Genomic DNA, 56,977 nt, shown 5'->3' on the forward strand with positions numbered 1-56,977 from the left:
CTGGTCCATGAGCGGTAGGCTTACAAGAGATATTGACGGCTGGCAAATGCGAAGATAACAATTGTAAAAAGCCAAAGAGACCGGTCTCTTTTTAGATTGAGACCGGTCTCAATAATGGAAACTGAAATTCCGGCATGCGAGATGCACGGGCTGGAGGCGTGGTGATACCGCCGTCCAGATGGGACCCGTGTGCCTTGGAAAACATCGCAGACACCACCAGAGGAGACGAAACGAAATGCGATTTACCGAAGCTCTCACTTCCCCCTTTGCCCGGCTGCGTGCCAGCGCCATCGCGGTTGCCTTTGGCGTTTTGGCCAGCGCCGCGACACCGGCGATCGCCCAAGACAATCCGCTAGGCCTCATCGATCCCGCCGTGATCAGCGTCGGCACGATGGGCGATGCCAAGCCCTATGCCTTCACCACCGCCGATGGGAACTTCACCGGCTTTGACATCGAACTCTTTCTCAACGTCGCCGAGCGCCTCGGCTTCAAGAAGGAGCAGGTGATCTTCACAGGCCAGGAATTCTCCGCCCTGATGCCGTCAGTCGCCAACAGTCGCTTCGACGTGGCGGCTGCCGCCATCGGCACGACGGACAAGCGCAAAGAGACGGTCGATTTCTCGAATGGATATCTCGCGGGTTTCCTCACCGTGCTGACGTCGAATGCCGGCATCACCGACGCAGCTGGCCTTAAGGGCAAGCGACTTGGCGTGGTTCAGGGGACACTGCAGGAAATCTACGCCGAGAAGAATTTCACGGGTGCGGATCTGGTGAAGTTCCCGGACAACAATTCCGCCGTTTCCGCGCTCAACAACGGCACGGTCGATGCGCACTTCCTCGACTACGAGGCGGCAAAGGATTATTCGGCGCGCTATCCCGAGCTGAAGGTCGCCGTTAACATCCCGAGCTTCGACGCGCCGGCCGGTTTCGTCATCCGCAAGGGCAACGGCGCCCTGCGCGAGGCGTTGAACAAGGGGCTCCAGGCCGCGATGCAGGACGGCACCTGGAAGACCCTGCATGAAAAGTGGTTCCCCGGCACGCCTATGCCGGACACCTATCTTCCCAAGCAGTGATGCCGCCTTGCCGATCCGACCCCGTCGGTCGGATCGGTCTTTCTTTCAAGGGACCTCCTGATGAACTGGCTTGAAAACCTGCGCCGCAGCTTCCTTGACTGGAACGCCATGGCAGAAGTACTGCCGACCATGATCACGGTCGGCCTGAAGAACACGCTGATCCTTGCTGCGGCCTCGACGGTGTTGGGCGTTGTCATCGGCATGGTGCTCGCCATCATGGGCATTTCCAGATCACCTTGGCTGCGTATCCCCGCCCGTCTCTATACGGATATCTTTCGCGGCCTGCCTGCCATCGTCACCATCCTGCTGATCGGTCAGGGCTTTGCAAGGCTCGGCCGTGAACTCTTCGGCCCGTCACCCTATCCGCTTGGCATTCTGGCGCTCAGCCTGATCGCCGGCGCCTATATCGGCGAAATCTTCCGCTCGGGCATCCAGAGCGTCGACCGCGGCCAGATGGAGGCTTGCCGGGCACTGTCGATGAGCTACGGACAGGGCATGCGGCTCATCGTCGTGCCGCAGGGTGTGCGCCGCGTGCTGCCGGCCCTCGTCAACCAGTTCATCGGCAACGTCAAGGATTCAAGCCTGGTCTATTTTCTCGGCCTATTGGCTTCCGAACGCGAGATCTTTCGCGTCGGGCAGGACCAGGCGGTCGTGACGGGCAATCTTTCGCCGTTGCTCTTGGCCGGTGTCTTCTATCTCATCGTCACCGTGCCGCTCACTCATGTCGTCAACACCATCGACAATCGCCTGAGGATCGGCAAACAACGCCCGGCAATCATCACCAGTGGGCTGGAAGAAGTCAGCGAGCTCGACGGCGCTGGCCGCACTTCCGGCGCTGCGTTCAAGGGCGGCAGCCTCGACGTGCGCAATCTCGGCATGGCTTACGGCGAGCTCGATGTGCTCAAGGGCGTCGATCTTGCGGTGAAACCGGGCAGCGTCACCTGCATCATCGGCCCGTCCGGCTCGGGCAAGTCGACGCTACTGCGTGGGCTTAACCGTCTCGTCGAGCCGAAAAGCGGCGACATCCTCATTGATGGCGAGAGTATCCTTGCCAAGAAGCCGGAAACGCTGCGCCGGCGGGTCGGCATGGTATTCCAGCACTTCAACCTCTTCCCCGACCACACAGCGTTGGAAAACGTCATGCTCTCGCTGACGAAGATCAAGGGTCTGCCGGCGGCGGAGGCCGAGCGCATCGCCAAGGCACGGCTCGCCGACGTCGGCCTTGCAAGCCGTCAGCATCATCGGCCGGGCGGCCTTTCCGGCGGCCAGCAGCAGCGGGTCGCCATCGCGCGTGCGCTCGCCATGGAGCCGGAAGTCATCCTCTTCGACGAGGTCACGAGTGCGCTCGACCCGGAACTGGTCAAGGGCGTGCTCAACCTGATGGCCGATCTCGGCAATCGCGGCATGACGATGGTCGTCGTCACACACGAGATGGGCTTTGCCCGCCGCGTTGCCGATCAAGTCGTCTTCATGGACGAGGGGCGTGTGGTGGAGGCGGGCACGCCCGAAGCGATCTTCGACAACCCACAGAGTCCGCGGCTTCAGCGCTTCCTTGCGGAAGTGCTCTGAATACAGGAGGAAGCGATGACACGAACGATACGATGGGGCGTGCTCGGCTGCGCGGGCATCGCCGCGAAAGCGGTCATCCCCGCCATTCAGTCCAGCCGCCTCGGACGCGTGGCGGCCATTGCCTCGCGCGATCCGGACAGGGCGACGGAGATGGCAGCGCGCTTCGGCATCGCCAAGGCCTATGGCAGCTATGAGGCGTTGCTGGCCGATCCCGAGATCGACGCGATCTACAACCCGCTGCCCAATCACCTGCATGTGCCCTTGACGATCAGCGCGCTGGAACATGGCAAGCCGGTGCTCTGCGAAAAGCCGATCGCCCTGGACGCCGCGCAAGCGATGGACCTAGCGGTTGCGCAAAAGGCCGCCGGCCTGCCGGTCGCCGAAGCCTTCATGGTGCGCCATCACCCGCAGTGGAAGAAGGCGCGCCGCCTAGTCGACGAAGGGCGCCTCGGGGAGGTGAAGGCGATCCAGACGATCTTCTCCTACTATCTCGACGACCCCGCGAATGTGCGTAACCAGGCGGATATCGGTGGCGGTGGCCTGTTCGACGTCGGCTGCTACGCCGTCAATACGGCCCGCTTCCTGTTCGGCGACGAACCGTTGCGGGCAATCGCGCTGTTGGAGCGGGATCCGGCCTTCGGCACAGACCGCCTGACGAGCGGCCTGTTGGCGTTCCCCGGAGGCAGGCAACTGGCCTTCATCTGCTCCACGCAGCTTGTTCTCACACAGAAGATCACGGTGCTCGGAACGCATGCGCGCCTTGAAATACCGATTCCCTTCAACGCACCTGCCGACACGCCGACGGTCCTTGTCCTCAATGACGGTCGCGATCTGGCGGACGGCGGGCGCGAGGAGATCGCCATCGAGCCGGTCGACCAGTACCGCGAGCAGGCCGATGCCTTCGCAGAAGCTATCCTGACCGGCACGCCGCTCGAAACCGGGCTGGATGATGCGGTCGCCAATATGAAGGCGATCGACGCGCTCTTCCGCTCCGCCGTCAGCGGACGCTGGGAAGAGCCCTGACCGGCCCATCCATCCGCATGACCAACCGATTGAAAGACACAATCATGACCGACAACACCATCTCTTCGGCCGTCGTCATCGGCGCCGGCATCTTCGGCGTTTCCACTGGTGTTCAGCTTGCCCGGCGCGGCATCCGCGTGACCATCCTCAACGACGGCCCGCCGGCAAACGGCGCTTCCGGCCGCTCACTCTCCTGGCTGAACTCGGCACGCATGCGCTCGAGACCCTATCACCGCCTTCGAATGGCTGGCATCGACCGCTACCGCACGCTCGCGGCGCGAAATGCCAACGCCGACTGGCTTCGTTTCGATGGTGGCCTGACGTGGGATGCTGAAGACGAGCGCAACGAGATCGACGCCGCCTATCGCCATGAGGCCTCGCTCGCCTATGATGCGCAACGGCTGTCGGCCGCCGACGTTGCCGGCGTCACGCCCGGCATCGACGCCACTGCAATCACGCCGCAGGGCGCGATCTTCAATCCCGGCGAGGGCTGGGTCGACCTGCCGGCGCTGATCGGCCTGCTCCTCGAGGAATTTTCAGCGCTCGGCGGCGTGCTGGTGACGGACCAGGGGACGGCACGCGCCGTGATCGAAGGCGGCCGAGCGGTCGGTGCCGAGACAGCGACGGGCGGGCGTATTCGGGCGGATGCCGTCGTACTGGCGACGGGGCCTGCCGTGCCGCGAATGGCCGCGGAGAGTGGGCAGACCATCGGAGACGGGACACCGGTCGCCCTTCTGGTACAGACCAGGCCGCTCGCCCATCCCCTGCGCGCCGTCCTGAACACGCCGCGTGTTGCCGTTCGTCCGGCGCCCGGCAGCACGTTCTCGCTGGACGCCGACTGGGCGGCCGACGAAGGGGTGAAGCTGCGCGCGGATGGCGGATACGACATCGACAACAGCGTCGTTGCGGCTCTTCTGGCTGAGGCTGCAAAGGTGATGGAGGGCAACCCGAAGCTTGAGGTCGCCACGATCGGCGTCGGCGGCAAGCCGATCCCTGGTGACGGAGAGCCGGTCGTCGGCGGATTCAAGGAAATTCCCGGCTACTACGTCGCCTTCAGTCACAGCGGCGCGACGCTCGGCCTCATCGTCGGGGAGTTGCTCGCGTACGAGGTCGCAACAGGTTTCGAACATCCAATGCTTGCTACCTTCCGGCCAGAGCGTTTTTCCTTGAATTAGCCTCGTCCGACGACATCAGAAAGGTGAGCCTGTCGCGCCAGCGCGGCTCATCTTTCTTTTCGACGACGTCGTTTTGAATCCAATCAAGACCGTAGGAGCGCATTCTTCTCAATCGGGATTGATGAAGGACGCCTTCCCCCCGACGAAACGTGGGTACGCCCTCGATGAGGGAGCGTTTTCACCACTATACGGTCCGGCCTATTGGATTACGTTTGCTCAAGGGGCGGCCCATGCTCAACCCCATAGAAGTTACAAGTCTCGCACGCTTCGCTTTCCCCATACCCTGCCGCCCCGCGCCGGAAAGCTCAAAGCCTGGCAAGCGCCTTCGCCTCGCCGGCCATGAAGTCGCAGAACAGTTTGACGCGCGGGGGGACGGTGCGTCCGAAGGCATGCAGGACGCTGAGGGGAAGCGTCGGCAGCGTGATATCCGGTGCCACTGAGACGAGCGTGCCCGCCCGCAATTCATCCGCAACCAGGCATCGCATAACGTAGGCGGCGCCCAGCCCGCCATGCGCGGCATGAATCAAGGCAGCACCCGTGTCGCAATCGATTCTCCCCCTTGGAGTGAAGGCCGTTCCGTCTGCCAGGTGGACAGGTCGCACCGTGCCACTCATCGCGTAGCGGGCGAAAGGCAGGTCGGCAAGAGCCTCAGCCGTTCTTGGATTGCCCCATGTCTCCAGAAAGGCGGGGGAGGAAACCACCACCATCGGCAAGTCCGCCAGACGACGGACGATAAGATCGTCCTGCGTGGGAGTGCCGGCGCGCAAGGCGAGATCATAGTCTTCGCGGACAATGTTGACGAAGCGGTCGGTCAGCCCGACGTCCAGATGCAGATCCGGGTAGTCCACCGCAAAGGCGCTGAACAGGCGCGGAAGCAAGAGCGGCGCAAGTTCGGCAGGCATGCTGATGCGCAATCTTCCCGATGGTGTCATTTCCGACCTGATGGCTTCGTCGCTCGCATCCAGCTCCCGCAAAAGCGGCGCGACGCGCTCGAAGAACACCTGCCCGTCCTGCGTCAGGGTGAGCGCGCGAGTGGTACGCAGGAAAAGCCGCGTGTCGATCTTCTTCTCCAGGCGTGCCACGCTCTTCGAGATCGCCGACGGCGTGGTGCCCAGATCGCGTGCGGCCGCCGTGAACGATCCCGCCTCGACCGTCCGCACGAAAGCCATCAGTCCCGATGTCTCATCCAGCAGATTTGGCATTGGCATCTCCGGGGCACAGATCATGTGCCTGATCATGGTCTAAAGGCTTGAGGTCGCGAAGCTTATCTCACGCTCTGTTGAAAAGGAGATAAGCAAAATGCAGCAGCTCAAGAACAAGGTCGCCGTTATCACCGGCGGCAATAGCGGCATCGGCAAGGCAACCGCGCAGCTCTTTGCCGAAGAGGGCGCGCAGATAATCATCACCGGGCGGCGTGCCGATGTCGTCGACCAGGCGATCGCCGACATCGGCCACGGCGCGATCGGCCTCGTTGGCGACGTGGCCGACCTGGCGCATCATCAGAAGCTTGCCGACCTGGTGACGAGCAGATTCGGCAGGCTGGATGTCTACATGGCCAATGCCGGCATCATCAACCTCACCACGTCGGACAAGGTGACGCCGGAAGAATACGATCGGCACTTCGCCACGAATACCCGTGGGGTGTTTTTTGGCGTACAGACGGTCGCTCCACTGATTCGCGACGGCGGCAACATCATCGTCACCAGTTCGCTTGCCGCAACGAAGATCCTGCCGGACCACACCGTCTATGCCGGCTCGAAAGCCGCGGTCGCCGCATTCGCCAAGAACTGGGCGATCGAGTTCAAACCGCGGAAGATTCGGGTCAACATCCTCAGCCCAGGGCCGGTCGAAACAGCGATTCTCGACAAGCTCGGCGTCTCGGAGGCCGATCGGCCGGCCTTCGAAAAGCACATGGCATCCCTCATTCCCGCAGGACGAATGGGCCTGCCTGAAGAACTTGCGCGCGCGGCGCTGTTTCTTGCCTCTGACGCCGGAAGTTTCGTCAACGGCATCGAACTGCATGTCGATGGTGGCATGACCCTGGTTTGAAGCAGGCGCGCGCGCGCCTGCGCTCTCCTGAATGCGTTGCAGCCGGTTCGTCGCGAACCGGCTGGAATCGTCTCTGACAACCGGCCGAAAGAGCCCGGCGTCGCCGAAAGCGGGCGCGAAGGGGCGGAAGGTGGGCTTCAGCGAGAGAGGGAAGGCCCCCGATCTCGGCAAGGCGTTTCCTGGCTGCCTTGCGCTCATCTGGCGCAATCCGCGTGTCTATCGTGGCGTGACCTCGTGGCCGAGCAGGCGGCGGATTTCCGCGAGGAAGAGCTGCAGCGCAGGTAACGGGTCGCGGTTGTGGTAAACGATATAGACCTCCGAAATCGGGGGATTTGGGCGGATCGGCAAGAAGACCAGGGGGCCAGAGGTCAGTCTGGCGATGCCCGCCGGCACGATACTGACGCCGAACCCTGCCACGATAAGGCTCGGAATAGACTGGGCGTCGATCACCTGCTGCGAGATGCGTGGTCGGTAACCGGCCGCGATCACGCAAGCCATGACATAGGTGGCAAAGTCGGAGCTCTCGGGGCGTAGGACCACGAAGCGTTCCTCCCGCAGGTCGGTGATTAAGACGCTGGCATGCCCGGCAAGCCGATGGTCGCTACGCACCAGCGCCACCATTTCCTCCTGCCAGCCATATTCATATGCCAGTTCCTCATCGCGCGGCATCGAACGGTTGAAGCTGACGTCGGTGCGCCGGCTGAGCACCTCGTTGATCTGTGCGGTTGGAGATTGTTCGTTCACACGCAAAGTAATGCGCGGATGCGCCGCCGCAAACTCAGCCAGGAGTTCCGATAGGCCGCCACGCAGGATGGAGCCGGTGGTACCGATCTCGATCACACCATCCTGCCCACGCTGGATTTCGCGGATTTCCTGCAGGCTGCGTTCGTATTGATCGAGCATGTTGCGAGCCCGCAGCAAGAACAGTTCCCCCGCGCGCGTTAGTTTCACCCTGCGGCTGGTGCGGCTTATCAACTCAGTATGCAGTTCCCGCTCAAGTGTTTGAATCTGTGTGCTGAGCGGCGGCTGCGACATGTTCAGCCGCTGAGCCGCACGTGTAAAGTTCAGCTCTTCGGCGAGAACCACGAAACACTGAAGTTGGCGTATTCTCATAGCGTGACCCTATAGATTGCTGACAAATCAATATTAGACAATGATATGACAATCACCAAATATGGATCCGTGGGGCGCCGTAGTGCGTGGGGGCGGTGGAGGCCGTGCATCCATAGGCATGCCGAGCGCGGGAGGCCCCTTTGCCATAGGGAGGAAAGAGCATGCCGAATTGGTCCAGGTCCTTGTTTGGACAGGTCTGCCTTGCGCTGGTGCTGGGTATTGCCGCCGGTTTCTTTGTGCCGGATCTTGCCGCGAAAATGAAGCCACTCGGAGATGGCTTCATAAAGCTCATCAAGATGCTGGTCCCGGTCATCGTCTTTTGTGTCGTCGTTCATGGCATTGCGAGCGCCGGGGACCTCAAAAAGGTTGGCCGCGTCGGTATCCGCGCCCTCATCTATTTCGAGATTGTCACTACGATCGCCCTCGCGCTTGGTATCGCCATCGCCTACCTTTTCGGGCCAGGCCATGGCATGAACATTGACGTTGGTACACTCGATGCTTCGGCTCTCTCCTCTTATGTGGAAAAGGCACATGAGGTTTCGAGCGGCGGTACCGTCGAATTCCTGATGAAGCTGATTCCGGCCACCATGATCAGCGGCTTCGCCCAGGGCGACGTGTTGCAGGTGCTCCTGGTCGCCATCCTCTTCGGCTGTGCGCTGGCGCAGGTCGGCGAGCGTGGCAAGCCGCTTCTCAGCATGATCGAACTCGCCGGCGAGGTGACGTTCAAAATCATGTCTTTCGTTGTGCGCCTCGCGCCCATTGGCGTCTTCGGCGCCATCGCCTTCACGGTCGGTAAATACGGGGTCGGTTCTTTGGCGCAGCTCGGCTATCTGGTCGGGCTGTTCTACGTCACGATCGCGCTGTTCGTCTTCGTCGTGCTCGGCTTCATTTTGCACGCCGCAGGCTTCAGCATCCTCAAGCTACTGCGTTACCTCCGCACAGAGGTCAGCATCGTTGCAGGGACCGCCTCCAGCGACGCCGTTCTGCCGCAAACCATGCGCAAGCTGGAGCATCTCGGTATCAAAGACTCGACCGTCGGCCTTGTCATCCCGACCGGCTATTCTTTCAACCTTGATGCCTTTTCGATCTACTTGACGCTGGCAGCTGTTTTCATCGCCCAGGCGACCAATACGCCGCTCAGTTTCACAGATCTGCTCGCCATCCTCGGCGTGGCGCTGGTCACCTCCAAAGGCGCGCATGGCGTACCCGGCTCGGCGATCGTTATCCTCGCCGCGACGTTGGCGGCGATTCCAAGCATTCCTGCCATCGGCCTGGTTCTGGTGCTTTCGGTGGACTGGTTCATGGGTATTGCCCGCGCGCTGGGCAACTATCTCGGCAACTGCGTGGCGACTGTCGTCGTTGCTTCTTGGGTGGGCGATATCGATCGGGACCGCGCGCGGCGGGTGCTGGACGGCGAGATAATGGACGCGCCGCAGCCATCCGACGTCGCCGCGCAGCCGGCCAAGGGCTGAAGAGAGCAGTCCTGGGTGGAGGTGTCGCTCGGGGCGATCGAGAGCAAGGCGGAGGCGCTGTTCGCGCGGCAACGCATCGAGCGCCTCACCTTGCTCGCAAGCCAGTTGATGGCGATGAGCTGGTTGCCGCGCGTGCTGGCGGCGTCCGAGGCGGTGAACCCGACGATCCGCATCGGCCTTAGGATGGAGGGCTCACAGCCCAAGGCGGCCTCGAACAGTCTTGAGAGAAGGCTGTTGTGGCCCGCGCCCGAACCTCGAAGGTACCGAAGGTCTTTCCTAAGTATGCCTCTCAAGCCACGGAAGCCTCTAGATCCGCAAACGTGTGCGGGTCTCGTTACCATCGGGCGCCCTGTCATCGAAGAAGGGCGCCTCGGCTTCGCAGACCGGACTGAACAGACAGCTTTATTGGTTGCGGATCAATGGCGGAACTCCATCTCCCGAAGACAAAAGACGGAGTTGCATCGTGATTGGCGTCGTGTTCGCGCACGCGTCACTGGTGACTATCCTCGACGGTTTCGGTCGGCTTGAGGAGCAGGGCCTTCTGTCTGCGTGAGAGGAGGAACGGCAGGACCGCGACAGCCAGCGCCATGACCCAGAGCGTGATCGAGATCGCGCTCTCGAACAGGATCGAAGGGTCGCCGCCGCTGATCGCCAATGCGTTTCTCAGGTTCACTTCCATTACTTTCCCAAGCACGAAGCCGAGGATGATCGGCGCCATGTCGAAGCCGGCCTTGCGCAGCATCCAGCCGGCAAAGCCGATGCCGAGCATCAGGAAGATCGAGAAGACCGAGGCGTGGGTGGAATAGACGCCGATGACCGATAACACCAGAATGCCCGGCACCAGCAGCCAGTTCGGCACGGTGAGCACGCGCGCAAAAATGTTGACGAGCGGCAGGTTGAGCGCAAGCAGGATGAAATTGCCGACGAACAGCGAGGCGATCAGGCCACCGACGACTTCCGGCCGCTCCACAAGCAGCATCGGGCCGGGTTGGATGTTGTACAGCATCAGCGCGCCGAGCATCACCGCAGTCGTCCCCGAACCGGGTACGCCGAGCGTCAGCATGGGGACGAAGGCGCCGGCGGCGGTCGCGTTGTTGGCCGCTTCCGGCGAGGCGAGACCGCGCACGTCGCCCTTGCCGAAGGTGCCCTCGCGGTCGGAGATGCGCTTTTCCGTGGTGTAGGAAACAGCGCTGGAGACGGAGGCGCCGGTGCCCGGCAGAACGCCGACGACGAAGCCGATGAGCGAGCCGCGCAGGGTCGCCCCCATGCTCTTCACGACATCGCTCATGCGTGCCGTCATACGACCGAGATCACGTACGACTGTCATGCCGCGGCCCTGGTGCTCGAGGATGATCATGGCTTCGGAGACGGAAAACAGGCCAATGACCAGAACCACGAATTCGATGCCGTCGCCGAGTTCCGGCTCGTTGAAGGTGAAGCGGTAGGCGCCGGACGTCGCATCGAGGCCGACGGTCGCCAGCATCAGCCCCAGCGTGCAGCCGATCAATGTCTTGACCGGCTGGCTGCCGACCATCGAGCCGAGGGTGGCGAAGGCGAAGATCATCAGCACGAAATATTCCGCTGGGCCGAAGCCGATGGCAAGGCCCGAGAGCAGCGGCGCGAAGAAGGCAAGGCCAATGACGCCGATAATGCCGCCGACGAAGGAGGCGATGCCGGACAGAGCAAGGGCTTCGCCCGCCCGGCCCTGTTTGGCCATCGGGTAACCGTCCATCGCCGTCATCACCGCGCCGGCGTCGCCTGGCACGTTCAACAGAATGGAGGAGATGCGCCCGCCATATTCCGCGCCGCAATAGACGGCGGCAAGCAGGATCATCGTGCTTTCCGCGGGCAGCCCCATCGTATAGGCGATGGGCATCAGGAGCGCGATGCCATTGATCGGGCCGATGGCGGGAAGGGCGCCCACCAGGGTGCCGATAAAGCAGCCGATGAAGCCGATCAGCAAGTTCTGCGCGGTCAGCGCGACGCCAAAACCCTGCCAAAGATAATCGAGGTTCATGGAAAGACCTTTCAAGTCGCGGCTGGTCGATCAGCCGAAGAGGGATCCGGTCGGCAGGTAGACCTGCAGCACATAGGCGAAGACCGTCCACCAGAGCAGTGTCTGCCCGGCAGCGCCAAGGAGCGCGTACTTCACCGGCGCGCCGAAGATCATCGCCACACCGAACGTCAGGACGAAGATCGAGCCGGCAAAGCCGAGCGGTTCGAAGAGCATGACGGAGAGGACGAGGATCGTCGGGATGGCGAGGATACGGACAAGGGCCGGTCCCGTTGGGATCGCCTCCACGCTGCCGGGCCAGGCCAGGTAGAGGAAACTGAGACCGGCAAGCACGGCCGCCAGCATGACAGGCATAGCACGCGGCCCGAGCGGATCTGAGGAAAACGCATATTCGATCGTCGCTCCCCCGATCCCATAGGCCACGGCCACGCCAAGAAGGACGAGGGCCGCGATGCGTCCGAGCCGCCTGTTTTCGACCATATGGGACATGACGTTCTCCGAGGTTTTGAGTGATGGCGTGACGGATCGGCAGGACCGCCCTCACCCCGAGGCCGGGGTGAGGGCGATCAAGGCGAAATCACATGCCGGCTTCCTTGGCGAGCACCTTGAAGCGCTCGACATCCTGCTTCACGCGGGCATCGAAGGCGCTGCCGATCAGGGTGAACTCGAAGAGGCCGCGGGCATCGCGCTCCCTGGCGAATTCCGGCGTCTTCGCCATCGCCTCGAAGGCCTGCACCCACCAATCGTAATCGGCATCGGAGACGTCCTTGCCGACATAGTAGCCGCGCCAGACAGGCCAATCGATGTCGAACCCCTGTTCGCGGGCGGTGGGTACGTCTGCCAGATCGCCCGGCAGGCGTTCCGGCGCCATGACGGCGAGGATGCGCACCTTGCCAGCGACATGGTGCTTGACCATTTCGGCCGCATCACCCGAGCCGACCTTCACATGACCGCCTTCCAGTGCCGTCAGCACCGCCCCGCCGCCTTCCAGTGCCACATAGCGCATTGTCTTCGGGTCCTGACTGGCGGCCTTGGCAAGCAACGAGCCCTTCATCCAGTCCTGAGAGCCGACAGCGCCGCCACCGGCGACGGCAAAGCCGGCGTGATCTGCCTTGTAGGCCTCGACGAGTTCTTTCAACGTCTTGTAGGGGGAATCGGCGGCGACGACGATCACACCGTAGTCCGCGCCAAGCGCGCCGAGCCAACGCACGGCATTCTCGTCCGGCTGGCCGAACTTGCCCTGGGCGATCAGCAACGCGGAGCCGGACGAGGCGGCGGAGACCAGATTGCCATCCTTGCCGCGTTTGCCGACCACGTGGTTATAGGCAACGGCGCCGACGCCGCCTTCCATGTAGGTCACGGTCATCGGCGTTGCGATCTGCTTGGATTCCAGCAATGCGTTCGCGGCAAGCCGGCAGGTGAGGTCGAAGCCGCCGCCGGGCTTGGCGCCGGCAAGGCATTCCGGCTTTGCCGGTTCGGCCAGCGCAGGCGCCATTGCGGCGAGGCTGACGAACGCGGCGCCGGCGAAAAGTTTCGCGATATTTCGGATCATGGTCTGTATCTCCCTTTGACCGTTGTCCGGGGAGGCGGTGGGCAAGCGAACGGGTTCGCGCCCGCAGTTGTTGCGGCGCGTCGACGATCTCTGCCAAAAAGCTCCTCCGGGCAGCCGACACACTCTCTCCCGTCGGCTGACGATCCTTCCTACGACGCCATCCTGTCACAACGCTGTCACGCAACCCCGCTTGATCGATGGCTTGGCGGCGTGTCACGCTCACGCGTATGCGTATCCTCCTCGTGGAAGACACCGACGACGTCGGCGAAGCGATCAGCCGTCGCTTTGAAACAATCGGGCACAGCGTCGACTGGCAGGTCGACGGTCTGGCGGCGTCCGAGATTCTCGATTTCACGTCCTACGATCTGGTGATCCTGGACGTGATGCTGCCTGGCCTCGACGGATTCGAGATCCTGCGCCGGCTGCGGCTTCGGAAAAATCCGGTGCCCGTTCTCGTGCTCACGGCGCGCTCGGAGATTGATGATCGGGTAAGCGCGCTCGATCTCGGCGCTGACGACTATCTCGTCAAGCCTTTCGATTTCCGAGAACTGGAGGCGCGGGCTCGTGTGCTGATGCGCCGCCGTTCCGGTGGCGAGCCGACCAACATCATCACCTGTGGCGACGTGGCTCTTGACAGAGCGAACCGGAATGTGCGCATCGGCAACCGCGAGATCCAGCTCAAGCGCCGCGAGATGAGCCTCCTCGAGATCCTCGCCTCGCGCCCCGGGCGCATCTTCGGAAAGCAGGAACTGCTCGACCACCTGTTCGGTTTCGACGAAGCGCCCGACCAGAACGCGATAGAACTCTACGTTGCAAGATTGCGGAAGAAGCTAGACGGTGCGGCAAGCCGCATCGTCACCGTGAGAGGCCTCGGATACAAGCTGGTGGCAGACCATGAAGACTGAAACCTCACTGTTTTCCCGTCTCCTGCTGCGTGTCGCCCTCGTGCTGTTTTTCGGTGCGGCCGGGATCGTGACGGCCGCGTGGTTTTATGCCGCGGCTGCGGCGGATGAGGCATTCGATCGCCTGCTCCAGGGCGCCGCCTTCCAGATCGCGGAGAACATGTCGGTGGAGGAGGGCGAGCTTGCCATCAACATGCCGTCCTCCGCCTTCGAGCTGCTGGGCCTCGCCACCCGCGACAGGATCTTTTATCGCGTGGTCGGCACGAAGGGCGAAACGCTGACAGGCTACGAGGATCTGCAATCTCCGGTAGATCTTGCGGAGAGCCGACGGGCCCCCGTCTTCGTCTCGACGCGCTATGGAAATTCCGATGTCCGCATGACGATCGGTGCGCGTGCGGTCTCGGATCCGATGCTGAGCGGCTGGGTCTATATCATCCTCGCCCAGACGACCGAGGCACGAACGGCGCTCACCTCCGAGCTGACGACACGTGCGACGGTCCTCGTCGCCGTCATGGCCTGCGCCACGCTCTTTGCCGCAGCGCTCGCGCTGCGTCTGTCGCTGCGCCCGGTGGTCGATCTGTCGCGCGTGCTGCACGACCGCGAGCCGCAGGACCTCACCCCGCTCGCCGTCGAGGTCCCGCGCGAACTCTCGCCGTTTGTCGGCTCGATCAACTATTTCATGCGCCGGCTGGATGAGCGCATGCGCCTGCTGCAACGCTTCATCGGCGACAGCGCGCACCAGATTCGCACGCCGTTGACAGCGCTGCTCGCCCAGCTCAGCCTGATCGACGACAAGGGCCTGTCAGACGACGGGCGCCATCATCTGGCGCGGGTGCGGGCACGGGTCGAGGAACTCTCGCACCTCACCAACCAGTTGCTCGGCCACGCCATGGTCATCCACCGTTTCGATTCCGAAAAGCTGGTGCCGATCGATATGCGCGACATTGCGCGCCGCGCCTTCAAGCGCGCCGTGCCGTTGAGCCTCGACCCCGATATCGTCGTCGCCTTCGAGGCGCCGGACGAACCGGTGACCGTTCTGGGTGACGCGCTCAGCCTGCGCGAAGCCATGGTCAACGTTATCGACAATGCGCTGCGCCATGGCGCAGTGGCCAGGCTTGAGGTTCGCGTCAGGGTGGAGGCGGCGAGGGCGCTGTTCGAAGTCGAAGACGATGGGCCAGGCATACCGCGCGCGCGATGGCCGGAGGTTACCCGACGCTTCGCCTCGTCGCGGTCGGAGCGCGACGTTTCCGGCCTCGGCTTCGCCATCGCGTCGGAAGTGGCGACCCTGCTCGGCGGGGCGCTGCGGTTTCGCGAGGCCATCGGGGGGCACGGCTTCACCACCATCATCGAATTGCCCCTTCATCAGGAAACCAAGGCATGATCCGCACCAGCCTGCGACTGGCAATTCTGTTCCTACTACTCGTTCTTCCGCGCGGCGCGGGCGCGGTGGAAGGCGACCGGCAGGTCTTCCAGGCCGCGGTGGAAAAGGCCCGCCTGGTCATCCACGGGGCGACGGATATCGAGGCGATGCGACCACTCCTTGAAGACTTTCAGGCGCTGAGGCCCGACGTAACGCTGGACTATGTCGACTATCTCACCAACGATCTTTTCCGCGAGGCGACGGAGGCCTGTGCCGCAGGAAAGTCCGTGGCCGACCTTTTGCTCTCCTCCTCGGTCGACCAATTGGTGCGGCTTGCCAATGATGGTTGCGCGGTCGCTCACCGCACGACGGAAAGGGTGCCGGACTGGGCCAACTGGCGCGAGGAGGTCTACGGTTTCACCTTCGAGCCGGCAGTCATGGTCTATGACGAGCGCCGCGTGCCGCCGGAAGACGTTCCGCGCAGCCACAACGATCTGGCCGAACTTCTGCGCCAGAAATCCGAAACCTATCGCGGGCGGGTCGGCACCTACGATATCCGCGTCTCCGGTATCGGCTATCTGCTCGCCTTCAACGATTCTCGTGTCGCGCCCACCTCCTATGGCCGGCTGCTCGAAAGTTTGGGCCGGGCCGAAACGGTCACGCGCTGCTGCAACAACGAGGTGCTGAACGAACTGCGCGGTGGCACGATCGCGATTGCCTACAACGTGCTTGGCTCCTACGCCTATGCCGCGCATCTTCGCGATCCGCACCTGCGTATCGTGCTGCCGCGCGACTACACGCTGATTCTATCGCGCGGTGCGCTCATTCCGGCAACCTCTCGGGAGAAGGCGCTGGCCGGCGCGTTTCTCGACTACCTGCTTTCCGAGCGCGGACAGAAGAAAGCGCGCGACGCCTCCTTCTATTTCAGCGCGAACGGCCCGCTTCCCCGTGGCGTCGACGGTCCGGCCTCGTTGGTTGATACCGGCATCGGGCGGCCGATCCGCATTGGCCCCGCCCTGCTTGCCGCCCAGGACCAGGCGCAGCACAGGCGTTTCACCGGCGAGTGGTCCGCCGTCATGAGGGGAAAGAACCCTGACATCACGCCGCGCTAGTAGGCTGACCCCTCCGCCTCCACCGCTGCAAAAGCGGCTTGGAAGATGAGGAGTTTGCGCGCCTGCATCATTGCGTATTCCGAAAAGAAGCCGTGCGAGATCCACAGGGGCGAATAGCCGCGGCGGCCGCTCCAACCGATGCCGCCAATGGCTTCTGCTTCGGCGAATTTACGGCTGGTATGCGCCCGAGAAAGATTGAAGGCGCGTGCGAGCTGCGCGATCGTGATGACATCCGTCAGATGGCCGCCGGGTTGGGGGGACTGCCGATCGATGCCGGCAACAAGCCGATCCATCAGCAGGCCGCCTGCATCGGTCCAGGCGAAGATGCGATAAAGCGGCCCTGGCATGCGAACATGTGGGTTTGCCAGGAGACCATCGCTCAGCCGCGGCATCAAAAGAGGGAGCATCCGCTCTGGCGCTGCGCGAAACCGCTCGCTTCGAGAGCCCGCATCGATGTGGTCGAGAGCGGCAAGATGCATGTCGCACCATTGGACAAGTATGGCCAACGCTCCGGGCGAAGGTGCCACGACCTCGCTCGGAAGGTCTCTTTCGGCTGTGGGAAGGACGATGCCGTATTTGAGGACTTCGTCAAAAAAGGCATAGGCTGTGTTGCGGCTGGCGATCAGATGCCTGAGCGCCGACTGCGCGATGGACCGTCGAGACATGCCCGCCCCGTCGGCGCCATAATGCTGGGAGAGGGCAGCCAGGCAGAGCAGCCAGCGTTGTTGCGTGGCAAAGAGGGCCGAGGCCCGGGGCGCGCTTGCATATCCGGCGACAAAGCTCTGCGCCAGGAACCCGACCGCTTTCGCAAAGGTCGCGGCCGCCATCAGATGGTCGATGTTTCCCGCCGGCATGTGCAAGGCTGGCGCATCGATCCACTCCCTGGTTTCGTCGTTCATCAAAGCTAGTTCAGATCGCATCCATTGTCCCCGGCGGTATCCGTCTGAATGGATAACCGGTGTGGCTGGCCGGCGTCCTGAAGGCCGTGTGGCGGGGCTCTAAAGTTTTCTGATATTTTTCTGAAATGCGTCGCTGGTGCGCGCCGCGCGTTTCACGGATCGGTTGACGGCTCTGGTGCGCGCTCACTATGGTGCGCTCCGTCTTAGGGCCAAGGATCGGGGGGTCCGTGTACTTTTTTGCGGACTTCGTTCTGGACACAGACCGGGCCGAACTGCGGCGCTCTGATGGACCCGCGACGCGCCTGCGCCCCAAGACCCTCGAACTGTTCAAGTTGCTGGTGCAAAACAGCCATCGCGTCCTTGGCAAGGAAGAGTTGATGGAGGCGATCTGGCCCGGCATCCATGTCGGCGAAGATAGTCTCTTTCAATGCATCCGCGAAATCCGCGTCGCTCTCGGCGACGCCCGGCGGGAGATGGTTCAGGTCATCTCGGGGCGGGGCTACCTTTTCGCCCTCGACGTCACCACCGAACCGGCAGCCAGCGGCACGACTGAACCGCGGCAGCAAGAAACAAAGCCTGACCGGAAATCACGCAGAGGACTTTCCCTTGTTGCGGTCGCGGCCTCCGTGCTCAGCGTCATGGCGCTCATCGGCTTTGCGCTTCACGGGAACAGTCTCTTCGCGCCGTCACGGGTGGTGGTCGTGCTGCAGCCGATTGTCGACACCGACGCTAGCCCTGAAGGCGTAGCGCTCGCACGCGACATCGCATCGGAGTTGATCAAGGGCTTTTCCCGGATCGACGGTATCCATCTGATTGTGAGGGAGGGCGAGGCGGTGCCGGCGCTGCACGGAGGTGCAGCACTGGACTTGCGGTACGAATTGAAGCGCGACCCGCTCAACTGGATACTCCAGGCCCGGCTCATAGATACCGCGAACCAGGAGATTCAGGCGGTCGCCGAGGCCAGCGCAAGCGAAGCCGACCGCCAGCGCCTGATGCAGCGCCTCGCGGCTGGTATCGGCTATCCGCTGGGTCTGCGTCTGAGTGATCTTCAGGAGCCTGAAGAGCGGGCGGCTACTCCTTCCGCTGTCGCCATTCGGCAGGCGGTCGCATCGATCAATCAGACGACGCGCGAACGTTTTGGCATGGCAAGGGCCATTCTTGAACAAAACCTTGCCGAGAATCCCGACAATGTGGAACTGCAAATCGCGCTTGCCGGTCTGCACCTGCGCGGGATGCAGATGAACTGGTACGATCCTGCTCAAAGCGCGGTCGCGGAACAGGATGCGGCCGCCCTGTTGAAAGGAGCGCTCGCGTCACGACCACGCTCATTGCCAGTGCTCGACGCCTCTTGCCGCTTCCTGACCGTAACCAACCAGTTTACCGAAAGCCTCGTCGTTTGTGCCCGGGCGCTAACCGTCAACCCGTGGGATGGCACGGCGCTCTATAATCTTGGCCTTACCCAGCTCCAGCTCGGCCGTTTCGATGATGCGCTTGCCAGCTTTTTAGAGGCGGAACGCTACGACACGCCGGAGGTCTCGCGCTGGACCTGGCTGCTCGGCGCGGGCTGGGCGAACCTGCTGCTTGGCCGCGACGAAGAGGCTGCCACGTTCCTGCAGCGCTCAATTGCGATCACCGCCGGTTCCGGCCGACCCTATCTACTGCTTGCCGCTGCTTATCAGCGCCTGGGCCGCGCGCGCGAGGCTAGGGAAGCACTGGCGAAAGCCATGGAGATACGCCCCGGCTCCACCGCCCGCAACGTCGCCTTGCCGACCCGCAATGCCAGCAACACCTTCCTCGCTGGCAGCAATGCGATCATCCATACCCTCATGGAGATCGGTCTGCCGTCAGGCACACCACGTTAGAATCATTGATCCGGGTACATTCGCAGACCCATTCCGATTGATGTTCGTTCTTGCCATTCGCTGGGTTTCCAACCTGTTGGTAGCCGTTCTTGCGGCAGTTCGATGCGAACGGTGAACGGAACATTCCTGCTTTGATCGACCTTAATTGTGCCAAAGGACAAAATGTCCTTACCGTTGCAATTGCAGCGCGCGACCCTAATTACGGCCGGGCAAACGGAGGGAACAGATGGACAAAAGTGTTTCTGCTAGGGCCAAAACAGGTGTCGAGGGGCTGGACGATATTCTTTCAGGAGGATTGTCGAGACGCCGTGTTTTCCTTCTTGAGGGCGCGCCCGGCACAGGAAAAACGACGATCGCGCTGCAGTTCCTCCAGCAGGGAGCTTTGCTCGGAGAGACGTGCCTTTACATTACTCTCTCCGAGACCGAGGAGGAACTCCGCGACAGTGCCCTGTCGCACGGGATGGAAATCGATAGCAACATCGCGATATTCGAGCTTGTGCCGCCCGAGAGCCTGTTGAACGCCGATCAGCAGCAGAGCCTGCTCTATTCGTCGGACCTGGAACTCGGCGAGACGACGAAGATGATCTTCGAAGCTTTCGACAAGCTTCAACCGAGCCGCGTCGTTCTCGACAGCCTTTCGGAAATCAGGCTCCTCGCGCAAAGCTCCCTTCGCTATCGCCGGCAGATCCTGGCATTGAAGCATTTCTTCGCGAGAACCGGCGCAACCGTCCTGCTCCTCGATGACATGACCTCCGACAGTCTCGACAAGACGGTGCATAGCGTCGTGCATGGAGTTATTCATCTCGAGCAACTGGCTCCCAGCTACGGTTCGGAGCGCCGTCGGCTGAGGATCACAAAGTATCGCGGCCAGGCGTTCCGTGGCGGGTATCATGATTTCACCATCAAGACCGGCGGTGTCTCGGTCTTTCCGCGGCTACGGGCGCTTGAACACAGGACGGAGTTCGAACGCTCCACACTCACGAGCGGCATCGTCGAACTCGACACCTTGCTGGGTGGCGGTATCGAACGTGGGTCGAGCACATTGCTAATCGGGCCGGCGGGCACGGGCAAAAGCCTGTTTGCGCTGCAATTCGTGGACGCGACCGTAAAACGTGGGGAGAAGGCAGCGCTCTTCATCTTCGACGAAGAACTGGGCTTGCTGTTTGCACGCACGAAGGCGCTGGGCTTCGATCTTGAGGGCTATCAGCGGGATGGCTTGATCCATATCGAGCAGTTGGATGCGGCCGAACTCTCCCCCGGTGAATTCGCCCAACGCGTGCGTGATCGCGTGGCGAGCTTTAACGCAAAGACTGTCGTCATCGACAGCATCAACGGCTATCAGGCGTCCATGCCCGAGGAAAACGCGCTGATCCTGCATATGCATGAGCTATTGCAATATCTGAACCGGCAGGGTGCGAACACCTTTGTGACGGTTGCGCAGCACGGCTTGGTTGGAGACATGAAGTCGCCGGTGGATGTGACTTACCTTGCTGATACGGTCGTGTTGCTGCGCTACTTCGAGGCGCTCGGCAAGGTCAGGCGCGCCATTTCAGTGATCAAAAAGCGCACGGGAAAACATGAGGAGACCATCCGGGAATTCAAGATCGGGCGGGGTGGCCTTTCGCTTGGCGAACCGCTTTCTGGCTTCCACGGTGTCTTGCGCGGTGTGCCGACCTTCGTCGGCGAAAATCGGCCGCTGCTGAAGTCTGGTGAGGAGCAAAGCGATCCCAAATAGAGAAGCTATCGCCCTCATTCATGCGCCTTTGGGGCGAGACGCGCAGATTGCGGGTTCTCTGTTGTCCGAAGCCGGTATCCTGTCAAAAAACGGTGAGGATATCTCCGCTTTCGTCGCGTCTCTGAATGAAGACATCGCTTTCGCCGTCGTAACGGAGGAGGCCTTGCGCTCGGCGGACCTCCGCCCTCTCTCGGCCTGGATAAAATCGCAACCGAGTTGGTCCGATCTGCCCTTCATCATCCTCACCCATCGTGGCGGCGGTCCTGAGCGCAATCCGTGTGCTGCCCGCCTGTCGGAGGTGCTGGGCAACGTCAGCTTTATCGAGCGGCCCTTTCACGCCACGACGTTTATCAGCGTGGCGAGTTCGGCATTGCGTGGCCGCCGGCGCCAATACGAGGCGCGACTGCGCATCGAGGCATTGGATGAAGGCGAGCGGCGGCTTCAGACGGCGCTTGATGCGGGTCGCCTCGGAGCATGGGAACTCGATCTCATGACCTATGCCTTGATAACTTCGGCCACCTGCAGGCGCATTTTTGGACGCAGCGCGGCGGACGCTTTCACCTACGACGACCTGCTTGCCGCCATCCACCCTGACGATGTCGAGAAAATGAAAGCTGCCGTACGGACGACCATTGAGACAGGCAGCGATTACGCAATCGAGTATCGTACTGTCTGGCCTGATGGATCCGTTCACTGGGCTGAAATTCGCGCGCAGCTCTATCGCGACAGAAGCGGAAGGGCGATCAAACTGGTTGGCGTCTCCGCCGATGTCACTGTGAGGGTTTTCTCGGAAGAGCAGCAGCGGCGTTTGAACGAACTCCTCGAGGAGCGTGTCGCCGAGCGGACGGAAGAGTTGCACAAAGCGCACGCGATCGTCATGGCGGAGGTGGCCCAGCGCGAGCACGCAGAGGCGCAGCTCCGGCAAGCGCAGAAGATGGAGGCAATCGGCCAGCTGACGGGCGGCGTCGCCCATGATTTCAACAATCTTCTCATGGCCGTGCTGGGTAATCTTGAGCTTCTGCGCAAGCACGTTGACGGTGACGCGAAAGCGGTCCGGCTGATCGATGGCGCCCTTCAGGGCGCAAGACGCGGGGCGTCGCTGACGCAACGGCTCCTGGCCTTCGCGCGCCGGCAGGACTTGCGTGTCGATCCGGTGGACCTTGGCAGGCTGGTTGGCGAGATGGCCGATCTGATGAAGCGTTCGGTCGGTACGGGCATCGTGATCGAAACGTGTCTTCCCGAACGGCTGGACCCGGTTCTGGCTGATTCCAACCAGCTCGAACTGGCGCTTCTCAACCTCGTGGTGAATGCACGCGACGCCATGCCGGAAGGGGGAACGATCCGCATCTCGCTTGCCGAGACGACCCTCGTGAAACAGGATGGCGAGCTTGCGCCAGGCCGATATGGCGTGCTTTCCGTCACGGACGAGGGCCACGGCATGGATGAAGACACGTTGCGCAAGGCGATAGAACCGTTCTTCTCTACCAAGGAACTTGGCAAGGGCACAGGTCTGGGCCTGTCGATGATTCACGGCCTGGCGCTCCAGTTGCAGGGAACATTGCGGCTCAGCAGCGTGCCGGGGAAGGGGACGACGGCCGAACTCTGGATTCCCGTTTCGAATGATGTCGCGGTCGTGCCCGAGGTGGCAGTGGTGCCAGAGAAGGATCGGGAGGTGGGCTTGCTGCGCGTCCTCCTCGTCGATGATGATTTCCTGATCGCGATGAGTTCGGTCGATATGCTCGTCGATCTCGGACACGAAGTGGTGGAGGCGCATTCCGGAAAGGAGGCGCTCGCCAACCTGAAAGAGAATGGCCGGTTCGATCTGTTGATCACGGACTACTCCATGCCCGAAATGACAGGTGGAGAACTGGCGAAAGCCGCGCGAACCCTGTTTCCCGATCTGCCGATCCTGATCGCGTCGGGATATGCCGACTTGCCTCCTGGTATCGGTTTCGATGTAGCGAAGCTCGGAAAGCCTTATACGCAGCAGCAACTTGCCATGGAGATCGAGCGCGTCTTGAGAGGGGCGCAAACATAATCCCCCCGTATTGAGCGTTACAGGCGAGGCCGGTTTATCACTTTGCGAACAGCTGCGTTGGAGGCGCTCGTGGGCAATTCCTTCAATTGACTTGTCTCAAATGCCTCAGACCTCAACCCCAGTGATGGCTGTGCTTCTTCGACGAGCCATTGTTCACATCCAGGACAATAGCGCGGGGATCAATGGCACAGAGGACACTCTGAAAGGCGTCGAAACGGCCGTGTTCTGACGGTACGCTGATCTGCGCGATCTCGCACCGACAGGCAACGCCGGTGGCCCGGTCATCTCACGGCGTGTCAAAAATGGACGCCGACTCTCTTCAAGTATTCCGATAACGCTCTGAGCTGAGCAGGGGTTTCCGTTCCGCGGATGCGCCGGAGCAAAACATTCGAAATCCGTAATGTGATGCTTTTCGGACACAGGGAGCGGATGATTGCGTGCTGGGGTCAAAGATTGCAACTATGGCTGGATATTCTCTCAGAATCTGGGAAATGTGCGTGCCGATTAGTGTGATTTAATAATTTGTCGATGGCGGCGATGCCGTTGCTGGGGGAATGTTTCGATGTGGGCATGGGGTACTGGGTCCTGGGGAGGCCTCGGCGCTATCTTTAAGCGTGGCTATGGAAGCCTCATTTGCGCTTGGTGTGCGGTGTTTTCGGCGATTCTAGCCCGCCTATTCATACCTCTTCGCGGCCATTTTGCTTCAGCCGCAACGCTTCCCAATCGTAAACCCGCTCCGGCATTTCAGCCTGTTGTCGCGAGGCTGTCCTCGGCGGCGCTGCTTTTCGCGGCCGTCCTTTTCGGCTCCAGCCTTGGGGGAACGACAGAAAGCAGAGCTGCGGACTGCACCCTCTCCACACTGACCTTTTCGGCCGTGAACGATACGCAGACGCTCAATGGATCGAGTTGCGATATCTTCATCACCTACGCGGGCGATTCCTTCTGGGGCGGACTGCATGACGTAGCGGGCGAAAACGCCATTGATTATCCTGGCGTCGGTTATTCACAAATCTATCCATACCCATCGGCAGATTCGACTGTAACCACGACCAACGCCACCTATAAGGTCAGGTCCAACAGTGCCCAATCCGACGCCTCGGCCACCGATATTTTTACGGTGACGCTGATGTCGGTGAATGCCAATGCCGGCGCGACCGACACCATTACGCTCTATACCTGCCCGTCCTATGGCGGTGGCAGTACGTGCCCGGCGACAAAGTCCGTCGCCATTTCGGTCAACCTGAATGTCCCGCTCAGCGTCACAGGGATTTCTCCGGCATCGGGGCCGGCATCGGGTGGCACAGTTGTCACCATCACCGGGGCAAACCTGTCCGAGGCGACGGGTGTGACGTTCGGCGGTGTTGCGGCGAGCGCGTATACGATCGATAGCGGGACGCAGATCACGGCGACAGCGCCGGCGGGCACTGCCGGTGCGGTCAGTGTGCTTGTCACCGCTCCCGTTGGCAGGACCGCCATCGGCACGGGCAATCAGTTCACGTACATCGCCGCCCCGACGGTGACGTCGGTTACACCGACAGCGGGGCCGACGGGCGGTGGCACGTCGGTCACCATCACGGGCAGCGGGTTCTCGGGCGCAACGGCAGTGACGTTCGGGGGGGCGGCTGCGACCGGTTATACGATCATCAGTAACACGTTGATCACGGCGACGGCGCCGGCCGGTTCGGGAACCGTGGATATTCGCGTCACGACGGCGGGCGGCACGAGTGCGACGACTGCGGCGGATCAGTACACCTATGTTTCTGCGCCGACGGTGACGTCGGTATCTCCGACAGCCGGCCCCACGGGTGGTGGGACGACGGTGATTATTACGGGCACCGGGTTCGCATATGCCAGTGGCACCGGAGCGGTGAAGTTCGGGGCGACGAACGCGACCTATACGATCAACAGCAACACGCAGATCACGGCGACGTCGCCGGCCAATTCGGCGGGCACGTACGACATCACCGTAGTCACGCCCGGTGGCACGAGCGCGACGAGCGCGGCCGACCAGTACACCTATGTGTCGGCGCCGACGGTGACGTCGGTGTCTACGACGGCCGGTCCCACGGCGGGTGGCACGACGGTCACCATCACGGGCACTGGCTTTGCGAGCACCACGGCGGTGACGTTCGGCGCGACGGCAGCAACCGGGTTTACGGTCACCAGCAACACGCAGATCACGGCGACGGCACCAGCCGGTTCGGCGGGCACGGTGGACATCCGCGTCACCACCGTCGGCGGCACGAGCGCGACGAGCGCGGCCGACCAGTACACCTATGTGACGGCGCCGACGGTGACATCGGTGTCTCCGACGGCCGGCCCCACGGCGGGCGGCACGACGGTCACCATCACGGGCACCGGGTTCTCCGCTGCGGCTGGCACCGGGGCGGTCAAATTCGGCGCCACTGTGGCGAGCTATACGATCAACAGCAGCACGCAGATCACGGCGACGTCTCCGGTCAGCTCGGCAGGCACCTACGACATCACCGTCACGACGGTTGGTGGCACGAGTGCGACGAGTGCTTCCGACCAGTACACCTATGTCGCGTCACCGGTGGGCAGCAGCTTCGTCCATGGATCGGTCACTGCGTATAATGACGGCTCGAACACGAGCGTGCCGGTCAGCCTGACCGGCCATGTCACCAACAATCCGACCAGCTATGCGGTCGGCTCGGCGACGACGGCCCAGGGTGGTTCTGTCACCGTCGACAGCAGCGGCGTGGCGACCTATACCCCGCCGCTCGGCTTCCGCGGCAATGACAGCTTCACCTTTACGGGAACCAATCTCGGCGGCACGTCGGCCCCGGCCACTGTAATCGTCCCCGTCGGCAATCCGACGCTTTCAGTGTCACTGCCCTCGGGTACAGCCACCGTCGGCAGGGCCTACAACAGCGGCAGCGCCGTCGTGACGATCACGGGCGGTAGGGCATCCTACACGATCAACAGCATCAGCGGCCTGCCCGCAGGCCTGACCGATAGCGGCGGCGTCATCAGCGGTATGCCGGATGTCAACGGTGTCTTCACGGTAACCGTCAACATCACCGACAGCTCGCTCGGGACAGGGCCCTACAGTGCCAATGCGACGGCGACGCTGACGGTCTCGCTGCCGCCGGCGCCGGTGGTCTCGTCCACGGCGGTGAACGGACTGGCCTACAATACCGGTTCGGCCACGGCCACGACCTTCAGCCTTGCGGCGCTGGCGACCGAAAGCCCGACCGGCTTTCAGGTGGGGGCTTCGTCCTATGGCGCGACGGTCAGCATCGATAGCGCCGGTCTTGTCAGCTATACGCCGCCGGTCGGTTTCCGCGGCACTGACGTTTTCAACTACGTAGCGACCAACCAGGGTGGCACGTCCAATGTCGGCCAGGTCTTCGTGACGGTGAACGATCCCGTCTTCCTGGTCACGCTGCCGGCCGCCACGGGCACGGTCGGCGAGGTTTACAATAGCGGCGGGGTAGCCGTCAGCATCAGCGGCGGCAACGCTCCCTATTCCAATTTTTCGGCCACCGGCCTGCCTGACGGCCTGTCGATCAGCACCACGGGCGTCATCTCCGGCACACCGACGGCGGCGGGCAATGCCACGGTGGTGATCACTGCCACCGACAGTTCGGGTGGAAACGGCAGCTATACCAGTACGGCTTCAGCTACCCTCGCCATTGCCGTACCGACGATCACCATCAGTCCCGTGACGCTGTCGAACGCCGGTATCGGCGTGTCCTACGGCGCAGCGGTGACCAGTACCGGCGGTCTTGCTCCGGTGACGTTCGCGGTCACCGCCGGCTCGCTGCCGCCCGGTCTCGCACTCGATCCAGGCGGAGTCATCTCGGGCACGGCGACGGGAGGCGGAACCTACAACTTCACCATCACCGCAACCGACAGCGCGACAACGTCGGGTCCCTATACAGGTGCCAGAGCCTATGCGTTAACCGTCGATGCGGCGACGATCGTTCTGTCGCCCGCGGCGGGTGCACTGCCGGGCGGAACGACTGGGATTGCCTACAGCCAGACCATCACGGCGGCCGACGGAACGGCACCTTACAGCTATGCCGTGGCCGCGGGCACGCTTCCCGCCGGCCTTACGCTGGCGGCGAACGGCACCCTGTCTGGCACGCCGACGGCCAGCGGCACATTCAACTTCACGGTAACGGGAACGGACAGTTCGACCGGACAGGGTCCCTATTCGAATTCAAACGCCTATTCCGTGACGATCGTCACGCCGACGATCGCGCTGTCGCCCTCTGCGGGGGCACTGCCCGTCGGCGCGGTCGGCACGGCCTACAGCCAGACGTTCACCGCCTCGAACGGGACGGCGCCCTACAGCTATGCCGTCACGAGCGGCGCGCTGCCGAGCGGTCTGACGCTGAGCGGGGCCGGGGAGGTGTCGGGAACACCCGATACCGAGGGGCCCTACAGCTTCGACGTGACGGCGACCGATACATATGGCGCCACGGTCATGGCAAGCTACAGCTTGGCCATTGGCGTTCAAGCGCCGATCGCCAATGCGGTGACCTTGACGATCGCGGCCAATGCATCGGCCCAGGTGGTGACGCTGGACATCACCGGTGGTGCGGCGACGTCCGTTGCCGTTGCGACCGCCGCGTCGCATGGCACGGCGACGGCGTCCGGAACGGCGATCCACTACACGCCGGCGGCCGGCTATTCGGGCACAGACAGCTTCACCTACACGGCCACCAATGCGGCCGGCACGTCCTCGCCCGCAACGGTGACGGTGACGGTCACGGCACCGACGCTTGCGCTTTCTCCTGCGGCGGGTGCGTTGCCCGACGGCACGGCTGGCACGGCCTACAGCCAGACTTTCACCGCCACGAACGGCACAGCACCCTATAGCTATGCCGTCACCGGAGGTGTGCTGCCGAGCGGTCTGACGTTGAGTGCGGCCGGTGAGGTGTCGGGAACACCCGATACTGACGGCGCCTACGGCTTCGATGTCACCGCGACCGATACCTATGGCGCGACCGGGACGGCAAGCTACAGCCTGACCGTCGGTGTTCAGGCGCCGGTCGCCAATGCGGTGACCTTGACGGTCGCGGCCAATGCGTCGGCCCAGGCCGTGACGCTGGACATCACTGGTGGTGCGGCGACGTCCGTTGCCGTTGCGACCGCCGCGTCGCATGGCACGGCGACGGCGTCCGGAACGGCGATCCACTACACGCCGGCAGCCGGCTATTCGGGTACGGACAGCTTCACCTATACGGCGACCAATACGGCCGGCACGTCGTCACCGGCAACGGTGACGGTGACGGTCACGGCACCAACGCTCGCGCTCTCGCCTGCTGCAGGCGCGCTGCCAGCCGGCACGGTCGGCGCCTCCTATAGCCAGACCTTCACTGCTACGAACGGCACCGCACCCTACAGCTATGCCGTCACGAGCGGCGTGCTGCCGGGTGGCCTCACACTGAGCGGGGCCGGGGAGGTGTCGGGAACACCCGATACCGAAGGGGCCTACAGCTTCGACGTCACGGCGACCGATACCTATGGCGCGACCGGGACGGCAAGTTACAGCCTTGTCGTCGGTGTCCAGGCACCGATTGCCAATGCAGTGACCTTGACGGTTGCGGCCAATGCGTCTGCCCAGGTGGTGACGCTGGACATCACCGGTGGTGCAGCAACGTCCGTCGCTGTTGCGACGGCCGCCACACACGGCACGGCGACAGCGTCCGGAACGGCGATCCACTACACGCCGGCGGCCGGCTATTCGGGTACGGACACATTCACCTATACGGCCACCAATGCGGCCGGCACGTCGCCACCTGCAACGGTGACGGTGACGGTCACGGCACCGACGCTCGCGCTCTCGCCTGCCGCAGGCGCATTGCCCGCCGGCACGGTCGGAACGGCCTACAGTCAGACCTTCACCGCCACGAACGGTACCTCACCCTACAGCTATGCTGTCACGAGCGGTGCGCTGCCAGCCGGCCTCACGCTTGATGGCACGACAGGCAAGCTCGACGGAACGCCGACGGCGGCGGGCAGCTTCGACTTCACCGTCACGGCTACGGACACTTATGGCGCCACCGGGACGGCGAGCTACAGCCTCGCAATGGGCGGACTGGCGCCGATTGCCAATGCGGTGACCTTGACGGTTGCAGCCAATGCGTCGGCCAAGGCGGTGACGCTGAACATCACCGGCGGTGCGGCAACGTCCGTTGCGGTTGCGACGGACGCCGCGCACGGCACGGCGACGGCATCCAAGAAGACGATCACCTACAAGCCTGCCGTCGGCTATTCCGGCATGGACACGTTCACCTACACAGCCACCAATGCCGCTGGCACGTCCTTGCCGGCAACCGTGACCGTCACCGTGATGCCCCCGAAGATCGTCCTGTCGCCGTCAGCCGGTGCGCTGCCTCGCGGCACGGTCGGCAAGGCTTATAGTCGCGCAATCACCGCTGCCAATGGCACGGCCCCCTACAGCTATGCTGTCACGGCGGGAACGCTGCCGGCTGGTCTCGCGCTGGATAGTGCGGCCGGCACGATCGCCGGAACGCCGACCGCTGCGGGCAGCTTCGGCTTCACCATCACCGCAACCGATGCCTATGGTGCGACAGGGTCTGCGACATACGATATCGTCGTCAAGGCGCCGGTCGTGGTCTTCGCCTTCACGCCGCCCGCGGGCAGCCTGGGCAAGACGATGGCGGGCGAGGCCTATAGCCAGCAGATCAAGGCGACCGGCGGCGCGGCACCACTGCTCTACAGCCTTGCCTCTGGCAAATTGCCCAAGGGCATGGTGCTCAACATCTCGACGGGTGAGCTGACAGGTCCGCTCGATGCGGCAAGCAAAGGCAGCTATACCTTCACGATCGCGGTCAGGGACAACAATGGTGCGACCGGTTCGGCAAGCTATTCGCTTGAGGTGACCCCGCGCCAGGTCACGGCGCCCGATCACGTGGTGAACGTGCCTGCTGGCAGCACGCCCGCCGACGTCTATCTCAATGCGGGCGCGACAGGGGGGCCATTCACTGCGGCCGAGACGACCTTCGTGGAGCCGAGCAATGCCGGTACGGCGAAGATCATCCGCGGCAAAGTCGCCCAGGTGGGGCCGGTGAGCGAGCCGATCGGCTGGTATCTGCAGTTCAGCCCGAACCCCGCCTTCTCCGGTGCGGTGAAGGTCGGATATCGTCTGGAAAGCGCCCTCGGTAGCTCCAATGTCGGGACGATCACCTACAATCTCCATCACGACGTCGAGCAGGTCGCCGAGGATATCGACGCGCTGGTGCGGGGCTTCGTGGAGACGCGCCAGAGCCTGATCGCCGACGGCATCTATGTGCCAGGTCTTCAGGAACGGCGGCAGATGGAGCAGGCGACGGATACGGTGACGGCCCGCATGACGCCTTCGGAAGACGGCATGACGGCGAGTTTCTCCACCAGCCTTGCGCAGATGGATGCGGCCCGCAACCGCGCCGACGGTATCGAGGATACAGCCTCCTCCGCCTTCAACGTCTGGATCGACGGTGCCTTCCTGGCACACAAGCGCGACCAGAACGGCGGCAAGTGGGGAAGCTTCGCCCTGCTCAATCTGGGCGCCGACTATCTGCTCTCGGACAGGGCGCTGATCGGCGTGTCTTTCCATCTCGATCGGATGACCGATCCGAGTGATGCGGACGCCGAATTGACCGGCAACGGCTGGCTTGCCGGTCCCTATGCCTCGCTGGAGATCGGCAAGGGCGTGTTTTGGAACACGAGCCTGCTCTATGGCGGTTCCTCCAACGATATCGACACGGCCTTCTGGGACGGTTCGTTTGACACGCAACGCTGGATGATCGACACGGCGATCGAGGGTGAATGGCAGATCGGCGAGGCGACGGTGCTGACGCCGAAGCTCCGGGCGGTCTACTTCAACGAAAAGGTCGATGATTACACGGTGCAGAATGACGACGGCGACGAGCTCACCATCGATGGCTTCGATGCAGAACAGTTCCGGGTGAGCCTCGGTGTGGAGATCGCGCGGAACTTCACGCTGGAGAGCGGCGCGACGGTCACGCCGAAACTGGGCGTGACGGCCGGTTACGCCGGTCTCGATGGCTCGGGCCTCTACGGCTCGCTCACCGCCGGTGTCGCAATGCAGACCACGGATTTCTGGATGCTCGAGGCAAGCCTCCTGCTCAACATCGAAGGCGACGGACAAAAATCCGTCGGTGCGACCGTTCGAGCAGGCAAACAGTTCTGAACATCGAGCGTTCAGCACCAAACTGGAAAAGAACCGCCGCGAAACGCGGCGGTTCTTTTGTGCGGTCTTGCGCAGACGGATTCCTCCGGCGCGAAGCCGTAGTGATAAATCACGGCATGGAGCCGGCTGGCCCTTAGGTGTGCCGATGCCGTCTCACGTTCCGGTCTTTTGGCTAGAGCGCTTGCTCCAAACTTGTGCACGCTTCAGCAATATCTGCATTCCGGGGTAAAGCAGACTTCGGACGTATGTTGTGGCGTCGATTTCGGTTTAACGGTTGGCTGACGTGCCGGACCGAGCGAGAGGAATTCTCGCTCGGTCCGATGCCGACGGAGTTGATGGGGACGACTGGTTGACCATTTCGACGTCTGAATTCGCTCCTATCCGGCAGCCGCTGCCACCCGTGAACGACTGGCAAACCCGATCAACGTAGCGCCAAGCATGGCGGACAGTCCGGCGAAGGCGAAGACCCCGGCCGGGCCATGGCTTCCGACGATCAAGCCGCCGAACACCGCGCCACTCGAAATGGCGATCTGGAAGGTCGTCAGCGTCAATGCGCCGGCACTCTCCGGTTCATCGGATGCCGCCTGGGTGACGAAGCTCTGGACGCTGACGGGGAGCGCGCCAAAGGCAAAGCCCCAAAGTGTCGTGGCGACCGTGGCGACGACCGGTGAGGCGCCTGCAAAGCTCAGCACGAAGGCTGTGATGGCGATACCGACTGCCGCAAGCGTCATCGACAGGGCAGTGTTGCGTTCGGAAATAAAACCGCCGGCAAAGTTGCCGAAGAAACCACCGATGCCGAATGCCAGAAGAATCCCCGAAATGCCTTCGACGCCAAAACGCGGCACATTCTCCAGGAACGGACGTATGAACGTAAATCCGGCAAAGTGGCCGGCGACAACCAGCAGTATGGTCAGGAGGCCGATGCGGATGGCCGGGCGACGCAGGACCGTGGCCATCGTGCCGAGGTTGGCCGGACCGGTGGACGGCATCGCAGGCAGTGTGATCGCCTGGGTCAGAAGCGCAAGCACCCCGAGTATGGCGGTGATGACGAAGGCGAACCTCCATCCCATGATTTCACCGACCCAGGCGCCAACGGGCGCCGCGCAGACGGTCGCGGCGGATACGCCGCCCATGATGATGGCCATTGCCCGGGGCATTAGCCGTTCCGGTACCAGCCGCATCGCCAGAGCCAGCGACATCGCCCAGAACCCGCCAAGGCCGATGCCAAGCAAGGCGCGCGAGAAAAGCAACATGGGCAGCCCGGTGGAGAAGGCAGTGATGAGGCTGGAAAGGATTAGCAGCGCGGTGAGCCCCAGAAGCGTATAGCGCCGATCGAAGCGGCTCGTGCCGACCACGATGGCAGGGCCGGCAATCGCACCGACGACCGCTGTCATCGTGACCGATTGTCCGGCCGCGCCGATGCTGACGCCGAGGTCGTGCGACATCGGTGTCAGCAGGCTGGCCGGCAGAAACTCCGCCGTGACCAGGCCGAACACGCCGAGTGAGAGAGAAACCACGCCCGCCCAGACAGGCTTGGTGTGGGCGTCGTCGGCACGAAACCCGGTTGTCTGTTGATTGGTATTCATCTGCTGTCTCCAAAATTGTTGAGACAAGGCTAGACGGGATGCTCTGGTGTTTCTATGCTGGAAAATCCAGAAGACATGACCATTCGTCCAAATAGGAATGTGCGGCGATGAACGACCCATTGACCGAGATGCTGCGAGGCTTACGCCTTGATGGTGTAGAATATGGCCGCTGCCAGCCTTCCGCCCCGTGGGCAACGGCATACCCCACTCAAGTAGAAGCGCGGTTCCATTTCCTGGCCGCCGGTCACGCCTTTCTGCAATCGCCCGCCGGCGAATGGACGGAAATGCACCCAGGTGATGCCGTCCTGCTGCCGCGCGGGGATGCTCATGTTCTGGCAAGCGAGCCGGGCGTGGCGCCCACGCCGCTTGAGTGCATGGAGCGAAAACGCCTCTGCGATGGCATCGTCGATCTGCAATGCGCCCGCCCCGACACGAACAATCTCCTGTTCTTTGCGGTGTTGCGGTTCAACGTCGACAAACGGCACCCGCTGCTGGAATTGATGCCGGACGTGATGCGCACCAGCGATCTGGCCGTAAGCGAGCCGACGATCCCGCTCCTGCTGGATGCGATGATGCGGGAGGTGGATATGAACCGCGTCGGGGCGGGTGGCATTCTTTCCCGTCTGGCGGATGTACTGACCGCCACGATCATCCGAACCTGGGTGGAACATGGCTGCGGCGATTCGACGGGCTGGTTGGCGGCCGTGCGAAACCCGGATGTCGGTCGTGTTCTGGCCGCCATTCATCTCGATCCATCGCATGACTGGAGTGTCGGCGAACTCGCCCGCCATATGGGCGCCTCGCGATCCGGTTTTGCCCAGCGCTTTGCCACCGTGGTCGGTGAAACGCCGGCCCGGTACGTCGCCCGGATGCGCATGCACCAGGCCCACCAATGGCTGCAGGACGGGCAGCGCGTCGCCGTGATTGCCGAACGCCTCGGATACGAATCCGAGGCGTCCTTCAGCCGCGCCTTCAAACGCATCATCGGTGCGTCGCCTAGCCAGTTCCGTGAACACCGGAAAGTAAATGGAAGTGCGTCTTTAGAGGAGCGGCGAAGTGCTCCTGCTTGACGGCTCACGCTGAAAGTCGCGAGATTCCTGATGTAGTGCGAGAAGAGATTTGGTGCTGCCCACAGATCCACCATGTGACCAGCAACTGCCATTGTCGGCCGGCAGACATTCGGGCCTCAGCGCACGGTGTGTGCGCCGAACATCCGCGCGAGTGTGGTGTCTTTCCGCAGCAAGTGATGATGGATCGCCGCGCCGGCGTGGGCAAGCGCCAGAAGCCCGCTGCCATAGGCGAGCAGGGCGTGCGTTCGTGACCAGAAAGCCTCAATGGCGTCCGAGCGTGTGAAAGGCAGATCGGGCACGACCACGAGGTCGAAGACGAAACTCGGGATCATCAGGGGGGACGTCGAGGCGATCATCCAGCCAGCCATGGGCACGGCGATCGTCAGCGCCAGGATCAGCCGATGAACGGTTCGCGCTGCCGTGGTCTCCCATCGCGGCACGCCGGGCAGGGGAAGGGGCCGGATGCTCGAAAGAGACCAGGCGAGCCTTACGAGCGCAAGCGCCAGGATGAGGAAGCCGAACGATTTGTGCCATTGGTAGAGGTCGAATTGCAGCCTTGGGCGGTCAGCCACCGCCTGTGTGAGGAAACCGAGTGCGATCTGTGCGAAGAAGAGCAGAGCGATGGTCCAATGCAGGACGATCGCCACCGTTCCATACGACGTGCGGGTATTGCGCAGCATGGACGCTTACTCCAGTTGCTTGTAAGCCAGGGTTGCGAGCTCCAGCAGGCGGTCGCGCGGCACGTCGCCGACAAGGGCGCAACTGATCGCCTCGTCGGTCCATACGAATGCTTCGAGCGGACCGATTGCGGCGTGGCGGAAGGAGGTTTCCTCGCGGTCGCTTTTCACCGGAACGATATAGAGTGTCACCCTTCGGCCGGTCTCGTCCTGATACATGACTTGTGCCGCCGGGCCGTTCGCTGATGGCAGTAACCTGCCACCGACGAGCGTGAACCCGCTCGCGGCGAGATCGGGAATGGCGAGCGAGCGGTCAAGACGCTTGGACAGCCATGCCTTGAGGTGAGCCTTTTCGCCTGCCCACACTTCGACAGGGTGGATGACTTCGCCGGAATAGACCCGGTGCGCCTTCATCGCCTCATCGGCCAGGGCGATCTCGGCTGGCTGAGCCGTTGAAAAACGGCCGCCCCCATACCAGCCAATCGCAGCGCCAAGGGTGAGGAACAGAACGGCCGCCGCTGCCATCCGGCCCGACCGGCCGGTGGCGGGCCGGATCTCCCGTTCGATATGGTGGACGTCGAGGCGACGGGGGACCGGCTCGGCCGGAAAGTCGTAAAGCACGCGCAGGCTTTCGTTCTGCCGCTTCCAGCCCGCGACCTCTTCGGCCGCACCGGGATTGTCCGCCAGATAGGCTTCGACGGCCGCGCGCGCCGGTGCGTCGAGCATGCCGTCGGCATAGGCATGAAGGTCAGGTTCGATGCTCTTGTTTTGATCGGCGCTCATTTCACGGATCTCAGTTTCGGTGTTCCCGTCTGCGTCAAGTCGCGCAGCGTGGAGCGGGCGCGGGCCAATCGCGACATGAGGGTGCCGATGGGAATGGAGAGGATCGCCGCCGCCTCGGCATATTTCATCTCCTCGACGGCGACGAGCAGCAGCACCTCGCGTTGTTCAAGCGGCAGCGCCTGCATGGCCCGCGCCGTTTCGGCGAGCGCCAGCCGGCCCGGCTGCACGTCGAGGCCGGCCGGGTCGCCTCCCGGAATGGTTTCGAGCGAAAGGGGCGCCGGCGAGCGCCGCTGGCGCCGCAGATCGTTGCGATAGACATTAAGCAGGATGCGAAACATCCAGGAGCGGACGGAACCGGAAGGGCGCCAGAGGCCACGCTTGCGGATCGCCCGTTCCAAACTGTCCTGGACGAGATCGTCGGCGCGATCGGGATCGTGCGTCAGCGCACGGGCGTAGCGCCGCAGAGCGGGGACGCATTCCTCGATCTCGTCCATGAGTTGCGACATCGGCTACTCTTTGGCCACGTGCCAGACCCCGCCCATTCCATCCCCGGTGACATCGCCGGGCTTCTTGTCGTTCTGCCAGAGATAGAGAGGCTGGCCATCATAGGCCCATTGCTTACTGCCGTCCTTGCGCGCGACCTGGGTGTATTCGCCGTCGGCGGTGGCGTCCGCCGCCGCCATGAGGGGCGGCCATTTCTGGGCGCATGCATCGTAGCAGTTGGACATGTCCTTTGCATCCTTGTCGAATGTGTAGAGCGTCATGCCCTTGGCGTCGGTGAGAACCTCGCCTTTGGCCGTATCCATCGACTTGATGGCACCGCCGGCATAGTCATCCGCATGGGCAAGGGGTAGTGCGACCACCATCGCCGCGGCAGCCAGTAGGAAGGAGCGCATGGTAGAAATCCTCTTCTTTGCAGGTTTCAAAGGGCCCTACCCGACACAACACCTCATGGCGGCAAATAATCCCGGCGGCGAACATCGCGGGTGGAGGGGCTATCTGCGTCGCCCGTTGAGCATCATGTCGAAACGCACGACGTTGGAGTAGATCGGCGTTCCAACGTCCATGCCGTAGGGTGAGCGCATCAGGTCGCCCACCACATGGAACGTGATCGTCTGTCCCTGCCGCTTGACGAGGGTCGCTTCGAACGTTTCGCGATGCGCAATGCCCCGAGCCGTCAGGACACCCTGTATGACTGCGTGGTCGGACCCTTCCTGGCGAATGGCGGTCGAACGAAATGTGATGGTGGGATAGGCCTCCACATCGAAAACCGCAGAGGATCGCAGGAATTTCTCCACCCGAGGCTCTCCGGTCGCGACACTCTCCGGCTGCAGCGAAAAGGTCACGCGTGACTTGGCCATATCGCCGGGCTGGAGGTCGAAGGTGCCGGAAAAACGCGGGAAAACGCCCTGTATGCCGCCCCCGCCGATCTGGGCGACGGAGAAGGCGATATGCGAGGAAGGATCGACCACATAGCGTCCGCGAAGGGCGGACAATGTGTCGGCGCGGGCCGGCATGACGGGCAGCAGCATGAGAAGGCTGATTGCGAAAAACATCACGCGCATCGGGAAAATCCTTGATCACCGCGCTCAAAGGGAGCGGTCTTGCAAGGACAACACCGCCGGCGCGGCGATAATCCTTTGAGCCCATCGATTTTCACCACGGGAAGGTATCCGTTGATTGGCGAGATCGCTCATATCTTCTCGCAATCCCGCTCCCCGTTGGCTGTTTGTCCTGATTGTGGGCGCCAGAGCCGGCGCGTTCGGCCGGGCCACGTCGTTCTAAGCCGTCGCGAGAAATATCAGGCGACCGAAGTGTCGCGAACAAAACCCAGTGTATCTGCAACGTAAGCGTGCGCTTACGCGTTGCTTCGGAAGGCCGTGCTGTTCCAAACGAAATATAGGAGGCCGTTGCGACGGATATGCCGGCCGCGTCTCGGCTTCATGGCAAAGTCTGCGACAGGTCGTTAAACCGTGACAAGCCGCATGATCGTCTCGATGTTGAACTGGATGCGCTGCTCCAGGGCGTCTTTCGCCATGAGGTCACGCTCATAGATGATCGTGCCGGTAAAGCGGTTCGTCAGGTAGTAGTAGCCGACGGCGGCGATGGTGATGTTCAGTTGCACGGGATCGACGCCGCTGCGGAACAGGCCAGCCTTCACGCCGCGCTCAAGGATGCTCGCGACCATGTTTACGAGCTTGCGGCTGGAGACCTTGATGATCTCCGATTTCTTCAGGTGCTTGGCGCGGTGCAGGTTCTCGCTGTTGACAAGCGTGAGAAATTCTGGGTTCTTCAGATAATATTCCCAGGTGAAGCGCACCAGTTTTTCGAGCGCTGCCTTGGGGTCGAGATCCTCCAGATGCAGCTTCTGCTCGGCGCTGCGGATGTCCAGATAGGCGTCTTCGAGAACAGTCTGGAACAGGCCCTCCTTGCTCTCGAAATAGTGGTAGATCATGCGCTTGTTGGCCTTCGCCTTTTCAGCGATGTCATCGACGCGCGCCCCGCCTAAGCCATTCTTCGCAAATTCTTTTTTGGCGGCATCAAGGATACGTGCCTTGGTGGCCTCGGCGTCGCGAATGCGGGGTTTGCGGCCCGGTTTTTCTGTCTGTTCGCCGGTCATTTTGTCAGCCTGTCCTTTGGCGCAGTCGTGATGTCTTGCCTGCAACTCATACACGCACGCATTGCCATCCGTCAAAGCCGGCCGGTGCGATTGCCTGTTGCCATCCCACTGAAAACCACTTGACTTGCGTGAAACTAAAGAAGTAACTAGTTAGTGCGTTAATTGGCGTGAGAGGCACGCTGGAGCGTCTCACCTGAGGGGTAAGGTTCTCCTTGCCGGCAGTCTGGCCAGCGGTAACGCGGGAAGCGTTTCAATCGGGGATTTGGGAGGAAAGCATGTCGACCTTTATCAAGGATTTCATCGAGCGCGAGACGGTCAGCCGTCGCAATTTTCTGTTCGCCGCTGCGGCTGGCATGGGCGCGGCCGCGATGCCAGGGCTGCTCGGCAGCGGGAATGCGCGTGCGGCGCTGACGGATCCGGCGATTGCCTGGAGCTATCGTGACCGTGCCTCGGCCTATTGGAACTCGGTTGTTTCTGGCGGCGAGGCCTTCGTGGAATCGCTCGGCAGGCCGAAGAGCGCGTTGGTCAGCCTCATCAACGAGGGATCGACGGAAAAGTCGCTGGCCGACATCAAGGCCTTCCTCGCCAAGAACAACGGCAATTGCGCCATTGCCTGCGATGCCAATGACAGCCCGAACGCTCGTCCGGTCGTCGAGGCCGTCCAGGCTGCAGGCGCTTACATTTCGACGATCTGGAATAAGACCGACGACTTGCACCCTTGGGATTTCGGCGACAACTACGTCTCGCACATGACCTGGTCGGACGAGAAGCCGGCGGAAGAAACCGCCCGCATCCTCTTCGAAGCCATGGGTGGCGAGGGCGGTGTGGTCCATCTCGGTGGCATCGCGGCCAACAACCCGGCCGTCGAGCGTCTTGCTGGCCTCAAGAATGCGCTGAAGGACTTCCCGAAGATCGAACTGCTCGACGCGCAGCCCGCCGACTGGGATACCCAGAAGGGCGCTGCCCTCATGGCCTCGTTCCTCACCCGCTATGGCGACAAGATCAAGGGCGTGCATTGCGCCAATGACAACATCGCCTATGGCGTGATCGAGGCGCTGCGTGCCGAGGGCATCGAGAATATGCCGATCGTCGCCTATGACGGTAATCCGGAAGCCGTGCAGATGGTCATGGACGGCCAGCTTCTCGCCACCGTCTTCACCAATCCGCATTGGGGTGGCGGAATCAGTGCTGCCCTTGCCTATCATGCAGCTATCGGCACTTTCAAACCGTCCGAAGAGCCGAAGGAACACCGCGAATTCTATGGCCCGACGATCCTCGTCACGGCCAAGGATGCGGCTGAGTTCAAGGCGAAGTATCTGGATTCCGTGCCGGCCTATGACTGGAAGGACTTCTGGGGGCCATCGAACGGCCAGATCCAGTACAAGGCCTGATTGGGCATGGCGGCAGCCATAGACGCTGCCGCCTCATCTCCTGCGAAATTTCATGAGAGGGGTGTCTGACGTGACACGTCGCCTATCGCGCGAAACCTTGATCAAATGGGCGCCGCTTCTGGTGTTGATCGCGCTGGTGATCTTTTTCACCGCGCTGAACCCGACCTTCTTTTCGTTGCGGAATTTTGCCCGTATCGCGATTGCGGCGGCCCCAGCCCTGATGGTCGCTGTCGGCGTCACCTTTATCATCGTCATGGGATCGATCGACCTTTCGATGGAGGGAACGGTCTCGATGACGGCGGTTTCCTTCGCCTTCATATTCGCCCAGCTCGGCGGTTCGCTTGGCGGCCTCGGCTGGGTGGCTATTCCCCTGGTGCTCGTTCTCGGCGGCCTGATCGGCGTGTTGAACGGGCTGGTGCATGTGAAGCTGAAGATCCCGTCTTTCATGGCAAGCCTTGCCATGGGTTTCGTCGGCACGGGAGCGGCGATCCTGCTTACCGGCGGTGATATAGTCAAAGTCAGCGACGCGGCCTTCCGCGGCCTGCTTACGGTGCGCTGGCTCGGTTTCCCGCTGATGGTCTACATCGCGGCCTTCTTCCTCTTTGCTGGTTGGTTCATCCAGACGCACACCACGCTTGGCCGCAATTTCTACGCCGTCGGCGGTGGCGAGGATCTTGCGCATGCGTCTGGCCTCAATGTGACGCGTGTCCGTGTCACGGGCTTTGCGCTTGCCGGTGTCTTCTACGCCATCGCCGCCATCCTCGTCGTCGCCCGCATCGGGCAGGCGGAATCTGTGACCGGTGCGAACTTCATGTTCGTCTCCATCACCTCGGTGGTCGTTGGCGGCGTGGCACTCTGGGGCGGCATCGGTGGTGTGTGGAACGCGCTCGTCGGTGTGCTCATTGTCAATGTCATCGACAATGGTATGGTCGTCATCGGCCTGCCTGATTTCCTCCAGGACGGCGTGCTCGGCCTCCTCGTCATTCTTGCAGTGGTGCTTTCCACCGACCGCAAGATGGTTTCCTTCGTGAAGTGAGGCGCGCCATGTACGAGTTGAAATCCGTCGACAAGAAATTCCCGGGCGTCCACGCGCTGAAGTCCATCAATTTCCACATCAAGCGCGGCGAGATTGTCGGCCTCGTGGGGGAGAACGGCGCCGGTAAGTCCACGTTGATGAAGGTCATCTATGGCGCCTACCAGCCGGATGGTGGTCAGGTCCTTATCAACGGCACCTCGGTCCGCTTCGCCAATCCGCGTCAGGCGATGGAGAAGGGCATCGGGATGGTGTTCCAGGAACAATCCCTGATCCCCAACCTGACCGTCATGGAAAACATCTTCCTCGGCTACGAGCGCCAGTTCGTACGCTTCGGCGTGGTGGACTGGAAGGCGATGGCGAATGCGGCCAAGGCGCAGCTCGCCAAGGTGAAGCTCGATATCGATCCGGCGATGGTGACGTCGAAACTCTCCTTCGTCCAGCGCCAGCTCGTCGAACTCGCCAAGGTTCTGACGCTTGAGGAGCGCGTGAAGGGCGATCTCGTCATCCTGCTCGACGAGCCGACATCCGTTCTGTCCAAGGATGAGGTGGCGCTGCTCTTCAAGCTCGTTCGGGAACTGACGACCCGCGCCGCCTTCATCTTCGTTTCGCACCGCATGGACGAGGTGATGGAGCTCTCCGATCGCATCTACGTCATGAAGGACGGCGAGGTTGTCGATGTGGTTGAACGGGGTGGCGCTACGGCGGAGGCCATCCAGCACAAGATGGTCGGCCGCAACGTTGACAAGCAATATTACCGTGAGCATCTGCAACAGCCGTTCGATCAGTCGAACGTGCTGGTCGAGATGACGGGCGTCGGTCTGCCGGGTCGCATCCAGGACATTTCGTTCAAGGTGCATGCCGGCGAAGTTCTATGTCTCGTCGGCACGGAAGGATCCGGACGCGAGGCGATCCTGCGCACGATCTACGGCATGCTGACGCCGGTGACCGGCCAGCTCAAGATCAAGGGCGCCAATGCGAACGGCTATTCGCCTCGTCAGTCGGTCGCTCATGGCGTCGGTTATGTGCCGCGCGAGCGCAAGATCGAAGGCATTGTCGCCGGCATGAATGTCTACGAGAACATGACGCTCTCGCAGATGAAGAACCATTCGAGCAGCGGCGTGCTGCGGGTTGCCGAAGAACGCGCCTTGGCGCGCGACTGGATCAAAAAACTCTCGATCAAGGCGCATTCGGAATTTGCCGATTGCGGCAACCTCTCGGGCGGTAACCAGCAGAAGGTCGTGCTCGCCAAGTGGCGTTCGGGCGGCTCCGACATCATGCTGCTCGATCACCCGACGCGGGGCCTCGATATCGGCGCGAAGGAAGATGTCTACGACATGATCCGCGCAATGAGCGCGGCGGGCGTCGGCATCGTGCTCGTCGCCGATACGCTGGAAGAGGCGATCGGTCTGTCGCACACCATCATCGTCGTCAAGGACGGCCGCATGCAGAAGCAATTCGCATGCGAGCCGGGCGCCAAGCCCACGCCCTTCGACCTGCTGCACTACATGATCTGAGGGACAAGATGGATATTCAGCGCCTCAAACCGCACCTGCCCTGGATCACGCTGATCGTGCTCGTCGCGATCGTCGGCATCAATGATCCGGGTTTCCTGCGCCCCTCGAACCTGCTCGGCATCGCCGGCGATATCGTGCCGCTGTTCATCATGGCGCTCGGGCTCACCTTCGCCATCTATATCGGCGGCATCGATCTCTCGGCCCAGTCCATGGCCAATATGGTGACGGTCGTCGCCTCGGTCTATCTCGCGTCGATGGGGGCGTGGGTTGCCGTGCTCTGCGTGCTCGCGGGCTTTCTGCTGGGCATGCTGTCCGGCTACGTGACGACACGCCTTTTTGTGCCGTCCTTCATCTCGACGCTCGCCGTCGGCGGTGTCGCCTTCTCGATTGCGCAATGGCTATCCGGTCAGCGGGCGCTCAACATGGACGCGACGCAGCGCAACGAGACCTTCGGCTGGATGATCGGCCATACCTGGGGCGTGCCGCATGAATTGCTCATCGCCGCCGTGCTTGTCGGCATCTGCCTTTTCATCGAACGGCGGACGACACTTGGTCGCGCCTTGAAAGCGGTCGGTGCCGGTGAGCTTGCTGCAGCCGCATCGGGCCTTAACGTTGCGCGCTACAAGATCCTTGCTTTCGCCATATCGGGTGCGCTCGCGGCCATTGCCGGCCTGCTCTTTGCGGTAAAACTTTCGGGTGGTGCGCCGACGATCGCCAACGGCTTCCTGCTGCCGGCCATCGTTGCGGTTCTTGTCGGTGGCACACCGTTGACAGGGGGTGTCGGTGGCGTGGTCAACACGGTGATCGGCACGCTCATCGTTGCCGTCATCCGCGCCTCGATGCTCTATTTCGAAATCGACGCAACCCGCCAGCAGATCGTCTTTGGTTTCGTCCTGATCGTCGCCATCGCCCTCACCATCGACCGCGCCAAGCTGCGGACCGTGAAGTGAGGACGCAGCCATGAGCAGCATGCGGGCCGCCGTTCTGACCGCGCCGAAGCGCTTCGAACTTCGTGACGTTCCAGTCCCGGCCGTCGGGCCGGAGGATGTGCTGGTGCGGGTGGCGCGGACAGGTATCTGCGGCACAGACATTCACATGTTCAATGGTCACTACGCCGCCGACAAGCTGCCGCTGATCCCGGGCCATGAATTCTGCGGAACGATCGCGGAGCTTGGTGCGAATGTGCGCCATCTTGCCATTGGTGCGCGTGTCGTCGTCGATATCAATATCGGCTGCGGCACCTGCTTCTGGTGCCGCCGCAACGAAGTGCTGAACTGCGCCGAAGTCACACAGGTCGGGATCGGGCGGGATGGGGCCTTCGCCGAATTCGTCGCCGTGCCCGCGCGTCTTGCAATCCCCGTCGAGGTGGACATTCCCGACGAAGTGATCGCCCTCACCGAGCCGGTCGCCTGCGTCGTTCGCGCCGCGCGCAAGGCCGGGGTGGGGTTTGGGCAGTCCGTCGTCATCTTCGGTGCCGGGCCGATCGGCAATCTGCATGTGCAGATGATGCGGCTTGTCGGCGCGGCGCCGATTATCGTGGTTGATCTTTCGCCTGATCGCTGCCGCATGGCGCTCGATGCAGGCGCGGATGCAGCGGTGGCCGATCCGGCGCAGCTGAAGGCCGCCGTGCTTCGCATGACCGGCGGGCGCGGAGCGGATCTCGTCATCGAAAGCGTCGGCAATCGAAAGCTCTATGAACAGGCTTTTGACCTGACGCGCCGTGGCGGACATGTCGCCTTTTTCGGTATCACGCCGCCGGGTGAAACGGTTCCTGTCGATATCCTCCGGACCGTTCTGGAGGAGGGGAGCCTCAAGGGATCGGTTGCCGGCATGGGGCAGGATATGCACGATGCGTTGACCCTCCTGTCTCATGGCCGATTCCGCACGGATGATTTCACCAAGGCGAGCTTTTCCCTGGACAATATCCAGGAAGCTTTTGAAACCCTCGGCGATCGACCGCGGGACCTGAAGACCCAGATCGCCATCGCGGCGTAAGACCTATCGAAGTGGAGGTATCTCATGGACCAGAAAAACCAGTTCCTTTCTGCCCCGACAGCGGCGCGCGCCTTCGGCTTTTTCGTCGATGGCGAGTGGAAGGACGGCGCGGAACACTTCGAGCGCGCGTCCCCGGGCCATGGCACGCCGGTCACGCGCACCGTCCGCTGCACGGTCGATGATCTGAATGCAGCCGTCGCCGCGGCACGTCGCGCCTTCGAGGATCGTCGATGGGCTGGTCTTTCGGGTGCCGCGCGCGGCAGCGTGCTGCTGCGCGTTGCCGAAATCCTGCGCCGCCGCCGCGACGAGATCGCCTACTGGGAAGCCTTGGAAAACGGCAAGCCGATTTCCCAGGCGCGCGGTGAAATCGATCATTGCATCGCCTGCTTCGAGGTGGGCGCCGGTGCCGCCCGCATGCTGCACGGTGATAGCTTCAATTCGCTTGGCGACGATCTCTTCGGCATGGTGTTGCGCGAGCCGATCGGCGTCGTCGGCCTGATCACGCCCTGGAACTTCCCGTTCCTCATCCTGTGCGAGCGTGTGCCCTTCATCCTGGCTTCCGGATGCACGATGGTGGTGAAGCCCTCGGAGGTCACGGCCGCAACGACGCTTCTGCTCGCCGAGGTGTTGGCGGAAGCGGGCCTTCCCGCCGGCGTCTACAACGTCATCACGGGGTCTGGCCGCACAATCGGCCAGGCGCTGTCCGAGCACCCCGATGTCGATATGCTCTCCTTCACCGGTTCGACGGCCGTCGGCCGTTCCTGCGTTCACGCTGCTGCCGACAGCAATTTCAAGAAGCTCGGCCTGGAACTTGGTGGCAAGAACCCGATCATCGTCTTTGCCGATTCCGATCTGGAAGACGCTGCCGATGGCGCGGCCTTCGGCATCAGCTTCAACACCGGGCAGTGCTGCGTGTCGTCCTCGCGTCTGATCGTCGAGCGCTCCGTCGCCGCCGAGTTCGAAAGACTGCTTGTCGAGAAGATGAAGAAAATCCGCGTCGGCGATCCGCTCGATGAGCGCACACAGGTCGGCGCCATCACCACGGAAGCGCAGAACGCGACGATCCTCGACTATATCGCCCAAGGCAAGGCCGCCGGCGCGACGCTGCTGACGGGTGGAGAGGCGATCGATCTCGGCCGCGGCCAGTATATCGCGCCGACGCTCTTTTCCGGCGTTTCCCGCGACATGGCGATTGCGCGTGACGAGATTTTCGGCCCGGTTCTGTGCTCCATGCATTTCGATACGGTGGAAGAAGCCATCCAGCTTGCCAATGACACCGTCTATGGACTTGCGGCGAGCGTCTGGACGAAGAATATCGACAAGGCGCTGACGGTGAGCCGCCGGGTTCGGGCCGGGCGTTTCTGGGTCAACACGATCATGGCTGGCGGCCCCGAAATGCCGCTCGGCGGTTTCAAGCAGTCCGGCTGGGGTCGCGAGGCCGGCATGTACGGGGTGGAGGAATATACGCAGGTGAAGTCCGTTCATGTCGAGATCGGCAAGCGTTCGCATTGGATCGCATGATGTCGGCTGGTTATGACTATGTGATCGTCGGCGGCGGCACTTCGGGCTGCGTACTGGCGGCCCGGCTTTCGGAAAATCCTTCCACTCGGGTCTGCCTCATCGAGGCCGGCGGACGCGATACCAACCCGCTCATCCACATGCCCGTCGGCTTCGCCAAGATGACGACGGGGCCGCTGACCTGGGGGCTGAAGACCGCCCCCCAGAAGCACGCCAACAACCGTGAGATCCTCTATGCGCAGGCCAAAGTGCTCGGCGGCGGTTCGTCGATCAATGCCGAGGTTTTCACCCGCGGCGTACCCGGCGATTATGACCGTTGGGTCGAGGAGGGCGCCGAGGGGTGGGGCTTCAAGGACATCCAGAAGTATTTCCTGCGTTCGGAGGGGAACTCGATCCTGTCCGGCGCTTGGCATGGCACGGATGGTCCGCTCGGTGTCTCGAACATCCCAGAGCCCCAGCGCATGACGCGTGCCTTCGTGCAGAGCTGCCAGGAAGCGGGCATACCCTATAATCCTGATTTCAACGGCCTCGTGCAGGAAGGCGCGGGCGTCTATCAGACGACGACACGCAACAATCGGCGCTGCTCCGCGGCAGTCGGCTATTTGCGACCGGCTCTCAAACGCCCGAACCTTAAGGTCGTCACGGATGCGCTTGTCCTGCGCATCGTCTTCGAGGGGCGCCGGGCCGTCGGTGTCGAATATGTGGTCGGGGGGAAAAGCACGGTCACTCGCGCTGACAGCGAGGTGCTCGTCACCTCCGGTGCCATTGGGACGCCGAAGTTGATGATGCTCTCGGGTATCGGGCCGGCCGACCACCTGCGCAGCCACGGTATCGACGTCGTGCAGGACATGGCGGGCGTCGGGCAGAACCTGCAGGACCACTTCGGCGTCGATATCGTCGCGGAATTGAAGAACCACGACAGCCTCGACAAGTACAACAAGCTGCACTGGTCGATCTGGGCGGGCATCCAGTACACGCTGTTCAATTCCGGCCCCATCACCTCGAATGTCGTGGAGGGCGGCGCATTCTGGTATGGCGACAGGGCGAACCCTGTGCCCGACCTGCAGTTCCATTTCCTCGCGGGCGCGGGAGCGGAGGCCGGCGTTCCCGGTGTGCCGAAAGGGTCTTCTGGCATCACGCTGAACTCTTACACGCTGCGGCCGAAGTCACGCGGGACGGTGAGCCTGCGCTCCGCCGATCCGCGCGCCCTGCCGGTCATCGATCCGAACTTCCTTGCCGACCCCGATGACGTGAAGATTTCGGTCGAGGGTGTGAAGATCAGCCAGGAGATCTTCGCCCAGGCCTCACTCCAGAAACATATCAAGGTGCTGCATTTCCCGGATCGCAATGTCCGGACGGAAGCGGACTACGTGGCCTATGCGCGCCAATACGGCCGCACGTCCTACCATCCGACCTGCACCTGCAAGATGGGGCGCGACGACCTGTCGGTGGTCGATCCGCAACTGCGCGTACACGGCCTCGATGGTATCCGCATCTGCGACAGCTCCGCCATGCCGAGCCTCGTTGGCTCCAACACCAATGCGGCGACGATCATGATCGGCGAAAAGGCATCGGACATGATCCGCGGCAACGCCTGATCGTTCGGCAGCCTGCAAATGAGAAGGGCGGCCTTGCGGCCGCCCTTTTGCGTCAATCCCATTCGGGAGCCCAGGGCAACTGTCCCGGCTTGACGATGCGGTAGCCGGTGGCGTTCAAGGCGTCGATCCTCTCCATGTCGATAGACGACAGCATGAAATCCATGATGTCGAAGTTTGTCCGGATGTTTTCCGGTTTCGTCGACATCGTGTTCAACGGCACGCCCTTCTGGAGAATCCAGCGCAGCACGACCTGTGCTGAGGATTTGCCGTAGGTTTGGCCGATCTCGGCAAAGAGGCCATGCTTGAACACTTCTCCGCGGGCGATCGACGCGTAGGAGGAGAGCGGTATGCCCGTCTCCGATGCGGCGGCGAGGAGTTTCCTCTGGTCGACGAGCGGGTGGAACTCCACCTGGTTGGTGACGAGCGGCCCATCGACCACGGTGCGTGCCACATGCATCATCCGGGCCGTATAGTTCGAGACGCCAATCGTGTCTGCCAGGCCGCGATCCCTCGCTGATTGCAGCAGGCGCAAGGACGGTGCGACGTCGCCGCCAACGGGCGGCCAGTGCAGCAGAAGCACATCGACGCGGTCGATCTGCAACGCCTTCAGGCTGGCCTCGACGGACGGCAGGAATGTCTCCTCCGAATAGTTGTCGGGGTGGACCTTCGTGGTGATGCAGAGGTCTTCACGCGCTACACCACAGGCGGCGAGTGCCGCACCCGTCTCGGCCTCGTTGCCATACATTTGTGCCGTATCGAATGCCCGGTATCCGGCGCCGATTGCGGCATCGAGGGCCTGTCTCAGGGTGTCTCCCTTCAGCGGATAGGTGCCGAAGCTGCGCTGAAAACTCTTCTGGAAATAGATGTTCATGCCTCCTCCTTGGCGGGGCCGATATGCCGGCATCGCGATTGCCGCTCAACGCGAAAATCTTGCTTGCCGGGTTGCCTTGATCACGATAATGTATAACTAGTTAGTTACTTAATGCAATCGGGAACGGAGATTTCGGCGATGAGGAAGGTGAAGACTGCGCAGGAGGCGGCCCAGCTCATTAAGGATGGAGCGGTCGTTGCTGTGAACTCTTCCTCCGGTCTCTGCTGCCCCGACGCCGTGCTGAAAGCACTCGGCGAGCGCTTCGACAACGAGGGCCATCCGCGTGGCCTTACCTCCATCCACCCGATTGCCGCCGGCGACTTCTTTGGCACGCGCGGTGTCGATCACATCGCCAAGCCCGGCATGCTGGTGAAGATCATCGGCGGCTCCTACCCCTCCGGCCCGAGCAATGCCGAGCCACCGCTCATTTGGCAGATGATCCTGAAGGAGGAACTTGCCGCCTGGAATGTGCCGTCTGGCATCGTCTTCGACATGTTGCGTGAAGGTGCGGCAAAGCGCCCCGGCGTTTTGACCAAGGTCGGCATGGAGACTTTCGTCGATCCCGATCAGGACGGCTGCGCGATGAATGCCAGCGCGCGCGCCAACCCGCTCGTCAAGCGTGTTGCCTTCGAGGGTGAGGACTGGCTGCATTTCCCGGCGATCCGTCCCGATGTTGCAATCATCCGCGCGACAACCGCGGACGAGAAGGGCAACCTCACCTTCGAGCAGGAGGGCGCGACCCTCGGCGCGATGGAAATGGCACTTGCGGCGCGCAATTCCGGTGGCCTTGTCATCGCGCAGGTCAAGCGCGTGGCGGCGAGCGGAACGTTGCGTCCACACGATGTGCGCGTGCCCGGTATTCTCGTCGACATCATTGTCGAGGCGCCCGACCAGTTGCAGACGACCGCGACACCCTATGACCCGGCGATCTCGGGCGAACTCTTCCGCCCGCTCGAAACGTTCCGGCTGCCCGGGCTCGATGTCGGCAAGGTGATCGCCCGCCGCGTCGCACAGGAGCTGAAGGATGGCTGGGCCGTGAACATCGGCTTCGGCATTTCAGCCAACGTGCCGCGTATCCTCATCGAGGAGGGGCTGCACGGCAAGGTCACCTGGGTGATCGAGCAGGGGGCCGTCGGTGGCGTGCCGCTGCTCGATTTCAAGTTCGGCTGCGCCTCCAATGCCGAGGCCTTCGTCGCGTCGCCGCATCAGTTCTGTTACTTCCAGGCAGGCGGCTTCGACTGCTCGCTCTTGTCGTTCCTGGAGATCGATGCCGAGGGCTCGGTCAATGTCAGCCGTCTTGCCGCGACGCCGCATCGTACCGCCGGCGCCGGCGGCTTCGTCGACATCACGTCGCGCGCGAAAAAGATCGTCTTCTCAGGCAATTTCAATGCCGGCGCGAAGATGCATGTCGAGGATGGCCGCCTGGTGATCGACAAGGAGGGCCGCATCGCCAAGTTCGTGCCGAAGGTGGATCAGGTCAGTTTCTCCGGCAAGCGCGCGCGTGCACAGGGCCAGGAGATCACCTATGTGACCGAGCGCTGCGTGATCGAGCTTGATGCCGACGGGCTTGTTGTTACGGAGATCGCCCCTGGCCTCGACCTCCAGCGTGATGTCCTCGACCAGGCGGCAACGCCGCTGCGGGTCTCGAAGACGCTCAAGGTGATGGACGATGCACTGTTTCGTGCGGAAACCATGGGGTTGACGCTGTGAGCGATCCGCGCGTTGAGCTTTCCATCGACGGTCACATTGCGCGAATTACCCTGCGGCGTCCGGAAAAGCTGAATGCGATCGACGAGGATATGATCGACGCGCTGCTGCAGGCGTGTCGTATCGTCGAGCGCTCGGATGCCAGCGTCGCGATCCTTTCGGGAGAAGGTGGAAAATCCTTCTGTGCGGGCGGAGATATCGAGGCGTGGAGTAGCCTTGACGCCGAAACATTTTCGCGCCGCTGGTTGCGCGACGGGCATGGTACCTTCGACGCGCTGGCACGCCTCACGGTACCGTTGATCGCGGTGCTGAACGGCCATGCGCTTGGCGGCGGGCTGGAGCTTGCCGCCTGTGCCGACCTACGTATCGCCGAAGCGCATGTGAAGATCGGCCAGCCGGAGCCCGGCCTCGGCATCATTCCCGGCTGGTCCGGCACACAGCGCGCATCGCGCCGCTTTGGCACGCAGCTTGTTCGCCGCATGGCGCTTTTCGGCGAGATTTATACAGCGCAGGAGGCACTCGCGCTCGGCCTCGTCGATCAGGTCGTTGCGACCGGTGAGGGCGCTGCTGCGGCGGAAACAGCTGCGGCGCGCGTGCAAAAACGCGCGCCGCGGGCGACCGAGTTGACCAAGATGCTGATCAATGCCGCCGAGGGCGAAGAACGCGAGCGGGTCGTGGAGATGCTGGCCGGCGCCGTGGCGGCAGCGTCCGAAGAGCTGACCGAAGGGCTTTCCGCCTACAAGCAGAAGCGGCCGGCCCGCTTCGGCAACTAGCGCCCAATCATCTGACATCCCAATATCTGTGGCGATCTCATGAAACCCGAAGACAAAGACTTTCTCTCAGAGCTCTTCCGTGCTGCGGTCGAGGCTGCCGATCCGGAAAAGGCCGTGCGCGCATATCTGCCGGCTCGGCCCAAAGGGCGGACTGTCGTTATCGGCGCCGGGAAAGGTGCCGCACAGCTTGCCGCGGCTTTCGAGCGTCTTTGGGATGGCCCGCTGGAGGGCGTTGTCGTCACCCGCTACGGTTATGCCACGCCCTGCCGGCGGATCCGCGTGCTCGATGCGGCGCATCCCGTACCCGATGCGGCGGGCCTTGCTGCCTCGCAGGCGCTTTTCGACGCCGTGAAGGGGCTTGCCGAAGATGATCTCGTCGTCGCACTGATCTCTGGCGGCGGGTCGGCCCTTCTTCCCGCTCCGCCAGGTAACCTCACGCTGGAGGACGAGGCCGCACTGAACAGCGCACTGCTTGCGAGCGGGGCGCCGATTTCCGTCATGAACGCCATTCGCAAGCAGGTCTCCGGCATCAAAGGCGGACGGCTTGCCGCCGCCTGCCATCCGGCAAAGGTCGTGACGCTCGTCGTTTCCGATGTGCCGGGCGACGACCCGGCCCAGGTCGCCAGCGGGCCGACCGTACCGGATGCGGGTGATCGTGAAGAAGCGCGCGCGCTGGTGAAGACATGGGGGATCAGACTGCCGGAGCGGATCGATGCCTGGCTTGGTGGAAATGAGGGAGAGCCGCCCTCCCCGGGCGATCCGGTCTTTGCCGCGCATGAGGTGCGGGTCATCGCTTCCGCCCGTCTCTCGCTGGAAGCGGCTGCGCACCGGGCGGAGGCTCTTGGCGTTCCCGCTGTCATCCTGTCGGATAGCGTCGAGGGGGAGGCGCGCGACGTCGCGCGCGTGCACGCGGCCATCGCCCGTGAAGTCGCCAGCCGCGGACGCCCGTTCTCGCGCCCGGTCGTCATTCTCTCGGGCGGGGAAACAACGGTGACGATCAAGGGGCGTGGCAAGGGAGGACGCAACACGGAGTTCCTGCTGTCCCTCGCGCTGGCCGGCGAGGGCATTCCCTTTGCGGCGCTGGCCGCTGATACGGATGGTATCGATGGCTCTGAGGACAATGCGGGTGCGTTCGCGGATGGCGCCAGCATTAAGCGCCTGCGCGACCTGGGCGTGGATCCCGCAGCCCTGCTCGCCGGCAACGATGCCTGGACGGCGTTCAACCGGCTGGACGACCTGTTCGTGCCGGGCCCGACAGGAACCAACGTCAATGACTTCAGGGCGATCCTGATCCGCTAGAATGGCCCGCGCGGCCCTCGTCGCGCGGGCCGATCTGGGGTCATGCCGGAACGGGCGCATCCTCGCGCAACAGGCCCTTCTTCTTCAGATCCGCCCAGAAATCGGCCGGGATCGGATGGGAGAACCAGGCGAGATTCTGATCCAGCTGTTCGATCGTGCGCGTGCCTGCCATGAAGGACGGGACGGCGGGGTGTGCCACGACGAATTGCAGGGCCGCAGCTGCCAGTGGCACGCCATGTTCGGCGCAGACGGCTTCGATCTTCGCGACTTTGTCTATGATATCGCGCGGTGCCGGCGCGTAGTTGTACTTCGCGCCCTCCTTGGCGCCGGTTGCGAGAATGCCGGAGTTGAAGCCGCCGCCCACGACGACGGCCGCGCCGCGTTGCTGGCAGAGCGGCAGGAAGGTATCCAGCGCTTCCTGTTCGAGCAAGGTATAGCGCCCGGCCAGCAGGAAGCAGTCGAAATCGTGGCGCAAGAGCGCTTCGTGGCAGACCTGCCATTCATTGACGCCGACGCCGATCGCCTTCACGACTTTTTCCGAGCGCAGCCGTTCCAACGCGCGCCAGGCGCCGTCCATCGCCTGTTCGAATACCTCCGGCTGCTCGTTGCCGCGCGTGAAGACGTCGATGTCGTGGATGAAGCACATATCCATCCGCTCCAGCCCGAGCCGCTGCAGGCTGTCCTCGAAGGCGCGCATGGTGCCGTCGTAGCTGTAGTCGAAATGCATGGTGAAGGGTGCGGCATTCGTCCAGGGTGCGAAGTCGATCGTGTCGCGCCGCGCCGGGCGCAGCAGACGCCCGACCTTGGAGGCGAGAACGAAGTCGTCCCGGGTTTTCCAGCGCAGGGCATGGCTCGTTCGCAGTTCGGCAAGGCCGTGGCCATACATTGGCGCCGTGTCGAAGAATCGCACGCCTGCCTCCCAGGCGCGTGCGAACATTTCCTGCGACGTCGCTTCGTCGATCTCGCGGAAAATGTTTCCGAGCGGCGCGGTGCCGAAGCCGAAAGCGGTGACTTCGAGGTCCGTCCTGCCGAATTTACGCTTTTCTCCTGGATGCATGCTTTCCTCCTTAAGTAACTGAATAGTGAATAATATGCACGCAGCCAAACGGCTGTGCAAGCAGCTACATTTCGCCTGCGTGAATTTTTCCGTCTTGACGTTCGTCTGCAGTCGAATGTATGTAACCAGATAGTTACTAGTAGCGAGACGAGGCAGATGTATCTCACCGAAACGCAGGAGCAGGTGCGCGACATGGCGCGCGCCTTTGCCGACGAAACGATCCGCCCCTTGGCCGAAGAACTCGACCGGGAGGAGCGCTTCCCCGCGAACCTCTATGATGAGATGGCCAAGCTTGGCCTCTTCGGCATCGGCGTGCCGGAAGCCCTTGGCGGTCCCGGCTTCGACACACTCACCTATGCGCTTGTCATGGAGGAGCTGAGCCGGGGATACGCATCGGTCGCCGATCAGTGCGGCCTGATCGAACTCATCTCAAGCCTGCTGGTGCGCCACGGTACGGAAAACCAGCAGGCCCTCCTGCCTGAAATTCTCGGAATGCGCTCGAAGGTCGCCTATTGCATCACCGAGCCGGAGGCGGGCACCGACGTTTCGGGCATCCGCACCACGGCCGAGCGCGACGGAAACGGCTGGCGGCTGAATGGCGGCAAGATCTGGATCCACAACGCGCCGGTGGCCGACTACGGCTTCGTGCTGGCCCGCACCGACAAGGAAGCCGGCAACCGCGGCATGTCGATCTTCATCGTCGACCTGCATTCGGCCGGCGTTGAGAAAGGGCCGAAGGAACACAAGATGGGGCAGCGCGCCAGCCAGGTCGGTGCCTTGAACTTCTCGGATGTGCGCCTGCCGGCCGATGCTCTGCTCGGCACGGAAGGGCGTGGTTTCCACATGATGATGTCGGTGCTCGACAAGGGGCGTGTCGGCATCGCCTCGCTCGCGGTCGGCATCGCACAGGCCGGCCTTGAGGCCGCCCTCGACTATGCGGGCACGCGCAAGCAGTTCGGCAAGGCGATTTCCGATTTCCAGGGTGTGCAATGGCTGCTTGCCGACATGGCGAAGGATATCGAGGCCGCGCGCCTGCTCGTCCATTCCGCCGCGTCGAAGATCGACAGCGGGGCGGATGCGACGAAAGCCTGCTCCATCGCAAAATGTTTCGCCGGCGACGTCGCCGTGCAGCGCACCGCCGATGCCGTGCAGGTGTTTGGTGGCTCCGGCTACATTCGCGGCTTCGAGGTGGAGCGCCTCTACCGCGATGCGAAGATCACCCAAATCTATGAAGGCACCAACCAGATCCAGCGTATGATCATCGCCCGCGAACTCCTGAAGAAGGGCGCACGGGCATGAGTGCCGTACCTGCCCGGGCGGTTGCGCTCGTCACCGGCTCCTCGCGCGGTATCGGGCTCGCCGTTGCCGAGGCTCTGGCAAAGGAAGGTTTTGCGATCGCCGTCAACGGACCGGCGGACGATTCCGAGCTGGCGGCAGCTGTTGCGCGCATTGCCAACCATGGGGTTCCGGTGGTCGCCGCCCCGTTCGATGTGGGCGCGATCGGCGGTCACAAAGCGGCGCTGGATGCGGTAGAGGAAAAACTCGGGCCGCTCACCACCCTGGTCAACAATGCCGGTGTCGGCGTGCTCAAGCGCGGTGACATGCTGGAGGTCTCGGAGGAGAGCTGGGACCGGTGCATTTCCATCAACGCAAAGGCCCTGTTTTTCTTGAGCCAGGCCTTCGCGCGCCGCTTGCTCGCCCGCGAGCGACCGTCCCTCTTCCATTCGATCGTCAATGTCACATCGTCGAACGCCGTTGCGGTGGCGGAGCAGCGTTCGGAATATTGCGCCTCGAAGGCGGCGGCGGCCATGGTTTCCAAGGTGCTCGCCGTCCGGCTCGGGCGGGAGAACATTGCCGTCTATGACGTCCAGCCCGGCCTGATCGCCACCGAGATGACCGCACCCGTCATCGAGGCCTATCGCGATCGCGCGGCCCAAGGTCTCACGCTTTTTCCCCGCGTCGGCGAGCCGGGTGAAGTGGGCACGCTGATTGCGTCGCTTGCGACCGGCCGGCTCCCCTACACGACCGGACTGTCGATCCCGGCTGATGCCGGCATGCTCGTCCCGCGCTTCTGAGGTCTTCTCCATGAAAATCGCCCTTCCCGATACCACCGGCCGCCGCACCGACTATGTCCTGACAGGGAAACCGATCGCAGTCGAAACGCTCAGCAAGAAGCCGGCCCGTATCGTCTATTCCGCCGCACACGTCGTCGCCGATCCCTTCACTTCAAACGATCCTTCGGGTCGCGCCTCGGTGGACTGGGCGAAGACGATGGCGTTTCGCCGCTACCTCGCCGGTCTTGGCCTCGGCATTGCCGAGGCGATGGATACGGCGCAGCGCGGCATGGGGCTTGACTGGCCGGGCGCGTTGGAGCTGATCCGCCGCACGCGTGAAGAGCTTCCGGATGCGCTCGTCGCCAATGGCTGCGGCACGGATCATCTCGATCCCGCGACGGTGACGAGCCTGGACGATGTGCGCCGCGCCTATCTGGAGCAGGCGGACGCCATCCAGAAACTCGGTGGCCGCCTCATCCTCATGGCGTCCCGCGCCCTGGTGCGCGTCGCAAGAGGGTCGGAGGACTACGTCAAGGTCTATTCCGATGTGCTCGCCGCCTGTGACGAGCCGGTGATCCTGCATTGGCTCGGCGACATGTTCGACCCGCAGCTTGCCGGCTATTGGGGCGACGCGGCGTTTGTGCCCGCCATGCAGACGGCGCTCGCCGTCATCGAAGCGAACGCGGCCAAGGTCGATGGCATCAAGATTTCCCTGCTCGACAAGGAGAAGGAGATCGTCATGCGCCGCCGCCTTCCGGCCGGCGTGAAAATGTATACGGGCGACGACTTCAACTATCCGGAATTGATCGAAGGCGACAGCGAAGGGTTTTCGCACGCTCTGCTCGGTATCTTCGATCCGCTCGCGCCTGCCGCGGCCTATGCGGTGGAGCGTCTGGGCGAGGGCGATAGGGCCGCCTTCCGCGCAACGCTCGATCCGACCGTGCCGCTCGCCCGCCTGATCTTCCGGGCGCCCACGCAATACTACAAGACGGGCGTCGTCTTCCTCGCCTGGCTGAACGGCTTCCAGGATCATTTCGTGATGCTGAACGGCGCCCAGGCCATGCGGCCGCTGCCCTATTTCGTTGAGGTGTTCCGCCTAGCCGACCAGTGCGGCCTGCTACGGGATCCGGAGCTTGCAGTCGAGCGCATGAAGACGCTGCTCGCCATCTACGGCAGGTGACGATGCGCGATTTTTCGATCGACCATTCGGCGCTTGCGCTCAACACCGCCAGCCTCGGCCACAATCTCGATGGTCATGGAGCGGGATGGGAGCCGGAACGTATCATCGACGCTTGCGCCGCACGCGGTTTCGGCTCGATCGTCTTCTGGCGCCGTGAAATTGGTACTCGGGCGATTGCGATCGGCGAGCGGGCACGGGCAGCGGGCCTGTCCGTCGCCGGGCTTTGTCGCACGCCGTTTCTTGTCGGGACGCAGGCCATAGACAAGGCGATGGTGCTCGACGAGGCGAAGGCTTCCATCGACATGGCCGCAGGCCTTGGTGCTGCGGTGCTGACGATCGTGGTGGGGGGCGTACACCCCGGCACGAAGGGGACGGCCGAGAGCCTGAAGATCGTCGCCGACCGCGTCGCCGCCCTTGCGCCCTATGCGGCCGAGCGGAATGTCAAACTGGCGCTGGAGCCCCTTAATCCCGTCTATGCCGGCAACCGCTCCTGCCTGACAACGATGCGGGACGCCGTCGATATTTGCGATGCGGTTGACGCGCCGAACCTCGGCATTGCCGTCGATGTCTATCATGTCTGGTGGGACAACGATCTTGATACCCAGTTGCAGCGCGCCGGAAAGCACAGGATTTTCGGTTACCACCTTTGCGACTGGCTGGCCGACACAAGCGATGTCCTGCTCGACCGCGGCATGATGGGGGACGGCGTTGCCGACCTCAAGGCACTCCGCAAGAGTGTCGAGGGCGCGGGTTACGCTGGCCCTTGCGAGGTCGAAATCTTTTCCGCCAACACCTGGTGGAAGCGCGATCCCGGCGAGGTTCTGGACGTGATGGTCGATCGTTTTCGCACCGTCTGCTGATGACAAGGAGAATTCCATGAAACTGCTCGTCCCTGTAAAGCGGGTCGTTGATTACAACGTCAAAATTCGCGTGAAGTCTGACGGCTCGGGTGTCGAGCTTGCGAATGTGAAGATGTCGATGAACCCGTTCGACGAGATTTCGGTCGAGGAGGCGTTGCGGCTGAAGGAAGCCGGCAAGGCGGAGGAAGTGGTCGTGGTGTCGATCGGCCCGGCCAAGGCCGAGGAAACGCTGCGCACGGCGCTCGCCATGGGC

The 56,977-nt window shown here is 62.7% G+C and carries 45 protein-coding genes (1 of these 45 cut by a window edge); 29 read left to right on the forward strand and 16 right to left on the reverse strand.

Features of this window, described 5'->3' with window-relative positions:
• Positions 1-9, reverse strand: partial view of a LacI family DNA-binding transcriptional regulator gene (locus GR138_RS24745; protein ID WP_160861933.1) — the start only. 1,062 nt of this gene lie to the left of the window's left edge; 9 of the gene's 1,071 nt are visible here — the first part of the coding sequence; it begins with the start codon at positions 7-9; its stop codon lies beyond the left edge, outside the window.
• A 226-nt stretch (positions 10-235) separates the two neighbouring features.
• On the opposite strand from GR138_RS24745, the gene GR138_RS24750 reads away from it, so the two are divergent.
• The 4 genes from GR138_RS24750 to GR138_RS24765 are packed head-to-tail and all read left to right on the forward strand — an operon-like array spanning position 236 to position 4,839.
• A complete protein-coding gene (locus GR138_RS24750) occupies positions 236-1,072 on the forward strand; it encodes an ABC transporter substrate-binding protein (protein WP_160861934.1) in 837 nt (278 codons plus the stop codon).
• Between the two features lie 60 nt (positions 1,073-1,132).
• Positions 1,133-2,641, forward strand: a complete 1,509-nt coding sequence (locus tag GR138_RS30855; protein WP_160861935.1) for an amino acid ABC transporter permease/ATP-binding protein — start codon at positions 1,133-1,135, stop codon at positions 2,639-2,641.
• A 15-nt stretch (positions 2,642-2,656) separates the two neighbouring features.
• Positions 2,657-3,664 carry a Gfo/Idh/MocA family protein gene (locus GR138_RS24760; RefSeq protein WP_160861936.1) on the forward strand — a complete coding sequence of 336 codons (1,008 nt, stop codon included), beginning with the start codon at positions 2,657-2,659 and terminating at the stop codon, positions 3,662-3,664.
• 44 nt (positions 3,665-3,708) lie between these two features.
• Positions 3,709-4,839: an NAD(P)/FAD-dependent oxidoreductase gene (locus tag GR138_RS24765; protein WP_160861937.1), complete on the forward strand. Its 1,131-nt coding sequence runs from the start codon at positions 3,709-3,711 to the stop codon at positions 4,837-4,839.
• 305 nt (positions 4,840-5,144) lie between these two features.
• On the opposite strand, the gene GR138_RS24770 is transcribed toward GR138_RS24765, so the two are convergent.
• Entirely contained in the window at positions 5,145-6,041 is an 897-nt protein-coding gene (locus GR138_RS24770; RefSeq protein ID WP_420853714.1) for a LysR family transcriptional regulator, read from the reverse strand.
• A gap of 97 nt (positions 6,042-6,138) precedes the next feature.
• Between GR138_RS24770 and GR138_RS24775 the strand changes: the two genes are divergently transcribed.
• The gene (locus tag GR138_RS24775; RefSeq protein WP_160861939.1) at positions 6,139-6,888 is read left to right on the forward strand and encodes an SDR family NAD(P)-dependent oxidoreductase; all 750 of its coding nucleotides are present in this window, start codon (positions 6,139-6,141) and stop codon (positions 6,886-6,888) included.
• A 216-nt stretch (positions 6,889-7,104) separates the two neighbouring features.
• Here GR138_RS24775 and GR138_RS24780 read toward each other — a convergent pair whose 3' ends face one another.
• A complete protein-coding gene (locus tag GR138_RS24780) occupies positions 7,105-8,001 on the reverse strand; it encodes a LysR family transcriptional regulator (RefSeq protein WP_160861940.1) in 897 nt (298 codons plus the stop codon).
• Positions 8,002-8,162: 161 nt separating this feature from the next.
• On the opposite strand from GR138_RS24780, the gene GR138_RS24785 reads away from it, so the two are divergent.
• Complete coding sequence (locus GR138_RS24785; RefSeq protein ID WP_160861941.1) at positions 8,163-9,473, forward strand: dicarboxylate/amino acid:cation symporter; 1,311 nt, start codon at positions 8,163-8,165, stop codon at positions 9,471-9,473.
• A 490-nt stretch (positions 9,474-9,963) separates the two neighbouring features.
• Here the strand turns inward: GR138_RS24785 and GR138_RS24790 are convergent, their stop codons facing one another.
• The 3 genes from GR138_RS24790 to GR138_RS24800 all read right to left on the reverse strand — a co-directional run bounded on the left by GR138_RS24790 (position 9,964) and on the right by GR138_RS24800 (position 13,039).
• Positions 9,964-11,490 carry a tripartite tricarboxylate transporter permease gene (locus GR138_RS24790; RefSeq protein ID WP_160861942.1) on the reverse strand — a complete coding sequence of 509 codons (1,527 nt, stop codon included), beginning with the start codon at positions 11,488-11,490 and terminating at the stop codon, positions 9,964-9,966.
• Positions 11,491-11,520: 30 nt separating this feature from the next.
• Entirely contained in the window at positions 11,521-11,976 is a 456-nt protein-coding gene (locus GR138_RS24795; protein ID WP_160861943.1) for a tripartite tricarboxylate transporter TctB family protein, read from the reverse strand.
• 88 nt (positions 11,977-12,064) lie between these two features.
• Positions 12,065-13,039 (reverse strand): Bug family tripartite tricarboxylate transporter substrate binding protein, encoded by a 975-nt coding sequence (locus GR138_RS24800; RefSeq protein WP_160861944.1) that lies wholly within the window; start codon positions 13,037-13,039, stop codon positions 12,065-12,067.
• 227 nt (positions 13,040-13,266) lie between these two features.
• Between GR138_RS24800 and GR138_RS24805 the strand changes: the two genes are divergently transcribed.
• From GR138_RS24805 to GR138_RS24815, 3 genes are read left to right on the forward strand one after another with little or no spacing between them, the layout of a single operon-like run.
• Complete coding sequence (locus tag GR138_RS24805) at positions 13,267-13,944, forward strand: response regulator transcription factor (protein WP_160861945.1); 678 nt, start codon at positions 13,267-13,269, stop codon at positions 13,942-13,944.
• Positions 13,934-15,322, forward strand: coding sequence for a sensor histidine kinase (locus GR138_RS24810; RefSeq protein ID WP_160861946.1), 1,389 nt, complete (start codon positions 13,934-13,936; stop codon positions 15,320-15,322). Before GR138_RS24805 ends, GR138_RS24810 begins: the two co-directional genes overlap by 11 nt.
• Positions 15,319-16,413, forward strand: a complete 1,095-nt coding sequence (locus GR138_RS24815; protein ID WP_160861947.1) for an ABC transporter substrate-binding protein — start codon at positions 15,319-15,321, stop codon at positions 16,411-16,413. Before GR138_RS24810 ends, GR138_RS24815 begins: the two co-directional genes overlap by 4 nt.
• Here GR138_RS24815 and GR138_RS24820 read toward each other — a convergent pair.
• On the reverse strand, positions 16,410-17,312 hold the full coding sequence (locus GR138_RS24820; protein ID WP_160861948.1) for a hypothetical protein: 903 nt from the start codon (positions 17,310-17,312) through the stop codon (positions 16,410-16,412). The two genes, GR138_RS24815 and GR138_RS24820, sit on opposite strands and share 4 nt — an antisense overlap.
• 227 nt (positions 17,313-17,539) lie before the next feature.
• Here GR138_RS24820 and GR138_RS24825 point away from each other — a divergent pair, with 227 nt between their 5' ends.
• The 4 genes from GR138_RS24825 (at position 17,540) to GR138_RS24840 (ending at position 31,135) form a co-directional block, all read left to right on the forward strand.
• The gene (locus GR138_RS24825; RefSeq protein WP_160861949.1) at positions 17,540-19,174 is read left to right on the forward strand and encodes a winged helix-turn-helix domain-containing protein; all 1,635 of its coding nucleotides are present in this window, start codon (positions 17,540-17,542) and stop codon (positions 19,172-19,174) included.
• 226 nt (positions 19,175-19,400) lie between these two features.
• Positions 19,401-20,909, forward strand: a complete 1,509-nt coding sequence (locus GR138_RS24830; RefSeq protein ID WP_160861950.1) for an ATPase domain-containing protein — start codon at positions 19,401-19,403, stop codon at positions 20,907-20,909.
• Positions 20,884-22,947: an ATP-binding protein gene (locus tag GR138_RS24835; RefSeq protein WP_338091159.1), complete on the forward strand. Its 2,064-nt coding sequence runs from the start codon at positions 20,884-20,886 to the stop codon at positions 22,945-22,947. Before GR138_RS24830 ends, GR138_RS24835 begins: the two co-directional genes overlap by 26 nt.
• An 874-nt stretch (positions 22,948-23,821) precedes the next feature.
• Positions 23,822-31,135, forward strand: coding sequence for a putative Ig domain-containing protein (locus GR138_RS24840; RefSeq protein WP_160861951.1), 7,314 nt, complete (start codon positions 23,822-23,824; stop codon positions 31,133-31,135).
• 377 nt (positions 31,136-31,512) lie between these two features.
• Here GR138_RS24840 and GR138_RS24845 read toward each other — a convergent pair whose 3' ends face one another.
• Entirely contained in the window at positions 31,513-32,721 is a 1,209-nt protein-coding gene (locus tag GR138_RS24845; RefSeq protein WP_160861952.1) for an MFS transporter, read from the reverse strand.
• 107 nt (positions 32,722-32,828) lie between these two features.
• On the opposite strand from GR138_RS24845, the gene GR138_RS24850 reads away from it, so the two are divergent.
• Positions 32,829-33,791 carry an AraC family transcriptional regulator gene (locus GR138_RS24850; RefSeq protein WP_160861953.1) on the forward strand — a complete coding sequence of 321 codons (963 nt, stop codon included), beginning with the start codon at positions 32,829-32,831 and terminating at the stop codon, positions 33,789-33,791.
• 116 nt (positions 33,792-33,907) lie between these two features.
• Here GR138_RS24850 and GR138_RS24855 read toward each other — a convergent pair whose 3' ends face one another.
• The 6 genes from GR138_RS24855 to GR138_RS24880 all read right to left on the reverse strand — a co-directional run bounded on the left by GR138_RS24855 (position 33,908) and on the right by GR138_RS24880 (position 37,871).
• Positions 33,908-34,471, reverse strand: a complete 564-nt coding sequence (locus GR138_RS24855; protein WP_160861954.1) for a cytochrome b — start codon at positions 34,469-34,471, stop codon at positions 33,908-33,910.
• 6 nt (positions 34,472-34,477) lie between these two features.
• Positions 34,478-35,251, reverse strand: a complete 774-nt coding sequence (locus tag GR138_RS24860) for an anti-sigma factor family protein (RefSeq protein ID WP_160861955.1) — start codon at positions 35,249-35,251, stop codon at positions 34,478-34,480.
• A complete protein-coding gene (locus GR138_RS24865) occupies positions 35,248-35,757 on the reverse strand; it encodes a sigma-70 family RNA polymerase sigma factor (RefSeq protein ID WP_160861956.1) in 510 nt (169 codons plus the stop codon). The genes GR138_RS24860 and GR138_RS24865 overlap by 4 nt, the downstream gene beginning before the upstream one ends.
• Positions 35,758-35,760: 3 nt before the next feature.
• Entirely contained in the window at positions 35,761-36,117 is a 357-nt protein-coding gene (locus tag GR138_RS24870; protein ID WP_420853718.1) for a COG4315 family predicted lipoprotein, read from the reverse strand.
• A 129-nt stretch (positions 36,118-36,246) separates the two neighbouring features.
• Complete coding sequence (locus GR138_RS24875) at positions 36,247-36,816, reverse strand: YceI family protein (RefSeq protein ID WP_338091160.1); 570 nt, start codon at positions 36,814-36,816, stop codon at positions 36,247-36,249.
• A gap of 401 nt (positions 36,817-37,217) precedes the next feature.
• The gene (locus GR138_RS24880; protein ID WP_160861958.1) at positions 37,218-37,871 is read right to left on the reverse strand and encodes a TetR/AcrR family transcriptional regulator; all 654 of its coding nucleotides are present in this window, start codon (positions 37,869-37,871) and stop codon (positions 37,218-37,220) included.
• A 275-nt stretch (positions 37,872-38,146) separates the two neighbouring features.
• Here GR138_RS24880 and GR138_RS24885 point away from each other — a divergent pair, with 275 nt between their 5' ends.
• The 7 genes from GR138_RS24885 to GR138_RS24915 all read left to right on the forward strand — a co-directional run bounded on the left by GR138_RS24885 (position 38,147) and on the right by GR138_RS24915 (position 46,923).
• The gene (locus tag GR138_RS24885) at positions 38,147-39,262 is read left to right on the forward strand and encodes a sugar ABC transporter substrate-binding protein (protein WP_160861959.1); all 1,116 of its coding nucleotides are present in this window, start codon (positions 38,147-38,149) and stop codon (positions 39,260-39,262) included.
• A 70-nt stretch (positions 39,263-39,332) separates the two neighbouring features.
• On the forward strand, positions 39,333-40,298 hold the full coding sequence (locus GR138_RS24890) for an ABC transporter permease subunit (protein WP_160861960.1): 966 nt from the start codon (positions 39,333-39,335) through the stop codon (positions 40,296-40,298).
• Between the two features lie 8 nt (positions 40,299-40,306).
• Complete coding sequence (locus GR138_RS24895; RefSeq protein WP_160861961.1) at positions 40,307-41,812, forward strand: sugar ABC transporter ATP-binding protein; 1,506 nt, start codon at positions 40,307-40,309, stop codon at positions 41,810-41,812.
• A gap of 8 nt (positions 41,813-41,820) precedes the next feature.
• Positions 41,821-42,762: an ABC transporter permease gene (locus GR138_RS24900; RefSeq protein ID WP_160861962.1), complete on the forward strand. Its 942-nt coding sequence runs from the start codon at positions 41,821-41,823 to the stop codon at positions 42,760-42,762.
• A 10-nt stretch (positions 42,763-42,772) separates the two neighbouring features.
• The gene (locus GR138_RS24905; RefSeq protein ID WP_160861963.1) at positions 42,773-43,807 is read left to right on the forward strand and encodes a zinc-dependent alcohol dehydrogenase; all 1,035 of its coding nucleotides are present in this window, start codon (positions 42,773-42,775) and stop codon (positions 43,805-43,807) included.
• 24 nt (positions 43,808-43,831) lie between these two features.
• On the forward strand, positions 43,832-45,328 hold the full coding sequence (locus GR138_RS24910; RefSeq protein WP_160861964.1) for an aldehyde dehydrogenase family protein: 1,497 nt from the start codon (positions 43,832-43,834) through the stop codon (positions 45,326-45,328).
• Entirely contained in the window at positions 45,328-46,923 is a 1,596-nt protein-coding gene (locus GR138_RS24915; RefSeq protein WP_160861965.1) for a GMC family oxidoreductase, read from the forward strand. The genes GR138_RS24910 and GR138_RS24915 overlap by 1 nt, the downstream gene beginning before the upstream one ends.
• A gap of 52 nt (positions 46,924-46,975) precedes the next feature.
• On the opposite strand, the gene GR138_RS24920 is transcribed toward GR138_RS24915, so the two are convergent.
• The gene (locus GR138_RS24920; RefSeq protein WP_160861966.1) at positions 46,976-47,794 is read right to left on the reverse strand and encodes an aldo/keto reductase; all 819 of its coding nucleotides are present in this window, start codon (positions 47,792-47,794) and stop codon (positions 46,976-46,978) included.
• 138 nt (positions 47,795-47,932) lie between these two features.
• Between GR138_RS24920 and GR138_RS24925 the strand changes: the two genes are divergently transcribed.
• Genes GR138_RS24925 through GR138_RS24935 form a run of 3 tightly spaced genes read left to right on the forward strand, consistent with a single transcriptional unit; the run spans position 47,933 to position 51,573 of the window.
• Entirely contained in the window at positions 47,933-49,504 is a 1,572-nt protein-coding gene (locus GR138_RS24925) for an acyl CoA:acetate/3-ketoacid CoA transferase (RefSeq protein WP_160861967.1), read from the forward strand.
• Positions 49,501-50,274, forward strand: coding sequence for an enoyl-CoA hydratase-related protein (locus GR138_RS24930; RefSeq protein WP_160861968.1), 774 nt, complete (start codon positions 49,501-49,503; stop codon positions 50,272-50,274). The genes GR138_RS24925 and GR138_RS24930 overlap by 4 nt, the downstream gene beginning before the upstream one ends.
• Before the next feature lie 39 nt (positions 50,275-50,313).
• A complete protein-coding gene (locus GR138_RS24935) occupies positions 50,314-51,573 on the forward strand; it encodes a glycerate kinase type-2 family protein (RefSeq protein WP_160861969.1) in 1,260 nt (419 codons plus the stop codon).
• 40 nt (positions 51,574-51,613) lie between these two features.
• Here the strand turns inward: GR138_RS24935 and GR138_RS24940 are convergent, their stop codons facing one another.
• Positions 51,614-52,630 carry an aldo/keto reductase gene (locus GR138_RS24940; RefSeq protein WP_160861970.1) on the reverse strand — a complete coding sequence of 339 codons (1,017 nt, stop codon included), beginning with the start codon at positions 52,628-52,630 and terminating at the stop codon, positions 51,614-51,616.
• 156 nt (positions 52,631-52,786) lie between these two features.
• Between GR138_RS24940 and GR138_RS24945 the strand changes: the two genes are divergently transcribed.
• From GR138_RS24945 to GR138_RS24965, 5 genes are all read left to right on the forward strand, one after another.
• A complete protein-coding gene (locus GR138_RS24945) occupies positions 52,787-53,929 on the forward strand; it encodes an acyl-CoA dehydrogenase family protein (protein WP_160861971.1) in 1,143 nt (380 codons plus the stop codon).
• Positions 53,926-54,705 carry a 3-ketoacyl-ACP reductase gene (locus tag GR138_RS24950; protein ID WP_160861972.1) on the forward strand — a complete coding sequence of 260 codons (780 nt, stop codon included), beginning with the start codon at positions 53,926-53,928 and terminating at the stop codon, positions 54,703-54,705. The genes GR138_RS24945 and GR138_RS24950 overlap by 4 nt, the downstream gene beginning before the upstream one ends.
• 10 nt (positions 54,706-54,715) lie before the next feature.
• Positions 54,716-55,864, forward strand: coding sequence for a dihydrodipicolinate synthase family protein (locus GR138_RS24955; protein ID WP_160861973.1), 1,149 nt, complete (start codon positions 54,716-54,718; stop codon positions 55,862-55,864).
• A 2-nt stretch (positions 55,865-55,866) separates the two neighbouring features.
• Positions 55,867-56,724 (forward strand): sugar phosphate isomerase/epimerase family protein, encoded by an 858-nt coding sequence (locus tag GR138_RS24960; RefSeq protein WP_160861974.1) that lies wholly within the window; start codon positions 55,867-55,869, stop codon positions 56,722-56,724.
• A 16-nt stretch (positions 56,725-56,740) separates the two neighbouring features.
• The coding region (locus GR138_RS24965) for an electron transfer flavoprotein subunit beta/FixA family protein (RefSeq protein WP_420853715.1) at positions 56,741-56,977 on the forward strand (237 nt) is incomplete at its 3' end.

Source organism: Shinella kummerowiae (assembly GCF_009827055.1).
Taxonomy (GTDB): Bacteria; Pseudomonadota; Alphaproteobacteria; order Rhizobiales; family Rhizobiaceae; genus Shinella; species Shinella kummerowiae.

Coding starts and splice junctions, on each gene's coding strand:
- GR138_RS24775 (WP_160861939.1), top strand. CDS start 6,139: ATGCAGCAGCTCAAGAACAAGGTCGCCGTTATCACCGGCGGCAATAGC.
- GR138_RS24750 (WP_160861934.1), top strand. CDS start 236: ATGCGATTTACCGAAGCTCTCACTTCCCCCTTTGCCCGGCTGCGTGCC.
- GR138_RS24945 (WP_160861971.1), top strand. CDS start 52,787: ATGTATCTCACCGAAACGCAGGAGCAGGTGCGCGACATGGCGCGCGCC.
- GR138_RS24915 (WP_160861965.1), top strand. CDS start 45,328: ATGTCGGCTGGTTATGACTATGTGATCGTCGGCGGCGGCACTTCGGGC.
- GR138_RS24925 (WP_160861967.1), top strand. CDS start 47,933: ATGAGGAAGGTGAAGACTGCGCAGGAGGCGGCCCAGCTCATTAAGGAT.
- GR138_RS24800 (WP_160861944.1), bottom strand. CDS start 13,039: ATGATCCGAAATATCGCGAAACTTTTCGCCGGCGCCGCGTTCGTCAGC.
- GR138_RS24795 (WP_160861943.1), bottom strand. CDS start 11,976: ATGTCCCATATGGTCGAAAACAGGCGGCTCGGACGCATCGCGGCCCTC.
- GR138_RS24830 (WP_160861950.1), top strand. CDS start 19,401: ATGGACAAAAGTGTTTCTGCTAGGGCCAAAACAGGTGTCGAGGGGCTG.
- GR138_RS24865 (WP_160861956.1), bottom strand. CDS start 35,757: ATGTCGCAACTCATGGACGAGATCGAGGAATGCGTCCCCGCTCTGCGG.
- GR138_RS24805 (WP_160861945.1), top strand. CDS start 13,267: ATGCGTATCCTCCTCGTGGAAGACACCGACGACGTCGGCGAAGCGATC.
- GR138_RS24885 (WP_160861959.1), top strand. CDS start 38,147: ATGTCGACCTTTATCAAGGATTTCATCGAGCGCGAGACGGTCAGCCGT.
- GR138_RS24880 (WP_160861958.1), bottom strand. CDS start 37,871: ATGACCGGCGAACAGACAGAAAAACCGGGCCGCAAACCCCGCATTCGC.
- GR138_RS24820 (WP_160861948.1), bottom strand. CDS start 17,312: ATGAACGACGAAACCAGGGAGTGGATCGATGCGCCAGCCTTGCACATG.
- GR138_RS24870 (WP_420853718.1), bottom strand. CDS start 36,117: ATGGTGGTCGCACTACCCCTTGCCCATGCGGATGACTATGCCGGCGGT.
- GR138_RS24950 (WP_160861972.1), top strand. CDS start 53,926: ATGAGTGCCGTACCTGCCCGGGCGGTTGCGCTCGTCACCGGCTCCTCG.
- GR138_RS24875 (WP_338091160.1), bottom strand. CDS start 36,816: ATGCGCGTGATGTTTTTCGCAATCAGCCTTCTCATGCTGCTGCCCGTC.
- GR138_RS24940 (WP_160861970.1), bottom strand. CDS start 52,630: ATGCATCCAGGAGAAAAGCGTAAATTCGGCAGGACGGACCTCGAAGTC.
- GR138_RS24765 (WP_160861937.1), top strand. CDS start 3,709: ATGACCGACAACACCATCTCTTCGGCCGTCGTCATCGGCGCCGGCATC.
- GR138_RS24785 (WP_160861941.1), top strand. CDS start 8,163: ATGCCGAATTGGTCCAGGTCCTTGTTTGGACAGGTCTGCCTTGCGCTG.
- GR138_RS24860 (WP_160861955.1), bottom strand. CDS start 35,251: ATGAGCGCCGATCAAAACAAGAGCATCGAACCTGACCTTCATGCCTAT.
- GR138_RS24815 (WP_160861947.1), top strand. CDS start 15,319: ATGATCCGCACCAGCCTGCGACTGGCAATTCTGTTCCTACTACTCGTT.
- GR138_RS24920 (WP_160861966.1), bottom strand. CDS start 47,794: ATGAACATCTATTTCCAGAAGAGTTTTCAGCGCAGCTTCGGCACCTAT.
- GR138_RS24845 (WP_160861952.1), bottom strand. CDS start 32,721: ATGAATACCAATCAACAGACAACCGGGTTTCGTGCCGACGACGCCCAC.
- GR138_RS30855 (WP_160861935.1), top strand. CDS start 1,133: ATGAACTGGCTTGAAAACCTGCGCCGCAGCTTCCTTGACTGGAACGCC.
- GR138_RS24810 (WP_160861946.1), top strand. CDS start 13,934: ATGAAGACTGAAACCTCACTGTTTTCCCGTCTCCTGCTGCGTGTCGCC.
- GR138_RS24760 (WP_160861936.1), top strand. CDS start 2,657: ATGACACGAACGATACGATGGGGCGTGCTCGGCTGCGCGGGCATCGCC.
- GR138_RS24905 (WP_160861963.1), top strand. CDS start 42,773: ATGAGCAGCATGCGGGCCGCCGTTCTGACCGCGCCGAAGCGCTTCGAA.
- GR138_RS24935 (WP_160861969.1), top strand. CDS start 50,314: ATGAAACCCGAAGACAAAGACTTTCTCTCAGAGCTCTTCCGTGCTGCG.
- GR138_RS24960 (WP_160861974.1), top strand. CDS start 55,867: ATGCGCGATTTTTCGATCGACCATTCGGCGCTTGCGCTCAACACCGCC.
- GR138_RS24910 (WP_160861964.1), top strand. CDS start 43,832: ATGGACCAGAAAAACCAGTTCCTTTCTGCCCCGACAGCGGCGCGCGCC.
- GR138_RS24790 (WP_160861942.1), bottom strand. CDS start 11,490: ATGAACCTCGATTATCTTTGGCAGGGTTTTGGCGTCGCGCTGACCGCG.
- GR138_RS24955 (WP_160861973.1), top strand. CDS start 54,716: ATGAAAATCGCCCTTCCCGATACCACCGGCCGCCGCACCGACTATGTC.
- GR138_RS24895 (WP_160861961.1), top strand. CDS start 40,307: ATGTACGAGTTGAAATCCGTCGACAAGAAATTCCCGGGCGTCCACGCG.
- GR138_RS24900 (WP_160861962.1), top strand. CDS start 41,821: ATGGATATTCAGCGCCTCAAACCGCACCTGCCCTGGATCACGCTGATC.
- GR138_RS24850 (WP_160861953.1), top strand. CDS start 32,829: ATGAACGACCCATTGACCGAGATGCTGCGAGGCTTACGCCTTGATGGT.
- GR138_RS24780 (WP_160861940.1), bottom strand. CDS start 8,001: ATGAGAATACGCCAACTTCAGTGTTTCGTGGTTCTCGCCGAAGAGCTG.
- GR138_RS24855 (WP_160861954.1), bottom strand. CDS start 34,471: ATGCTGCGCAATACCCGCACGTCGTATGGAACGGTGGCGATCGTCCTG.
- GR138_RS24770 (WP_420853714.1), bottom strand. CDS start 6,041: ATGCCAAATCTGCTGGATGAGACATCGGGACTGATGGCTTTCGTGCGG.